This window comes from Klenkia soli (genome assembly GCF_900103975.1).
Taxonomy (GTDB): domain Bacteria; phylum Actinomycetota; class Actinomycetes; order Mycobacteriales; family Geodermatophilaceae; genus Klenkia; species Klenkia soli.
In genome coordinates this window covers 1-54180 of record NZ_FNIR01000019.1, presented here as the reverse complement: position 1 = coordinate 54180, position 54180 = coordinate 1, and the positions used below count along the sequence as shown (strand labels likewise).

The following is a 54180-nucleotide window of genomic DNA, read 5'->3' as shown; positions in this document are numbered from 1 at the left end:
AGGAAGCCCATGAGCCGGTCGACGGCCGGGGCGTCGTCGGGCACGGCGACCTTCGGCCCGTACTGGCCCGACTGCCGCAGCACCTCGTCCATCGGCTGCATGCCGGCCAGGAGCTCGGCGCACTCGGCCTCGTCCAGGCCGGCGTCCTGCCCGCTGGCGGTGGCCAGGTCCCAGGTGTGGAAGAGCACGTCGGTCGTGTAGAACCGGTCGACCGCGTCGGCCAGCGGCAGGGTGCCCAGGTGCTGGTGGGTGAAGGACTCCCCCGCCCGCGGCGAGTCCAGCAGCGCCTGGACGGCGGCCGCGTGCCGGGCCCAGTCCCGCGCCGGGTCCCCGGTGCGCTCGACGGCCAGCTCGACGCCGTCCGAGGCCAGCAGGGCCGGCAGCCACTCGACCAGGTGGCCGACCACGTCGGTCGCCGTCCACCCCTCCACAGGTGCGGAGGCCGTCCAGTCGCCCACCCCGTCGACGACCTCGCCGAACCGGCCGGCGATGCGGGCGTGCCGCTCGGCGGCGGTCACGCCCGCACCAGCAGCGCGTCGAGCTTCGCGTATCCCTGGTCGACGCCGATCTCCATGCCGCTGCGCAGCCAGGCATCCCGACCCTCGAACGAGTCCACCAGCGACTCCGCGTGCAGCCGGGTGCGGCCGCCGCCCAGGTCCTCGAACCGCACCGTCTGCAACGAGACGTCCTCCGGCATGCCCTCCCACGTGAAGGTCTGGACGATCGTGTCCGTGCCGATCCGGTGGAAGCAGCCGCGGAAGGCGAACTCCTGCCCGTCGCGGTGCGCCCCACCGTCACCCGCCCGCCCCGCCGTGTAGCGCCACTCGCCGCCGTCCCGGGCGTCCCACCGGTCGATCCGGGTGTCCATGCCGTCGGGGCCGACCCAGCGGGCGAACAGCTCGGGGTCCAGGTGGGCGCGCATGAGCTGCGCGACCGAGCCGGTGAAGTCGCGGGTGATGCGGATGAGCGGCAGCGTCGCGTCGGCGGCGATGGTCGCCTGCTGGGTGCTGGTCACGACGGGTCCTCCTCGGTGATGTCGAGCTCCGCCAGGACGGCGTCCAGGCGGGTGAAGCGTTCCTCGGCCCGGCGGCGGTAGCGCTCGATCCAGGCGGTCATCAGGTCGAGCACCTCGGCCTCCAGGTGCACGGGTCGGGTCTGCGCGGCCCGGCCACGGGTGACCAGGCCGGCGCCCTCGAGCACCTTCAGGTGCTTGGAGACGGCCTGGGTGCTGACGTCGTAGGGGGCGGCGAGCTCGCCGACGGTGGCGTCGGCGACGGTCAGCCGGGCGACCATGTCGCGCCGGGTGGGGTCGGCCAGGGCGGCGAACACCCGCGAGAGCTGGTCGGCCATCGATCCTCCTCAACCTCTCGGTTGCAGACGACGCTAGCCCCGGCAGGTCTGCTCGTCAACCATCTGGTTGCAGACGGTGCGCTACGGTCGACCAGGAACGAGGAGGCCCCGTGACCAGCTGGGACGACCTGCCGACCGTGCGCACCGCCGCCGAGCTCGAGGCGTTCGGGGTGCCCGCGCCCGCCGTCCGCGACAAGAGCCGCGACGTCCTGCACCCCCGGCACGTCGAGTGGATCGCCCGCACCCCGCTGGTCGTGCTCGCGACCACCGGGGCCGACGGCCGGTGCGACGCCTCCCCCAAGGGCGACCCGCCCGGGTTCGTCCAGGTGCTCGACGAGCACACGCTGGCTATCCCCGAGCGGGCCGGCAACAAGCGGTTCGACGGCTTCCACAACGTGCTGGCCGTCCCGCAGGTCGGCCTCCTGTTCGTGGTCCCCGGGCGCACCGACACCCTGCGGGTGAACGGTCGCGCCCAGCTGGTCACCGACGGCCCCTTCTTCCCCGACCTGGAGGAGCAGGGCCACCGCCCCGTCCTCGCCCTGCTGGTGCACGTCGAAGAGGTCTACTTCCACTGCGCCAAGGCGTTCCTGCGCTCGCGCACCTGGGAGCCCGGGACGTGGCACCCCGAGCTGCTCCCCCGGCACGCGGTCACCGCGAAGGAGCTGGTGCGCCCCGACACCCCGCTGGCCGAGCTCGACGCCTACTACGGCGAGCAGTACCGCGCAGGCCTCTACCCGACCACCTAGGACGACGGGGCGCGGCGGCCCGGGAGCCAGACCAGGCAGACGACGGCCGCCACCACCGCGGACGCCGCGGTGCCGATCGCGGTGACGTGCATGGCCTCCACGAACGCCTGCCGGGCCGGCTCCACGAGCTCGGTGGCCCCGGTGACCCGGACGGCCTCCAGGGTGGCGACCACCGACTGCCGCGCCTGCTCCCGCGCCGCCTCGGGCAGGACGTCGACGGCGTCGCCCAGCCGCGCGGCGTACACCCCGGCGACCAGCGACCCCAGGATCGCGACGCCGAGGGCGCCGCCGACCTGGCGCACGGTGTTGTTCACCGCTCCCCCGGCGCCGGCCTTCTCGCGCGGGACCACGCTCATGATCGACTCGGTGGCCGGGGCCAGCACGGTGCCCAGGCCGAAGCCCTGCACGAAGAGCACGACCAGCACCAGCCAGATCGGCGGCTCGGTGCCCAGCAGCTGGTTGGCCGCGAACGCGGTGGCCATGAGCCCGAACCCGACCGCGCACACCAGCTTCGCGCCGAACCGGTCGGCCAGCACCGAGGCCCGCGGCGAGGCGATCGCGATGGCCACCGCCATGGGCACCAGCGTCGCCCCCGACTGCAGCGGGGAGAACCCGAGCACGCCCTGCAGGTAGTAGACGAGGTAGAAGGTCGCCCCCTGCAGCGCGAAGAAGTTCAGCGCCAGGGCGGCCGCGGAGGCCGAGAACGCGGGCAGCCGGAACAGCGAGACGTCCAGCGCGGGGTGCGCGGTCCGCCGCTGCCACCACACGAACGCGACCAGCAGGGCGACGCCGGCCAGCAACGGGCCGAGCACGCCCGGGGTGCCCCAGCCCACGCCCTCGCCGCCGCGGATGATGCCGAACACCAGCGCGCCCAACCCGGCGATCGAGAGCAGGACGCCGGGGACGTCCAGCCGACCGGGGGCGGGGTCCTTCGACTCGGGCACCAGCAGCACGCACCCCAGGGCGCCGATGGCGGCCACCGGGATGCCGAGCAGGAAGACCGCACCCCACCAGAAGTGCTCCAGCACCAGCCCGCCGGCCAGCGGTCCGCCGGCGATGCCGATGCCCGCCGCGCCGGCCCAGACCCCGATCGCCCGGCTGCGCTCGGCGGCCGGGAAGACGTTGCTGATGACGGCGAGGGTCGCCGGCTGGACCGCCGCGCCGCCGACCCCCATGAGCGCCCGCCACGCGATCAGCTCCTGCGCCGACCCGGAGAACGCGGCCAGCACCGAGCCGAGGGAGAAGATGCCCAGGCCCAGCAGCAGCGCCCGACGCCGACCGACCCGGTCACCGATCACGCCCCAGCTGAACAGCAGGCCGGCGAAGACCAGGATGTAGGCGTCGATGGCCCACTGCAGCTGGCTCTGGGTGGCCGACAGATCGCGCTGCAGGGTGGGCAGGGCGACGTTGAGCACCGTGTTGCCCATGATCACCACCAGCAGGCAGACGATCATGGTGGCGAGCACCCACCAGCGGCGCGGGTGCCCGGCCGGCGCCGGCCCGCTCACCCGCGCTCGACGAAGTCCGCGAACGCCTCGAGGTTGCGCAGCGACTCCCCGCGCTTGACCCGCCACTCCCACTCGCGGCGGATCGAGGTGCCGAACCCGATCTCCAGCATGGTGTTGAAGTGGTCGTCGGCGTAGCTGAGCACCGCGCCCAGCAGCCGGTCGATCTCCTCCGCGGTGACCGACGCCGCGGAGAGCCGGCCGGTCAGGTAGACGTCGCCGGCGGTGTCGATCGAGTACGCCACGCCGTACATGCGCGCGTTGTGCTGCAGCAGCCAGGTCCACAGCTGCTCGCGGTTCTCGTCGGGCTGCCGGCAGACGAACGCCTCGACCCGCAGCCCGTGCTCGCCGAGCACCAGGCCGCAGACCGTCTTCAGCTTCTGCGTGCCGGGCAGGTCGACCAGGAAGCGGCCCGGCGCGGGGTGCTCGTAGACCAGCTCGGCGTCGCGGAGCGCGGCGTCGACCACGGCCTCGAGCTCGTCGAGCGCGCTCACCGGCCCGCCCCGAAGGCCCGCACCGCGTCGCGCACCCGGTCCCGCGGCGAGCGGACCACGGCCCGCATCTCGGCCATCGCCGCGGTGTAGGCGTCGACCAGGGACCCCGCGGTGCGGTCCCAGCTGAAGCACTCGGCGTGCCGGCGGGCCCCGGGCGACAGCAGCTCGCGCTGCTCGACGACCTTGCGGATCGCCGCGGCGTAGTCGGCCGGGTCGTGCCCGTCGACCAGCACGCCCGAGACGCCGTCCTCGACCGCCGTGGGCAGCCCGCCGACCGCCGCCGCGACCACCGGCGTGCCGCACGCCTGGGCCTCGAGCGCGACCAGCCCGAAGGACTCGTTGTGGCTGGGGACGACGGCGACGTCGGCGGCCCGGTAGTGGTCGGCGAGGGACTCCGGGGCCTGCGGCGGCACGAACCGCACGACGTCGGCGATGCCCAGCGAGACGGCGAGCTCCTGCAGCTGCCGGGGCTCGGCGAGGCCGCTGCCGCTGGGGGCGCCGACCACGAGCACCTGCAGCCGCTCCCGCAGCGCGGGTTCGTCGGCCAGCAACCGGGCCGCCGCGTGCAGGAGGACGTCGGGGGCCTTCAGCGGCTGGATGCGGCCGACGAAGAGCAGGACCAGCGCGTCGTCGGCCACCCCGACGGCGCGACGGGCCGCCGCGCGGTCACCGGGCGAGAACCGCTCGAGGTCGACCCCGGGCGGGACGACGAGGGTGCGGGCGGGGTCGGCGTCGTACCAGCGGACCAGCTGGCGGGCCTCCTCGGCGGTGTTGGCGATCAGCCGGTCGGCCTCGGCGACCACCTGCTCCTCGCCGATCACCCGGGCCATCGGCTCGGGGGCGTCGCCCTCGGCCAGCGCGGCGTTCTTGACCTTGGCCAGCGTGTGCGCCGAGTGCACCAGCGGCACGCCCCAGCGGTCGCGGGCCAGCCAGCCGACCTGCCCCGAGAGCCAGTAGTGGCTGTGCAGCACGTCGTAGAAGCCGGGTTCGTGCCGGGCCTCCTCGCGCAGCACGGCGGCGGTGAACGCGCACAGCTGGGCGGGGAGGTCGTCCTTGCCCAACCCCTCGAACGGGCCGGCGGACACGTGCCGCACGGTCACCCCCGGCACCATCTCGACCACCGGTGGCAGGTCCGACGACGTCGCGCGGGTGAACACCTCGACGGCGATGCCGCGGGCGGCCAACCGGCGGGACACCTCGACGATGTAGACGTTCATGCCCCCGGCGTCACCGGCCCCCGGCTGGTCGAGCGGGCTGGTGTGCACGCTGAGCGTGGCCACCCGGCGCGGCACCGGCGGGCGCGCGTGCCACGGCGGCACCGGCCGGAGCTGGCGGCGAGCAGGCACGGCACTCCTCCCCGCGGGCGCCCCCGACGGGCACCTCTCCGACGCCCCATCCTGCACCAGCAGACTGGACCCATGCCCGCCGAGACATCCGCCCTCCCGTTCCCCGGCACCGACCGTGTGGCCGTCGTCACCGGCGCCTCCAGCGGCATCGGCGCCGCCACCGCCCGACGCCTGGCCGCCGACGGGTTCTCCGTCGTCCTCGGGGCCCGCCGGCTGGACCGGCTGACCGCGCTGGCCGAGGAGATCGGCGGCCGGGCGGTCGAGCTCGACGTGACCGACGGCGACTCCGTCGCGGCCCTGGTCGCCGCCCTGGACCGGGTCGACGTGCTGGTCAACAACGCCGGTGGCGCCTTCGACGCCGCCCCGGTCGCCGAGGCCGACCTCGACTCCTGGACCCGCGCGTTCGAGGTCAACGTGCTGGGCACCGTCCGGCTGACCAAGGCCCTGCTGCCCGCGCTGCGCGCCTCCGGCGCCGGCGACGTGGTCTTCATGGGCTCGACCGCCGGGCTGACCAGCTACGAGGGCGGGGCCAGCTACACCGCCGCCAAGCACGGCGTGCACACCCTGGCCGAGACCCTGCGGCTGGAGCTGGTCGGCGAGCCGGTCCGGGTCGTGGAGATCGCCCCCGGCATGGTCAAGACCGACGAGTTCGCGCTCAACCGCACCGGCGACGCCGCGAAGGCCGCGAAGGTCTACGAGGGCGTGCGCGAGCCCCTGGTCGCCGACGACGTCGCCGACTGCGTCGCCTGGGCCGTCACGAGACCGCACCACGTGAACATCGACCTCATGGTCGTCCGCCCCAGGGCCCAAGCGGCGCAGTACAAGGTGCACCGGGAGTCGTAGGAGCTGAGCACATCGTCGGCCTCCGGCCGACACCGCGGCCAACGGCCGTCCCCCGGTTGCGACGAGCCCACCCGCCCCTCCTCGGGGAGGCCTCCGGCCCCCCGCTCGTCGGGGTCCCTAGTGGTCGACTCCCGGCCTGACCGCCGTCGGTTCCGGGACCAGGGTCACGCCGAAGCGGTCCTGCACCGCGTCGACGATCTTCGCGGCGAACGCCAGGAGCTCGGTCGCGGTGGCGCCGGGCTCGGTGGTGAGGGCCAGCGAGTGGCGGGACGACGTCCCCACGTGGCCGTCGCGGGTGCCCCGGCCGAAGCCGGCGTGCTGCACGAGCCAGGCCGCCGACAGCTTGACGTCGTCGCCGGCGGGCCAGCTGGGGCAGCCCTCGACCGCCATCGACGGCGGGACGACCGGGTTGGTGAAGAAGGAGCCGGCGCTGCGGGAGTCGGGGTCGGCCGGGTCGAGCACCATGCCCTTGCCCCGGCGCAGCTCGAGCACCGCGGCCCGCACGTCGGCCAGCGGCGCCCGCTCCCCCACCTCGACCCCGAGCCGCCGGGCCAGCTCGGCGTACCCGACCGGCATCGACAGGGGCGAGGCCTGCAGGCCGAAGGTCACGGTGAGGACGACGAACACCCCCGGGTTCCGCTTGAGCGCGGAGTCGCGGTAGCCGAACCCGCAGTCGGCGGGGGTCAGCGTGCGCACGCTCCCGTCGCGCCGGTCGAGCACCCGCACGGCGATGATGGTCTGCGCGACCTCCTGGCCGTAGGCGCCGACGTTCTGCACGGGGGTGGCACCGGTGCTGCCGGGGATCCCGCTCAGCGCCTCCATGCCGGCCAGCTCGTCGGCCACGGTGTGCGCGACCAGGTCGTCCCACGGCTCGCCGGCCTGCACCTCCACGGCGTCCCCGGTGCGCGCCGCACCCCGGGACCGGACGGCGACGACGTCCCCGGGCCACCCGGCGTCGGGGGCGACGACGTTCGAGCCCCCGCCGAGCACCAGCAGCGGGCGGCCCGCGGCATCGGCCTCGCGGACCGCCGCGACCAGCTCGTCGGCGTCGTGCACCTCCACCAACCGGTCGACCGGTCCGCCGACCCGCAGGGTGGTCAGGTCGGCCAGCGGGACACCGGTCAGCAGCTGCACGCGACCACGGTAGCCGCGGCGGGACTACCCTCCGGTCCGGTGAGCAGCGACCACTCCCGCAAGGCGGTCCTGCCCCCGACCCGCAAGCAGCCCCGGCTGGCCGCCGGGCGCGCCCGTGCGCTGGGTCTGCCCACCCGCGGGACGACGAACGCCAACCGGCTGCGCCGGGTGGACCGCTGGCTGGTGGCCACGCAGGTGCCGCGGCTGCGCGACGCCGCGCGCCCGCTGGTGGTGGACCTGGGCTACGGCGCCTCGGCCGTCACCACGCTGGAGCTCCTCGGGCGCCTGGGCGACGAGGTCGACGGCCTGGAGGTCGTGGGGCTGGAGATCGACCCCGAGCGGGTGACCGCGGTGGCCGCCGACCGCGACCCCCCGCGGGTGGACTTCCGGGTGGGCGGGTTCGAGCTGGCCGGGTTGTCGCCGGTGCTGGTGCGGGCGTTCAACGTGCTGCGCCAGTACGACGAGGAGTCCGCGGCCCGGGCCTGGACGACGATGTGCGCCGCCCTGGGCCCCGGCGGCCTGCTGGTCGAGGGCACCTGCGACGAGTGGGGACGCCGGGCGTGCTGGGTGGCCCTGGACGAGTCGGGCCCGCTCACCCTCACCCTCGCCGTGCGCCCCTCGGACATCGACCGGCCCTCCGACCTGGCCGAGCGGCTGCCCAAGTCGCTCATCCACCACAACGTCCCGGGCGAACCCGTCCACGCCTTCCTGACCGCGTTCGACGCGTGCTGGGCCGCCGCGGCGGGGTTCTCGACCTTCGGCCCCCGGCAGCGCTGGGTGGCCGCCGTCGAGGCGATGGCCGCGCAGGGCTGGCCGCTGGTGGGCTCCAGCCGGCGCTGGCGGCACGGCGAGGTGACCGTGCGCTGGTCGGCGGTCGCGCCCACCGGGTCGACCCCGTGAGCCGTCGCGACCGCCGGACCCCACCCCCCGAGCACCCCGACCTGCCCGGCCAGGTGCAGACCGCCGGCGGGGTGGCCGAGATCCTCGGCGACGCCGACCGGGACCGCTCGTACGTGCTCGTGCTCGACGGCGTCCCGCAGTCCCACGTCGACCTCGACGAACCCGAGCACCTGGAGTTCGAGTACGTCCGCCGCATGGGCCACGTGCTGGACCTCGCCGCCGACGAGGGCGCCCCCCTGGACGTCGTCCACCTCGGCGGGGGTGCGCTGACCCTGCCCCGCTACGTCGCGGTGACCCGACCGGGGTCGCGGCAGCGGGTGGTCGAGCTCGACGAACCGCTCACCGACCTCGTGCGCGAGCACCTGCCGCTGCCCAGGGGGGCGCGCGTGCGGGTGCGGGCCGCCGACGCCCGGGCGGGCCTGGAGCTGCTGCCCGACGCCAGCGCGGACGTCGTCCTGGTCGACGTGTTCGCCGGTGCCCGCACGCCGGCGCACCTGACCAGCACCGAGTTCGCCGGCCAGGTCGCCCGGGTGCTGCGCCCGGGCGGGGTGACCGCGTGGAACGTCTCCGACGGGCCGCCGCTGCGCTTCCTGCGCACCCAGGCCGCCACGCTGGCCGCGGTGTTCGCGCACGTCGTGCTGATCGCCGAGCCCGGCACGCTGCGCGGCCGCCGGCACGGCAACACGGTGGCCGTGGCCTCGACCGCGGAGCTGCCGGTGGCGGGGCTCACCCGCCGCTGCGCCTCGGACCCGATGCCCTCGCGGGTCGTCGCCGGCACCGACCTGACCGCGTTCGTGGGGACGGCGGTCCCGGTCGACGACGCGACCGCGGTGCCCTCGCCCGAGCCCCCGGCCGGGATCTTCGCCTGATCTCCCCAGGCGACCCCCAGGAGGTCGCCTTACGGTGTAGCCATGACCTCCCCGGCTTCCCGCAGCTTCGCCCGCGACACCCAGCACAAGGTCATCGCGGGGGTGTGCTCCGGGCTGGCCCGCCGCTTCGGCCTGTCCCGCACCGTCGTCCGCGTGGCCTTCGTGCTGTCCTGCATCCTGCCGGGCCCGCAGTTCATCGCCTACCTGCTGCTGTGGCTGGTCATGCCCCGCGGCTGAGCTACCAGCTGCTGTTGCCCGACTGCAGGCCGCGCAGCGCGGGACGGACGTCGACCAGGTACACGACGATCCCGACGACCGCCGGCAGCCCGAGGAACGACACCACGCCGCTGAGCCAGACGACCAGGGTCGCGATCGCGGTGATGGCGACCCACGCGGGCTTGGTCAGCTTGCCGGTGGCCACGTATCCGGCCGCCGGCCGGATGATCGCGTCGACGGTGGCCCAGGCCCCGAGGGCCAGCACCGCGAAGCGCAGGACCTCGAACAGGGCGTTGTCGAAGGCGGGCATGGCGGAAGGGTAGCCCTCAGGGACGCCTCAGGGCCCGCAGCACGAGGCTGCGGGCCCTGAGGGGTGGACCGGTCCTCAGTTCGACGAGGGCGCCGAGCTGGACGACGACGGCGCGTTGCTGGACGCCGAGGGGGCCGTGCTGCGGGCCGAGGGCGCGGTGGCCTTGGCCGGCGTGGCCTTGCGGGCCGCCGGGGTGGCCTTGCGGGCCGGCGCGCGCTTGGTGGCCGGGGGCTTGGGGGCCGCCGACCGGACGGTGCGCTTGGCGGAGCGGGCCTCCTTGCGGACGGCCCCCTTGGCCTCGTCGACGGCCTTGCCGGTCTCGGCCTTCGCCTTCTGCGCGACCGAGGTGACCTCGTCGGCGGTGCTGCCGGCCTCGGCCTTGGCCTTCTGGGCGACCGAGGTGACCTCGTCGGCGGTGTCGGCGACGGTCTCGCCGGTGGTGTCGAGCACGTCCTCGAGGGCGTCCTCGACGGTGTCGACGGCGCGCTCGGCGCGGCCCACGACGTTGCGGAAGCCGGGCTGGCGACGCAGGTCCTCGATGACCTCCTCGCCGCGGGCGGCGAGGTCGGCCAGCGTGCTGACGGCCTGGTCGCGGACCGTGCCGGCGACCCCGGTCACGGTGCCGCGGACCTCGGCGACGGTGCCCTTGACGGTCTCGGGCCGGGCCGCGGACTGCGCGCGCTCGGCGGCCTGCTCGGCGCGGGCGCGGGCCTGGCCCACGGCGTCGGCGGCCTTGCTGCGGGCGGCCTCGGCGCGGGCGCGGACCTCTTGCGCGGCGCTGTCGGCCTGCTGACGGGCCTCGGTCGGCAGGGCCTCGGCCTTGCCGAGCAGCCCGTCGACGACGGTGCGTGCCCGGTCGACGACCACGTCGCCGGCGCCGATGGCGGCCAGCACGCCGGTGCGGCTGGTCTCGACGGCGAGCTGACGGGCCGAGCGGGCGGTCAGCCGGGCGTCGTGGGCGGTGCGGTCGGCGCGCTTGCGGGCCGTCTCCGCGGTCTTCTTCACGGTGTCCAGAGCGCTCATCGCTGCTCCTCCTGGGTGGTGGGGGTGGTGGGCCGGGTGGCCAGGGACTCGTAGAGGTCCAGCAGCACCGACTTGTGCCGCTCGGACAGCGCCGGGTCGGCCCGGATCGCGGTGACCGTGTCCGGGGTGCCGGAGCGGCGGTCGAGGATCCCGGCCTGCTCGTAGAGCGTCTCGGCCGAGATCTTCAGGCCCCGGGCGATCTGGGCCAGGATCTCCGCCGACGGCTTGCGCAGTCCCCGCTCCACCTGCGAGAGGTAGGGGTTGCTGACCCCGGCGGTGCGGGCCAGTTCGCGCAACGACACCTGGGCGGCGTTGCGCTGGGTGCGGATGAAGTCGCCCACCTGGGAGCTGACCGCGGTCGACACGGTGGTCGCCTCGGCAGCGGCGGACTCGACAGCACTGGTCACGCTCTCGCGGACCGAGCTGACGATCTCCGACGGGTTCTGCACGCCCACGACGCTAACCCAGGGTGCTAGCTCCTGCAAGCAGAGGAGCTAGCAGTGTGAGGGACGCCTCAGACCAGGACGGCGGCCGGGCGGACCTCGCCGACCACGCCGTCGCCACCGATCACCGGGGTCACCGCGAACGGGGCGAGCACCTCGGGGGCGACCCCGAGCAGGGCCAGCCCGGCGCAGAGCGCCGGCATGCGGCCGCGGTCGCCGCCGTCGTCCAGCTTCAGGGCCACGGCGCCGGCCCCGGGCAGCGCGGCCACGTGGACGCCGTCGGCACCGCCCTTGACCAGCAGACCGGGCACGGCCTGCATGAGCAGGGTGTCGTCCTTGCCGGTGCCCGCGACCAGCCACGGATGCGCCCGCACGGCATCGGCGACGGCCCGCCCGGAGGTGCCCGGCTCGGCGTGCACCAGCCCGAGGACCCCGCGGGCCAGGGCGGTCACCGACAGCGCGTGCTGCGGCGCACCGCAGCCGTCGACGACGACGGCGCTCACCGGCTCGCCGCCGGCCTCGCCCAGCCGGGCCTCGATCGCCTGCTGGAGCGGGTGCGCCCGGTCCAGGTAGCCGTGCGTCGGCCACCCGGCGGCGACGCAGGCCGACAGCATCGCCGCGTGCTTGCCCGAGCAGTTCATCGCCTCGCGTGCCGGAGCCCGCCCCTCGACCAGCCAGGCGGCGCGCTCGCGCTCGTCGGAGGGCAACGCGGCCGGGCAGCCCAGGTCGTGGGGGCCGAGGCCGGCCGCGGCCAGCATCGCCAGCGCCAGCTGCACGTGACCGGACTCGCCGGAGTGCGAGCCGGCGGCGATGGCCAGCTCCTCCGTCGAGCGCGGCACCCACCCGGCGTCCAGGTACGTGGTCGCCTGCACCGGCTTGTTCGACGACCGCGGCAGCGTGGGGACGTCGACCGCCCCGACCGCCCGGGTCACCGCACCGTCGGCGTCCAGGACCACCAGCGACCCGCGGTGCGCCGACTCGAAGAACCCCGACCGCCACACCTCCACCAGCACCGGATTCTCGGGGAACCGCACGTCACTCCTCAGGTAGGGCTGGAACGGCCCCCTCGCAGGGCCCCGCGGCGCGCGGAGCGGGTCGTGGGGGGCGAGGGGGTCCTTCTAGTGGCGGCCCTCGGCGGCGAGGAGCTGGGCGACGTCGGCCTCGCCGTCGCGGTAGCGGCGGCCCAGCTCACCGGCCAGGGAGTCCATGACGGTCTGCACGCCGCGACGGCGCTCCGACAGCCCGCGCTCGCCGGCGGCCAGCGCGCGGGCCGCGGTCTCGAGCTGGTCGTCGGGCAGCTCGCCGACGTCGGAGAGGTCGACGTCGGGGGCCAGGCCGTTGACCCACTGCTCGAGGGCGACCGGGTCGCTGGGCTGCACGGTCTGGTGCCGGCCCAGGCCGTGCGCGGGGCCGCGGCCCTTCTCCGAGAGGATCTCGGGCAGCAGGTCGACCAGCGAGCGGCCGTCGTGCTCGGCGCGGCGCTGCAGCTCGCGGCGGACGATGTCCAGCCGGCCCTGCAGCAGGCGCCGGGTGTAGGAGAGGTCGACCTCGGACTGCTCGGCCTGCCGGCGCAGCGCGCGGACGTCGAGCATGCCGCGCTGCTCGATGCCCTCGAGGAACGCGGGGGCGAGCAGGGTGTCGACGGCGGTGCCGCCGGCGGACGGAGCGGTCATCGGGATGCCTCCTGGGGTGCGCGGATGCCCAGCAGCTCGCGGGCCTCGGTGGTGGTCAGTGCAGGTCGTTGGGCGATGCGGGCCAGGCCGGCCGCCCGGGCGACGAGCTGGGCGTTGTCCCGCACCGGCTGGCCCGGGGCGTAGGTGAGGGTGTCCTCCATGCCGACCCGCAGGTGACCGCCGGCCGACAGCGCGGCCAGCATGACCGGCAGGGAGGTGCGGCCGACGCCGGTGGCGGCGAACGTCCACGACGGGTCGATCGAGGGGAGGCAGGCCGCGAGCGCGCCGGTGGTGCCGGGCATGCCGCCGGGCACGCCCATGACCAGGTCGACGTGCACGTGGCCGCCGTGCGGCGGGCCGTGCCGGTCGAGCAACCGCGAGAGCGTGGCGAGGTGGCCGAGGTCGAAGGCCTCGTACTCGGGCACGATGCCGCGGTCGCGCATCTGGGTGTGCAGCTCGACGATGAGGTCCCAGGGGTTGCTGAACACGTCGCGGCCGAAGTTGACCGTGCCCAGCGACAGGGAGGCGGCGTCGGGCTCGGCGTCGAGCACGGCGACCCGGTCGGGCAGCGGGTCGGTGACCGCGCCGCCGGAGGACAGCTGCACGACCAGGTCGGTGGACTCGCGCACGGCGTCGACCACCTCGCGGACCCGCACCAGGTCCAGCGTCGGCCGGGTGTCGAGGTCGCGGACGTGCAGGTGGACCACGGCGGCGCCGAGCGCCTCGCAGTCGCGGGCGGTGGCCACGACCTCGTCGACGGAGACGGGCAGCGCGGGGACGTCGGCCTTGGCCGACTCGGCCCCGGTGGGGGCCAGGGTGATCAGCGTCCCCGGTGAGCTCACCGGCCGATCGTCGCAGACCGGACGGCCCGCACGCGCTCGCGGGCGGCCAGCACCGTGTCGTCGGTGGTGACCACGAGGTCGTCGGGGTCGACGACGACCACGGTCTCGCCGGCCCGCAGGTCGCCGCCCTTCTCCAGGGTGGCCGACTTGACCAGGGCCAACCCGACGACGCCGAGTTCGTGGTGCCGGACGACGGTGCCCAGGCGCCCGACCTCGCGGGTGCCGCTGGTGACGGGGGTGCCCGGGGCGGGCAGCTGCTCGCTCATGCCGTCGAGGTGCACGAGCACCAACCGGCGCGGTGGGCGCCCGAGGTTGTGCACCCGGGCCACGGTCTCCTGGCCGCGGTAGCAGCCCTTCTCCAGGTGCACCGCGGTCTGCAGCCAGGGGGTCTCGTTGGGGATGGTGCGGTGGTCGGAGTCGGCGCCCACCCGCGGGCGGTGCGCCTCGACGGCGAGGGCGGCCAGGGCGTCGACCCCGGCCAGCACGGCGCCCCCGGCCAGCAGCGCGTCGGCCCACCGGGCCAGCTCGGCGCGGGGCACCAGGAGGTCGACGGCCGGCACGCCGTCCCCGACGGCCGGCATGCGGCGGACCCAGCCGGCGTCGGCGGCACGCACCTCGTAGGTCTCGACGGGGACGGGCAGCCCCGCGGCGGTCAGGACGTCGTCGCCCCGCGGACCGACGAGGGTGAGCAGTGCCCACGCGTCGGTGACCAGGGCGGGCTCGACCCGGAGCATGAAGCGCATGCGGTCCAGCCAGCCGGCGAGGTCGGCACCTGCGCCGGGCTCGGTGTCCAGCCAGGTGGTGCCGGCCAGCTCGGCGACCACGACGTGGTGCTCGACGTGGCCCTGCGGGGAGAGGACGAGCGCCTCGGTGCCGGCGCCGTCGGGCAGCCGCTCGAGGTGCTGGCTGAGCAAGCTGTGCAGCCAGGAGAGCCGGTCGGGCCCGGGGACGGCGACGACGTCGCGGTCGCTGCGGTCGACCAGCGCGGCCCCCTCCGCGGCGCGGCGCTGCTCGGGGAGCGGCTCGCCGTAGTGGGCGGCCACGGCGCCGCTCTCGGTGGCGACCGCGCCGGGCTTGCTGAGCAGGGGGGAGGGCATGTCAGGTCTCCGATCCGGGCGCCGCGGCGCACTCCCGGCAGGTGCCGGACAGCGCCACGTGGCCCACGTCCAAGGCGTAACCCAGGTCGGCGGCCAGACGTTCCGCGACGCCGTCCATGACCGCGGGGTCGACGGAGTCGATGCGACCGCAGCCCGAGCAGACGACGTGCAGGTGCGGGTGCTGGGCGGCGTGGTAGACCGGCGCGCCCTTGCCCAGGTGGGTGTGCCAGACCAGGCCCAGCTTCTCCAGCAGCTCGAGGTTGCGGTAGACGGTGGAGGTGTCGGGGGCGGCGCCGGCGGGGCCGGCCTGCTCGCGCAGCCACGAGCCGATCTCCTCCGGCGTGCCGTGCTCGAGCGCCCCGACCGCCGCCAGCACCCGCTGCCGCTGCGTGGTCAGCCGCAGCCCGCGGGAACGCAGCTGGTCGGCCAACGGCGGCGGCTCGGGGGTGTGGTCGGGCACGTCGCCGAACCTACTGCGCCGGTCCGACATCGGCGTCCCACCAGGCCAGCACCCGCAGCGCACCGAGGGTGACCCCGCGGGAGGGCTCGCCGGTGGGGGCATCGGTCCCGAACCACACCTCACCGGGCTGCACCGGGCCCTGCACCCACCGCCCGTCGGGGTGCCGGCCCGCCCGGAGCCGGTCGACCGCCTCCGCCGCCCGGGGGTCGGGGGCCGTGCTCTCGTGCTCCGAGACGGCACGGAGGTGCTCCAGCGCCCGCAGGACGTCGAAGCGCCAGCGGGAGGGGTGCACGGGTGGGGTCAGGCACACGTCGAGCAGCTCGCCCGAGGACCGGTGCAGCAGCCGGCGGGCCAGCAGGTGCTCCTCGCCGCGGTGCCGGGCCGCCCGCAGCTCTGCGCTGCCGCCGGTGGCCACCTCGTGCGCGAGCAACCCGCGGACGGCGTTCAGGGTCGAGTGCACCGACGAGCGGGTCGAGCCCTCCACCCACTCGCAGTTCCACCCGCCGTCGGCCAGCTGGTGCTCGACGAACCACGCGGCCAGCGGCTCGACGTCCACCCCCAGCCACACCCCGTTGGCCAAGGTGGTGGCGTTGATGCAGACGTCGACCTCACCGCCCCAGTACGGCAGGTCGTCGTACTCCCACCGGCAGTGCTCGGCCAGCCGGTCGGCGGTGTCGCCGAGCACGGCGGGGTCCACCCCCCACTCGCGCAGCTGGGCCAGGGACCAGGTGGTCGCCGTCCACGGCTGCCCGTCGCCCTCGGCCGGCCACTGCACCTCGCCGTCCACCCTCGGGAAGAACGCCCCGCCGGCCCACTGGCCGTCGGGGTCCTGGTGGGCCAGCAGCCGGGCGCCGAACCCCTCGGTGGCCACCCGGGCCCGGGTGGCCTGCCAGACCGCGGGCGGTGCGCCGGCGAGGTCGCGCTGCACCTGCCAGCGCAGGGACGGGTCGCTGTCGAGCAGCCAGGTGAGGACGTCGTCCGCCATGCCGGGACGGTAGTGCCCTCCTAGGGTTCAGCGGTGATCTTCTTCTTCGGGTTCGGCAGCAAGCAGAAGGACCTCGGACGCGGGTCGACCCGAACCTGCCCGCGGTGCGGCAACACCACCGTGTGGGCGCGGGTGAAGCGCTACCGGCAGTTCACGGTGTTCTTCGTGCCGGTGCTGCGCTGGAAGCGCCAGCAGCTCGAGATCTGCACGATCTGCGGCACCGCGGTGGCGGTGTGAGGCAGGCTGGGGCCGTGGTCGATCAGCGTGCGGTGGCGGTCTGGCGGGACGGCGCGGCGGTGCGGGTACCGGCCGCCCAACCGGTGGTGACGGCGTTCGACGCCGGGCTGGCCCGCGGCGACGGCGTCTTCGAGTCGGTGCTGGTCGACGACGGCGCGACGCCGCGCCTGGCCGACCACCTGGTGCGCCTGCAGCGGTCGACCCGGTTGCTCGACCTGCCGCCGGTGCCCGACGACGCCTGGCGCGCGCTGGTCGCGGCGGCCACCGAGGGCTGGCCGGCCGACGTCGAGGGCGTGTGCCGGCTGTTCCTCACCCGCGGCGACGGGACGACACCGACCGCGCTGGCCCTGCTGGCCCCCGTCGGCGACGACGTGCTGCGCCAGCGCCGGGACGGCGTCGCCGTGGTGGCGCTGACCTACGGGCTGGCTGCCGACGTGCGGGCCGGTGCGCCCTGGTTGCTGGGCGGGGCCAAGACGCTGTCGTACGCGGTGAACATGGCCGCGCAGCGGCACGCGCACGCCGTGGGCGCCGACGACGTGGTGTTCACCTCCGCCGAGGGGCGGCTGCTCGAGGGCCCGACCTCCACGGTCGTGTGGGCGACCGGCGGCACGCTGCACACCCCGCCGCTGGACACCGGCATCCTGGCCGGCACCACCCAGGCCCGGTTGTTCGCCGCCGCCGAGGCCGACGGCTGGCCCACCGCCGTCACCCCCGGCACGGTCGCCGACCTGCACGCCGCCGACGCCGTCTGGCTGCTGTCGGGCATCCGCGGCGCGGCCGCGGTCACCGCACTCGACGGCACGCCCCGCGGCGACGCCGGCCTCACCCCTCGCGTCCAGGAGCTCCTCGCCCGCTGACCCGCTCACGCGGGTCGGGTCAGGTCGGCAGCGGGCCGATGACGATCTCGGTGCCGTCAGGGCGGAAGGTGCGCCGTCGCCGGCCCGGTGGCGAACCGTCGTCCCGCTCCCACGCGGGCGCCGTCCCGGAGGATGGGTCGGTGCGCCCCTCCCCCTCCGCCCTGCTGCTCACCGGTGCCGTGCTCACCGAGGTTGCCGGCACCCTGGCCCTGCGGGTGTCCGACGGCTTCACCCGCTGGCTGCCGACCACCGTGACGCTGGTGGGCTACGGCGTCTCGCTGTGGCTGTTCTCGCTGCTGCTGCACCGCGGCGGGGTCGCGCTGGGCACCGCCTACGCCACGCTGACCGGAGCCGGCCTCGCCGCGGCGACGCTGGCGAGCGTGCTGCTCTTCCGCGACCCGCTGACCGTCGTCCAGCTGGTCGGCATGGCCGTGCTGGCCGCCGGGGTGCTCGTGCTGCAGACCGGGCCGCGCGCCTCGTGAGCGGGGCGGCGGTCGCGTGGCTGGCCGGCGCGGTGCTGGCCCAGGTGGTGGGCATCGGCGCGCTGCGGGCCTCGGCGGGGTTCCGGCGCGCAGTCCCCACCCTGCTCACCCTGCTCGGCATCGGCGCGTCGGTGGCCCTCATGTCGCGGGCCCTGGTCAGCGGGGTGTCGCTGGCCGTCGGGTACGGCATCTGGACGGGGTCGGGCATCGCGCTGGCCACCCTGGGCGGCGCCGCCGTGTTCGGCGACCGGCTCGGACGGCGGGAGGTGCTGGGCGTGGCGCTGGTCGTGCTCGGCGTCGTCGTGGTGCACGCCGGCTCCTGATCAGCTGCCGTCGACCACCGTGTCGGCGGTCCAGCTGCCCCGCGGCTGCGCGTGCAGCTCCCAGTACGCCTCGGCGATCCGGTCGGGGTCCAGCGCGGTGCCCGGCTCGACGACCCCCACCACCGTCACGCCGGCCGCGTGCACGCCGTCCTCGGCCAGCTGCTCGTGCAGGAGGGCGACCGCGTTGCGCAGGGCGGCCTTGCCGAGGGTCAGCGAGGCGTGGGCCCGGTCGGGGTGCAGTGCCGGGCCGCCACCGGTGACCAGGAACGTGCCCTCCCCCGCCGCCCGCATCGCCGGGGTGAACAGCTGCGCCACCGCGACCGCGCCGACCACGTCGACGGCCAGGGCGTGCGCGAAGTGCTCAGGGGGGTCGACGAGCAGGTCGTCGCCCACCACGAGGCCCACGTTGTGGACCACCACCCCGGGCGCGGCCGCCGCGACCGGCGCCAAGGCGGTCGCCAGCGTCGCCGGGTCGGCGACGTCGGCGGTCACCGTGCGCACCTGGGCCCCGGCACCGCGCAGCTCGCCGGCCAACGGGTCCAGGGTCCCGGCGGTGCGGGCCACCAGGGTGAGGTCGAAGCCCTCGCGGGCGAAGCGGCGGGCGATCCCGGCGCCGAGCCCGGGTCCGGCCCCGACGACGACGACGTGGCTGCGGTCGATGTCCACGGAACCCTCGATGCCCCACGACCCGGTTGCGCACACCCGGCCCTGCCGGTGATCACGGACCTGTGCCCACGGCACGCCGCGGTCGGGTGTCCCGGGGTCCGTGATCACCCGGTGCGGACGGCGCTGCGCCGGTAAGCTCGGTGACGGTGCGCCGGGAAGTCTGGTCGGCAACTCCACAGCCGACCCCCGCACCCCGGAGCCGCACCCCGTGACCTCCCCCGCCCGCCTGTTCGCCCGCGGCTCGTACGCCGAGGCCACCCGCATCGCCGCGCTGCTGCGCCGCGAGACCGTCGGCGGTGTCCTGCTGATCGTGGGCGCGGCCGTCGCCCTGGTCTGGGCCAACACCCCGTGGGCAGCCGCCTACGAGGGCCTGCGCGACACGGTCGTCGGGCCGGCGTCGCTGCACCTGGACCTGACCCTGGGCACCTGGGCCGCCGACGGCCTGCTGGCGATCTTCTTCTTCGTCGCCGGCCTGGAGCTCAAGCGGGAGTTCGTCGCCGGCGACCTCCGCGACCCCCGCAAGGCGGCCCTGCCGGTGGCCGCGGCCGTGGGCGGCATGGCCGTGCCGGCGTTGATCTACACGGTGGTCAACCTGGGCAGCGACGGCGGGCTGACGGGGTGGGCCATCCCCACCGCCACGGACATCGCCTTCGCCCTCGCCGTGCTCGCGGTGATCAGCACTCACCTGCCGGCCGCGCTGCGCACGTTCCTGCTGACCCTGGCGATCGTCGACGACCTGCTGGCCATCACGATCATCGCGATCTTCTACACCTCGTCGCTGGCCTTCGGCCCCCTCGCCCTGGCGCTGATCCCGCTCGCGCTGTTCGGGTTCCTCGTGCAGAGGCGGGTCCGGCGCTGGTGGCTGCTGCTGCCCCTCGCCGTGGCCACCTGGGTGCTGGTGCACGAGTCGGGCGTCCACGCCACCGTCGCCGCCGTCCTGCTGGCGTTCACCGTGCCCGTCGTCCGCAGCGACGCCGCCGGCGGACCGGACGCCGGTCCCGGGCTGGCCGAGCACTTCGAGCACCGCATCCGGCCCCTCTCCGCCGGCATCGCCGTCCCGGTGTTCGCGTTCTTCTCCGCCGGGGTCACCGTCGGCGGGCTGTCGGGGCTGGGCGCCTCGCTCACCGACACCGTCGCGATCGGCATCGTCGTCGGCCTGGTCGCCGGCAAGGCGATCGGCATCAGCGCGGCCACCTGGCTGGTCAGCCGGTTCACCCGGGCCGAGCTGGACTCCGACCTGCGCTGGCCCGACGTGGTCGGGCTGTCGCTGCTGGCCGGCATCGGGTTCACCGTCTCGCTGCTGATCGGCGAACTGGCCTTCGGCACCGGCTCGCTCCGCGACGAGCACGTCAAGGTCGGCGTGCTCACCGGCACCCTCCTCGCCGCGCTGCTGGCCACCGCGGTGCTCAAACCGCGGGACCGGGTGTACCGCCGGATCGCCGAGGAGGAGGCCCGCGACGACGACGGCGACGGCATCCCCGACGTCTACCAGCGGCCGTCCGCCGAGGGCTGAGAGAAGCGCTGGGAAAAGGTCGTTGCGAGGGCGGTCGCACCGGTCGTACGGTGGCTGCACACGAGAGAGGAGGTGGTCCGAACAATTGATGTCGTTCAGGACTCGTGAGGTGGCTGTCCGCTAGCCGCCGTCCAGATGGGCCGCCCGCTCAGCACCGGATCAACCCGGTCTGACGCGTGTGGCATCGCCCGTCCGTCGTACGGCGGCAGGCGAATACCGGACAGTCACCCGACCCCCGGGCCGCCGACCCAGTCCAGTCGGCCCGCGCCCTGCCAGAAGTGCTCATCGAGCCGGCAGGATCCGCGGAGCAGCCCGGGGGTTGTCCGTACCCGGGGTCAGTCCGCGCCGAACCGGCGCGCCGCCACCACCCCGGCCGGCAGGTCGGCCCGCAGCGGCCCCAGGACGTCGGCCAGCTGCTCCACCGTCAGCCCCGCACCGGCCCGGCCCAGGGCCGCCACCGCCGGCCACGGGGTGCGCCAGTCGCCGAGCCCCTGGTCGTCGGCCACCCCCTCGACGAAGGAGTCGACCACGCCGTAGAGCTGCTCGGCGTCCACCGGGATGCCGGCGAGCCCCCCACCGGGCACGATGCCGGCCGACCGGGACCAGCCGGCGCCGTCCCAGCCCAGCACGAACCCCACCTCGTCGGTCGTCCCCCGCAGCGGGTCCGACCACCAGCCGGGCGCGTCGGCCAGCAGCTCGCCCGACGGTTCGCCGTCCGGGCGCCGGAGCAGCCGGCCGTGGGCGGTGCGGTCCCAGCCGAACAGGACGGCGCGGTCGGCGTCGAGGACAGCGACCTCGGCCCGGTTGCCGCCCCCGTCGTCCCACCGCCACGACCGCGGCCCCCGGGCGTGCGCGGCCGCGGGGAAGCCCAGCGCGGTCACGACGGCGGCCGCGGCCGCCCACCGGTCGCGCAGCTCGGCCAACGGCGGCAGGTCGACGGCGACGGGCTCCACGCCGGGAACTGTAGGACGATCCGGCCATGGACCCGCTCGCCGTGGAGACCCGGCTGACGACGGTGCTCGGCGGCTGGGCGGCGGCCTCGGTCGCCGTCGGCGGGGTGCTGGCCGCCGTCCCGCGCACGCGGGGGTTCGGCCGGCAGACCGCCGCGTGGGGTGCGGTCGACGGCGCGATCGCCGCGGTCGGTGCCCGCAACCGTCGCCGGCGCGGCCCCACCGACCCGGCCCGGCTGCGGAGGGTGCTGCTGGTCAACGCCGGGCTGGACGTCGGCTACCTGGCGCTCGGGGCCGTCCTGCTGCGCACCGACCGCTGGCGCGGGGACGGCGCGGCGGTGGTCGTCCAGGGCGCCTTCCTGCTGGCCCTCGACGCCACCGCGGCGGCCGCCCTCAGAGCCGGCTGAGCTCGTCGGCCAGGTCGTCCAGCCCGAGCGACCCCTGCGAGAGGGCCGCCATGTGCCAGGCCTTGAGGTCGAAGGCGTCACCGCGCGCGGCGCGGGCGGCCTCGCGGCCCTCGAGCCAGGCCCGCTCCCCCAGCTTGTAGCTGATCGCCTGACCGGGCATGCCCAGGTACCGCACCAGCTCGCTGTCCAGGAACGCTTCGTCGCGCCCGCAGTACTCGCCGAAGAAGGCCCGGGCCAGCTCCGGGGTCCACGGCTGCCCGCGGTGGTCGGCCAGCGCGCCGTCGGCGTCGTCCGGGATCGGCAGCTCCAGGTGCATGCCGATGTCCACGACCACCCGGACGGCCCGCATCTGCTGCGCGTCCAGGTAGCCCAACCGGGCGCCGGGGTCGGTGAGGAAGCCCAGCTCGTCCATCAGCCGCTCGGCGTAGAGCGCCCAGCCCTCGAGGTTGGCGCTGACCCCGCCGACCGCGGTCTGGAACACCGAGAGGTCCTGCGACACCAGCACCCACTGGGCCAGCTGCAGGTGGTGGCCGGGGACGCCCTCGTGGTACCAGGTGCTGACCAGGTCCCACAGCGGGAAGCGGTCCTTGCCCAGCGTCGGCAGCCACGTGCGGCCGGGGCGGGAGAAGTCCAGCGACGGGCGCGAGTAGTACGGCGCGGCCGCGCTGCCCGGCGGGGCGATCATCGCCTCGACCCGCTTGATCGGCTCGGCGATGTCGAAGTGCGTGCCGTCGAGGGCGGCGATGGCGTCGTCCATCATCCGCTGCAGCCGCTCGCGGATCGGCTCGACGCCGTCCACGGCCTCGCCGTGCTCGCCCAGCCAGCGCATCGCCTCCATCGGGGTCGCGCCCGGGCGCACCAGCTCCGCGGCCGCCCGCTGCTCGTCGCGGATCCGGCGGTGCTCGGCCCAGCCCCAGGCGTAGGCGTCCTCGAGCCCGCTGCCGGTGCCCAGGTCGCTGCCGTTCCAGCGGCGGGCGAAGCGGGCGTACCGCTCGCGGCCGACGGCGTCCGGCGTGCCCTGGGCCTGCGGGAGGTAGACGTCGCGCAGGAAGTCGCGGACCTCGGCCACCGCAGCGTCGGCGTCGGCCGCCGCGGCGTCGAGCTCGTCGCGCAGGTCGGCCGGGCCGTCGGCGACCAGGCCGGCGAAGTAGGGGCCCGACAGCCACTCGTCGAGCTGGCCCACGACCGTCTCGACCTGGCGCGGGGCGGCGAACAGCCCGCGCCCGGCGCCCTCGGCGAGGGTCTGCAGGTAGCCGCGGTAGGCCACGGGCACGCGGGCCGCGCGGCGACCCAGCACGGCCCAGTCGTCGGTGGTGGCCAGCGGCATCATCGAGAAGACCTGGCGCACCGAGTGCACCGGCGAGAACAGGTTGGACAGCGCCCGCAGGCCCTCCTGCGCCTCGTGGAGGTCCAGCGAGGCGGTCAACCGCTCGCGGAGCAGCCGCGCGCAGCGGAACTCGACCGGGTCGTCGGCCAGCGCGGGATCGGCAGCCAGCACCCGGTCCAGCTCGGCCAGGGTGTCGCGCTCGAGCTGCGCCTCGGCCTCGAGCCCGGCCGGGGTGAGGTCGGGCAGCCGGTCGTCGCCGGGCCGGGTGCCCAGCGCGGTGGCGGTGATCGGGTCCAGGTCGCAGAGGGCCTCGACGTAGGCGTCGGCGACCTGGCGCGGGGTGCGTGCGGTGCTCATCGGATCCTCTCCAGGCGTGCCGACATCACCGGGCGGAGCTGGCCGTCGGGGCCGGCATGGTCCACGGCGTACATCAGCGCGCCCTCGACGATCCCGTAGAGCCGGACCGCCTTCGTGACGTCGGGGTGGTCGGGGGTGCGGGCCAGCACGTCGCTGGTCAGCTCCCAGCTGGTGGTGCTGCGGGCGGTGCCGACCAGGATCTCGACGAGACCCTCGGGATGGGCGACGAGCAGCTCGACCTCGTCCTCGCCGCGGGGCCGCCAGAAGCCGGACTCCCGGACGTCGGGGCCGCCGACCGTGCCGTCGTCGGCGATGGTCCAGGTGCGCGACTCGTAGGCCAGGAAGTCGCGGCCGTCGTGGGCGAAGCGCACCCACTGGCCGAACCGCTGGTCGCCGGCCGGGCCGACCAGCACGCCCTCGCCGTGCCACTCGCCCAGCAGCGGGAGCACCGAGAGCAGCTCGTGGGCCACCTCGGGCCCGGTGCGGACGTCGGTGGTCTCCTCGACGGGCAGCTCGGTGCGCCCGGTGACGGGCTGCTCGGGCAGGCCGACGGGGGTGGGATCGGTCATCGGTGGCCTCCTGGGCGCTCGCGACGGGTCAGCCGGACGGCGCCCACCGCGCACCAGAGCGCGGCGAGCGCGGCCAGGGCGACGAGGACCCAGGCGGTGATCAGACCCATGCGGCCACGGTAGCCAGCACCCCCGACAGCCCACGACCGGGGACGCCGGGCCGCGGCGTCGCGGCCTACCGGGTGGCCGGCACCGCGGCGAGCCCCAGGCCGTCGACGGTCGCCCGGCAGACGTCGTCCCAGCGGGTGGGCTCGATGCCCAGCACGGCCGTGGTCTCGCCGCCGTCGACGACGAAGTCGGCGTCCCACTGGTGCCGGATCGCGGCGATCTCCCGCATCTGCGGGACGACGAGGCCCAGCGCCGACAGCACCGGCCACGGCATGCCGGCCACCCGGGCCGGGCGGGCGCCCATCGCGGCGGCCAGGTCGGTGAGGGCCTGCCGCTGGCTGCGCGGCGGGGTGCTCGGCACGATCCACGGCCGGCCCCACGCCCGCTCGTCGGTGCCGAGGACCGCGAGGGTCGCCGCGACGTCGGGCACGTATGCCCAGCTGTGCAGGACGTCCGGGTCGCCCACCACCCAGGCCCGCTTCCCGTCACGCAGCCCGGCGAGCTGGCGAACCAGGTGCGAATGAGCGGCGGGGACGGTGGGGCCGACGAAGTCCGAGGCCCGCGCCTCGGTCACCCGCACCCGGCCCGCCTGGTGCGCGGCGAGCATGTCGGTCCAGACCTCCGCGCGCACGCGGCCCTTGGTGTCGGTGGCGGCCAACGGGGTGTCGGCCGTCATCGGCCCGGTCGGCCGCCCGTGCACGTACAGGTTGCCCATCGCGACCAGCACGGCGCCGGTGCGCTCGGCGGCGCCCAGCATCGCCGCCGCCATCGGCGGCCAGTCGGTCGCCCAGCGGTGGTACTCCGGGTTGACCGCGTTGTAGAGCGCGTCGGCCCCCGCGGCGGCGGCCGCGAGGGCCCCGGTGTCGGTGGCGTCCACCGCCCGGTGCTCGACCTCGGCCGTCGACGTCCCGCCGCTGCGCGAGAGCACCCGCACCCGGTGCCCGGCCCGCACCAGCTCCGCGCCCACGGCCGCGCCGACCGGTCCCTTGCCCACGACGACGTGCAGACCCATGACGACTCCCTCGAGCTCGACGAGAGCGGTGCTCTCGTTCGTGGCTCAGCGTGCGGGTCGGCACGGACTCTGTCAAGAGCAGTGCTCTCGTTCCGGTCTGGTGCTAACATCTGCGGATGGTCAGCACCGCCCGCGAGCGCGCCCGGGCCGCCCTGACCGAGGAGATCCTGACCTCGGCGCGCGCCCAGCTGGGCGAGGTCGGCGCGGCGGCGCTGTCCCTGCGCGCGGTGGCCCGGGACCTCGGGTTGGCGTCGTCCGCGCTGTACCGGTACTTCCGCAGCCGCGACGAGCTGCTCACCCGGCTGATCGTCGAGGGCTACGACGCCCTCGGCGCGGCGGCCGAGTCCGCCGACGACCCGAGCGCCCAGCCCCGGGCCCGGTGGCACGCGGTGTGCGCCGCCGTCCGCACGTGGGCGCTGACCCACCCGCACGAGTACGCGCTGCTCTACGGCTCGCCGGTGCCGGGGTACGTGGCGCCGGCGGACACCGTGCCCGCGGCCTCCCGGGTCGGCGTCGTGCTCGGCCGGGTCATCGGCGACGCCGCGCGGGCCGGGATCCTGCCCGCGCCCGAGGGCCGCCGCACGCACCTGGTCACCCCCGAGGCCACCCAGGTCCTGGGGGGCGAGCACCCCGCGCTGGACGACGGCGTGCGGGCACGCGCCCTGCTGACCTGGAGCTCGCTGTACGGGTTGATCAGCTTCGAGCTGTTCGGCCACTTCGTCGGCTCGGTGGCCGACGCCGACGCCTTCTTCACCGAGCAGGTCGGCGAGCTGGCAGACCTCCTGGGGCTGTGAGGCCCGGCTGCCGTCGGTGACCGCTCATCACGGGATCGACCAGGACGACGTCACCGGGTCGGTGCCCGTCCAGGCACTGACCCGGACCACGGTGCCGGGACCGAGGAAGCGGGAGGAGACGTCGAGGTACTCCGTGAAGGTCCTCGTGTCCCCCGCCAGGAGCCCGGCGATGCCCGTCTGGTCACCGTTGAACGGTGCGGCCATCGTCTGCAGCGTGTCCTCCGTCCCGTCGGCCTGCACGACCTGGATGTCCAGCACCGACCGCGGCGAGATGGAGGTGGGCCAGGGGAGCTCCGCACCCGTCGGCGGGGACCACTCGGCCAGGCCGACGGTCACGGTGACACCCACGAAGGCTGCCCTGCCGGGGCGGACGTACGGGTTGCCCGTGGCCACCTCCGGGGAGACGTCCCAGGTCACCGCGTCGACCGACACCTGGAGGTAGGGGCCAACCGGTTGGACCGTGCCGACGGGCGGGAAGACCGGCGCCGGGGCGGGCAAGGGCTGTGTTCGTCCGGTCGGGGTCGAGGGGCTCGCAGGACTGGTCACCCGGGCGGTCTGGGCCTGGTTCGTGGCCGGGTCGTCCAGCTCGGGCGCGCGTTCGCACGCGGCGAGCGCGACCAGCACCGCCACCGCGAGGACCGCCGACCACGTGTTCCTGGTATTCACGGAACCGGGAGGTAGCCGGATCCCGACGGCGTCGCCGACGCCTGTGTACAGGGGACCACCGGCGGGTTCTCCACCGGTCCGTCCTCCTCCACCTACACGGAAGTCCGTCCTCCTCCACCAGGTCTGGTGGGGGAGGACGGACTGTCGTGCACCCCCCTGATCAACGCTGCGGGGGGCAGCGGTCAGGCGATGGCGAGGGTGGTCTCGTTCAGGCCGACCTCGGCGCTCAGCACCCGCTCGGCGCGGCCGACCGGGGCCAGCGAGCGCAGCTTCCACTCACCGGGCGCGGCGAAGAAGCGGAACTCGCCCTCCGGGGAGGTCACCACCTCGGCGGTGAACTCGTCGGTGGCGTCCAGCAGCCGCACGTAGGCGCCGGCGACGGGGGTGCCGTCGTGCCAGACCGAGCCCTGGATGACCGTCTGCGTGGTCAGGTCGATGCCGGCCAGCGCACCGCCCTGCTTCGGGGCTCCGCACACGGTCAGGCCCCCTTGGCGATCGGGACGCCGACGAGCGAGCCGTACTCGGTCCACGAGCCGTCGTAGTTCTTGACGTTCTCGTGGCCCAGCAGCTCCTTGAGCACGAACCAGGTGTGGCTGGAGCGCTCGCCGATGCGGCAGTAGGCGATGGTCTCCTTCGCGCCGTCGAAGCCGGCGTCGGCGTAGAGCGCGGCCAGCTCCTCGTCGCTCTTGAAGGTGCCGTCCTCGTTCGCGGCCTTGCTCCACGGCACGTTCACGGCCGAGGGGATGTGGCCGGGACGCTGGGCGCCCTCCTGCGGCAGGTGCGCGGGGGCCACGAGCTTGCCGGCGAACTCGTCGGGGCTGCGCACGTCGACCAGGTTCTTGGTGTCGATGGCGGCCACGACCTCGTCGCGGAACGCGCGGATCGACGTGTCGGGCTCCTGCGCGGTGTAGGTGGTGGCCGGGCGCGAGACCTCGGCGTCGGACAGCGGACGGCTGTCCAGCTCCCACTTCTTGCGCCCGCCGTCGACCAGCTTCACGGCGTCGTGGCCGTAGAGCTTGAAGTACCAGTAGGCGTAGGCGGCGAACCAGTTGTTGTTGCCGCCGTAGAGGACGACGGTGTCGTCGTTCGAGATGCCCTTGCTGCTCAGCAGGGCCTCGAACTGCTCCTTGTCCACGAAGTCGCGGCGCAGCGGGTCCTGGAGGTCCTTCTTCCAGTCCAGCTTGACCGCGCCCTCGAGGTGGCCCTTGTCGTAGGCGCTGGTGTCCTCGTCGACCTCGACGAAGACCAGGCCGGCGTCGCCCAGGTGCTCCTGGGCCCAGTCGGCGCTGACGAGCACGTCGGTGCGGCTCATGGTGGTTCCTCCTGTGGGTGGGGGATCAGGGGTGGGCGGCGGGGCGGGCCCGCCGGACGAGCAGGTAGAGCTCGCAGCCCAGGCAGAAGCCCACGGCCGCGTTGAGCAGGGCCGCCACGAGCGCGAGCCCGGTGGCGACGGCGCCGACGAGGGGCGCACCGGCCAGGTAGCCGATGGTGCCCACGAGGGCGAAGCCGAACCCGACCAGCTGGGCGAAGCGCGGGGGCGCCTCGTCCTCGGTCTCGGTCGTCGGCCCCAGGCGGGGCGCGACGAGGGTGCGGAAGAGGAGGCCGTAGGGGGCGTACCGGAGCCCGGCGAACGCGCCGACGGCGAAGACCACCGCCTGGACGGCGAGCAGCCAACCGGCGCCGGTGAGCAGGACGACGGCGAGGACGACGGTGGTGATCCACGCGCCGAAGCGCGGGCCTCGGACGTCGATCCGACGGGCGGGTGTCACGGGGAAGGGCCTTTCGACGGCGGTCAGGGCGCGTCGAGGCGGGTCGTCAGCCTCGGGAGGAGACCTGACACAGGCAGCTGCCCAGACGGCACAGGTCGACTGTGCGTCGCTGAGTCAGCAGGGGGCCCACGGCGGGGAGACTAGCAACAGCCATCACACGTGCCCCGCCGCCGGTGCGTGCGCGGCCACCAGGGCCTGCAGCTCGTCGGGCCGCGGTGCGCCGCTGCTGCGGCCCAGCAGGGCGCCGTCGCGGCCCAGGTAGAACAGCGTGGGCGTGCGCCGGACGTCCAGGGCGCGCACGGCGTCCAGGTGGCTCTCGGCGTCCACGTGCACCGCGGCGAGGGCGGGGTGGCGGGTCTGCAGCTGGGCCAACCGGGCCTTCGTCGCCCGGCAGGGCGCGCAGAAGGCGGTGGCGAACTGGACGACCGTCAGGTCGGCGTCCTCGGGCCGGACACCCAGGGACCGCAGGACCTCGACCTCGGCCCGGACCTCGGTCACGTCGGCTCCCGTCGTCGTCCGCACGGCACCGCTGCGGGTGCGCAACCACCACATCGCCACGCCGGCCAGCAGCAGGGCGACGACGAGCACGACAGCTCCGGTGGCATCCATCGAGGGCACCAACGTGACCGGACCGGTAGGGATTCCCGCTACTGCAGGACGACGTCGCTGGCCGCGACCGTGACGTCGACCCCGCCGTCGGCGACCTGCAGGCCGGTGAGCTGCAGGCCGAAGGGCAGCGCAGGCACCGTGTACCGGAAGTCCAGCAGGTCCTGGGCCTGCTCGAGGACGAACGAGGGGACGTCGATGCCGGCCCCGGCCGCGGAGTCGACGGTCACCACGAGGTCCTGCCCGTCGAGGGCGACCTGGCCGGCAGCGGTGAGCGGGATCGTCTGGCCCAGCACCTCGACGGTCTTGGTGATCCGCAGCCCGTCGCCCTCGCGGGTCAGCGTGGTGTCCCCGCCCAGCTGCGCGGCGAGCAGGTCGAAGGGCACCGAGGCCCGCCCGTCGACGCGGTCGACCGGCAGCTGCGAGACCTCGCCGCCCAGGACGTCGGACAGCGGCAGCTGCACGCCCTGCAGCGAGATCTCGGCGGAGGTGCCGGCCGGCTGGCCGAGCTCGTCGGCGGTCAGGGAGATCCGGACGTCGTCGTAGCGCCCGGCGACCGCCTGGGTGAGGAACGGGAACCCGGTGATGTCGACCTCGGGCTCGCCGGCGAGCTGGCCCTGCTGCTGGACCTGGGCCGCGACCTGGTCCTCGGCGACCAGCACACCGACCCGGTCGGCAGCCACCAGCAGGACCAGGAGCACTCCGACGGTGATCAGCAGACCCTTCACCGGCGCCAGTCTCGCAGAGCTAGAGGCTGGTCTGCAGCGCCAGGAAGAACGCCACCGGCGCCGCGGCGGCGAACGGCAGCACGGCCTGCACGACCGGCAGCGCCGGGCCGCGCTGCGGGCGCTCGGAGACGACGTAGGAGGCGCCGACGGCGACCAGGGCGGCCACGCCGCCGATCGCCGCGCCGTAGGTCGCCGCCGACAGCGCGTCGACCAGGTCGCCGGGCTGGCGCCGCAGGAGGGCCACGGCCACCCCGGCCAGCACCGACAGGACCAGGCCCAGCAGCCCACGGGGCACGCCGGCGGCGATCACCGGGCGGGGCAGCACGGCGTCGACCAGGTGCCCGACCAGCAGCGCCGCCCCGACGACGAGGACCGCGCTGGTGGCCAGCCGGTCGCCGTCGGGGGTGCGGCCCAGGGCGAGCAGCACCGCGAGCGCCGCCACGCCGCACAGCAGCAGCAGGACCCCGGCCAGCGAGGCGACCAGGTAGCGGCGCGGCGCCGGCCGGGCCATCTGGTGCACGACGGCCAGCAGGAACCCGGGGCCGAGGACCAGCAGGAGCAGGCCCAGGTCGGGGCGGTCGGGCAGCCCGAGCAGCAGGTCGGCCCCGACCGCCGCGGCGGCCCCGATGCCCAGCGACCCGACGAACCCCCGGATGCCGGTGGCCAGCACCCAGGCCGCGACCAGGGCCAGCTGCAGCACGAGGACGCCGATGCCCCGCCCGGTGTCGCCGAGCACCACCGGCAGGCCCACGAGCAGGCCGGTCGCGACCACCACCGCACCGGCCGCCGGGAGGTGGTGGGCCACCCGGGGCAGGTCGGTCTCCAGCGCGGAGTGGCTCACCGGCCCTCGCCCGCAGCGGTCCCGGCTGAGGTCCCGGCGGAGGTCACCCGGGCATCGTCCCAGACCGGGTCGCGACCGACGGTGTCCCGCGCCCAGCGGCCGATGCGTTCGGCCAGCGGCCCGGTCATGCCGTTCTCGGCGTGCCCCATGCCCGGCACCACCCACACCGCGGCGGCCGGACCGGCGGCCTGCGCCAGCGTGCGGAAGTGCTCGAGCGGGAAGTAGGTGTCGCGGTCGCCGTGCACCAGCAGCAGGGGGGTCGGGGCGATGCGGCTGACCAGCTGCACGGGCGCCGGCGGGTTGGCCGGCCACGGCGGGGCCAGCCGGACCCCCATGACCCGGGAGCCCAGCCGCCGGCCGGCCGTCGTCTCGAGCAGCCAGTGCACCCGCCGCATCGGCAGGGTGTCGCGCACGAACCACCGGCTGACGGCGCTGACGCTCACCACCGCGTCGGGCCGGTGCTCGCCGATCGCGGCCTGCCGCAGCGCCGCGCCGCCGCCCATCGACAGGCCGACGGTGACGACCGTGGTGGCGCCGTCCTCGCGGGCGGCCCGCACGGCGGCGTCGACGTCGAGCAGCTCGGGGTCGCCGCCCACCCCGGACGCCCCACCCGAGCGCCCGTGGCCACGGAAGTCCAGCCCGCGCACCTCGCCGAACCGGCGCAGGTACCCGGCCAGCCGCAGGAACGGCACCCGCGCGGTGGAGTTGGTGAACCCGTGGGCCACCACGAAGGTCAGCCGCCGTTCACCCGGCGTCGGTGGACGCGGGGGGTCCGCCGGGACCACGATCCCGTGCAGGCGCACGCCGTCCGAGGTGCGCACCGTCACGTCACGGCGAGGTATCGCCGGGGTCACATCTCGCCGCACGTCGGATATCCTGCCGGTTCATCACGACACCGGTGTCGACGGACCCATGAGGAGACGGCATGCGACTCGTGCTCATGACTTCCGCCCGCCAGGCGACCACCGAGGTGCTCCCCGCGCTGGGCCTGCTGGCCCACCAGGTCCGCGTCGTGGCCCCCGAGCTGGGCAGCCTGCTCGACGGCGACTCCGGCGACGTCGTCCTGGTCGACGCCCGGCACGACCTGGTCTCGGCCCGCACGCTGTGCGGCCTGCTGGCCTCCACCGGGGTGGCCGCCTCGCTGGTCGCCGTCCTGTCCGAGGGCGGCCTGGTCGCGCTGTCGGCCGACTGGGGCGTCGACGACGTCGTGCTCGACACCGCCGGCCCCGCCGAGGTCGACGCCCGGCTGAAGTGGGCCCTGGCCCGCCGCACGGCCGCCAGCTCCCCCAGCGCCGCCGACGACGGCGGGGTGACCAAGGCCGGCGAGCTGGTCATCGACGAGCACAGCTACTCGGCCAAGCTCCGCGGCCGCCCGCTCGACCTCACCTACAAGGAGTTCGAGCTCCTCAAGTACCTCGCGCAGCACCCGGGCCGGGTCTTCTCCCGCGCCCAGCTCCTGCAGGAGATCTGGGGCTACGACTACTTCGGCGGCACCCGCACGGTCGACGTCCACGTGCGCCGCCTGCGGGCCAAGCTGGGCATCGAGCACGAGGCGCTGATCGGCACCGTCCGCAACGTGGGCTACAAGCTCGACCAGCAGGTCGCCGACGCCACCGCGGCGGCCGCGCAGACCAGCGACGCGCCGGCCGTCCCCTGACCGACGCCCGGCGCCCGGTCGTCGTCCCCCGGCTCACCGGCGAGCTCCTCGAGCACGCGGTCACCCTGGTCCGGGTGGCCGCCGACGTCGACGGCGTCCGCCCGCTCAGCGAGGAGGCCGAGCTCCGGCTCCGGCACGGCGGCCCCGACGACGGCCGCGACGTGCTGCTCCACGACGGCGACGGCGCGCTCGGGTACGCCCGGCTGGACAGGGCGGACGACGGCTGGCAGGCCGAGCTGGTCGTCCACCCCGGGTCCCGGCGCCGCGGGTTCGGCTCGGTGCTGGCGGAGACCGTCGAGCAGCTGGCCGGCGACGCGCCCCTGGCGGTCTGGGCGCACGGCGAGCTGCCCGGCTCGGCCGGGTTCGCCGCCTCCCGCCGGTGGACCCGGGCGCGCACGCTGCTGCAGATGCGCATGCCGCTGGCCGGCGTCGACCCCGACCCGCGCCCGGCGCTGCCCGACGACGTCGTCGTCCGCCCGTTCCGCCCGGGCGTCGACGAGACGGCCTGGCTCCGGGTCAACGCGCGGGCCTTCGCCCACCACCCCGAGCAGGGCGGCATGACCGCGCACGACGTCGCGCTGCGCGAGGCCGAGCCCTGGTTCGACCCCGCCGGCTTCCTGCTCGCCTGGCGCGAGGCCCCGGACGGCACGCAGACCCTGCTCGGGTCGCACTGGACCAAGGTTCACCCGGCGGGCGAGGCCGCCGACGAGGCGGTCGGCGAGGTCTACGTGCTCGGCGTCGACCCCGACGCCCAGGGCCTGCGGCTGGGTCGCGCCCTGACCGACCTGGGCCTGGCCCACCTGCGCGGCCGAGGGCTCTCCGACGTCCTGCTCTACGTCGAGGAGGACAACACCACGGCGGTCGCGCTGTACGAGAAGTCGGGCTTCACGCGCTTCGCCGTGGACGTCCAGTGGCACCGGGAGCCGACCTCCCCGTAGCCCGGTGTGAAGCCGGAACGGCATCGTTCACCCGACGGTCGCGCGATGGTCCTCCGGCTGTGTCCCAAGCCTCAGGACGCGTTCATCCCCCGTTCACCGAGCGAGCCGGATCCGTCCACCTCGGCTGCTTAGCGTCCTCGTCCGTTGGACCTCACTGCCCGGCTCCGACGTCCGGGCACCACCAGTCGAAAGGCCCTGAGTTGATGCTCAGCACCAAGACGCGCGCCGTGACCCTGTCCGCGGCGTTCGCCAGCACCCTCGCCCTCGCGGCGTGCGGCGCCTCCAACGAGGGCGGTTCGACCGACTCCTCGGGCGCGACCACCAGCCAGGAGCAGCTGAGCGGCACCCTGAACGGGGCCGGCTCGTCCGCCCAGCAGGCCGCCATGCAGGGCTGGACCGCCGGGTACTCCTCGATCCAGCCCGACGTGACCGTCAACTACGACCCGGTCGGGTCCGGCGGCGGCCGCGAGCAGTTCCTCGCCGGCGGCGTGGACTTCGCCGGCTCGGACGCCGCCCTCACCGACGAGGAGCTGACCACCGCGCAGGAGCGCTGCGGCAGCGACGGCGTCTTCGAGCTCCCGGACTACATCTCGGCGATCGCCGTCGTCTACAACCTGCCCGGCGTCGACGACCTGAACCTCTCGCCCGACACCCTGGCCGGCATCTTCACCGGCGCGATCACGACCTGGGACGACGCGGCCATCGCCGCGGACAACGAGGGCGTGGACCTGCCCTCCACCACCATCACCCCCGTGCACCGGGCCGACGAGTCGGGCACCACCAAGAACTTCACCGACTACCTCGCCCAGGCCGCCTCCTCCGTCTGGACCGACAAGGCCTCCGGCGAGTGGCCGCTGTCCGGTGGCGAGGCCGCCAACCAGACCTCGGGCATGGTCTCCGCGGTCCAGGCCGGCGAGGGCGCCATCGGCTATGCCGACGAGTCGCAGGCCGGTGACCTCGGCGTGGCCAAGATCGGTGTCGGCAGCGAGTTCGTCGCCCCCTCCCCCGAGGCCGCCGCGGCCGTCGTGGAGAACTCCGAGCTGGTCTCGGGCCGGGGCGACTACGACTTCGCCTACAGCATCAACCGCACCACGACCTCGGCCGACGAGTACCCGATCGTGCTGGTCAGCTACCACATCGGCTGCATCAGCAACGACGACGCGACCCAGGCCGACCTGCTGAAGTCCTTCCTCGGCTACGTCATCAGCGAGGACGGCCAGCAGGCCGGTGCCGACGCCGCGGGCAGCGCCCCGCTGTCGGACACCCTCCGCGAGCAGGCGCAGACCGCGATCGACGCCATCACCTCCGGCAGCTGATCCACCGCGGGTGGCCCGGACGCTCCGTGCGTCCGGGCCACCCGTGCATCGGCGGCAGCGCGGCCGCCGGCACCACTCCCCCGCACCGCCCACCCGCAAGCTCGGAGTCCAGGTGACCTCGCTCGAAACCCCGCCCCGCACGGCGGACAAGCCCACGCGGGCCGTCCGCAGCGCCGGTGACCGCACGTTCGCCGGGCTGTCGACCGGCGCCGGCATCCTCATCCTCGTCGTGCTCGCCGGGGTGGCCGCGTTCCTGATCACGGAGTCGTTGGACGCCATCTCGGCCCCCGCCGCCGACATCGCCGGTGGCGAGGGCGTCTGGAGCTACGTCGGCCCGCTGGTCTTCGGCACGCTGCTGGCCGCGGTCATCGCCCTGCTCGTGGCCACCCCGCTGGGCGTGGCCATCGCGCTGTTCATCACCTACTACGCGCCCAAGCGGATCGCCGCGACCCTGGGTTACCTGATAGACCTGCTCGCCGCGATCCCCAGCGTCGTCTACGGCTTCTGGGGCCTGGCCGCGCTCGCGCCGGCCATGGTGCCCTTCTACGCCTGGGCCGAGCGGAACCTCGGCTTCATCCCGCTCTTCGCCGGCCCCGCGTCCGCCACCGGGCGCACCATGCTCACCGCGGGCCTGGTCCTGGCGATCATGATCCTGCCGATCATCTCGGCCATCTCCCGCGAGGTCTTCGTGCAGGCCCCCGCGCTGCACCGCGAGGCCGCGCTGGCCCTCGGCGCCACCCGCTGGGAGATGATCAAGATGGCGGTGCTGCCCTACGGCAAGTCCGGCGTCATCGGCGGCTCGATGCTGGGCCTGGGCCGGGCGCTGGGCGAGACGCTCGCCGTCGCCATCGTGCTGTCGGTCTCCGGCGGGGTCACGTTCAACCTGATCAGCTCGTCGAACCCCTCCACCATCGCGGCCAACATCGCCCTGCAGTTCCCCGAGTCCAGCGGCCTGGGGGTCAGCACGCTGATCTTCACCGGCCTGGTGCTGTTCGTCATCACCCTCGCGGTCAACATGCTGGCCCGCTACGTCGTCAACCGCCGGGCCGACTTCTCCGGAGCGAACTGATGACCACCTCGACCCCCACCCGCCCGGAGGACCTCGACCCCATGACGCCCGCCGTCGGCACCCGCCGCAAGCTGCCCCGCTACGGCGGGGTCGGGCTCTACGTCGCCGGCCTGGTCGTCGCCGGGCTGCTGACGCTGCTCTCGGGCTTCTCCTGGGGCCTGTTCGCCGTCTACGGCGTCGTGCTGGGCTGCCTGGTCACCTACGTCGGCTCCCGGGTCGTCGAGGGCAGCCGCAAGGCCACCGACCGGCTGGTCACCTCGCTGGTCACCTCGGCGTTCGCGATCGCGATGGTGCCGCTGGTCTCGCTGATCTACACGGTGGTCAGCAAGGGCATCACCCGGCTGGACGGCACGTTCTTCTCCAACTCGATGGTCGGCGTCGTCGGCGAGGGCGGTGGCGCCTACCACGCCATCATGGGCACGCTGATCATCACCGCCCTGGCCAGCCTGATCTCGGTGCCGGTCGGCCTGCTGGCCGCGATCTACCTGGTCGAGTACGGCCGCGGCAAGCTCAAGAAGGCGCTGACGTTCTTCGTCGACGTGATGACCGGCATCCCCTCGATCGTGGCCGGTCTGTTCGCCTACGCCCTGTTCGCGATCTTCTTCGGCCCCGGCGTGCGCTTCGGCCTCGGCGGCGCGGTCGCGCTGTCGGTGCTGATGATCCCGGTCGTCGTCCGGTCCGCCGAGGAGGTCCTCAAGCTCGTCCCGAACGAGCTGCGCGAGGCCAGCTACGCCCTGGGCGTGCCCAAGTGGCGCACGATCACCAAGGTCGTCCTGCCCACGGCCATCGCCGGCCTGGGCACCGGCGTGACGCTGTCGATCGCCCGGGTCATCGGCGAGACCGCACCGCTGCTGGTCATCGTCGGCATCACCGCCGCCACCAACTTCGACCCCTTCGACGGGCGCATGGCCACGCTGCCGGTCTACGCCTACTACCAGCTGACCCAGCCGGGCGTCCCGCCGCAGTTCGGGATCGACCGGGCCTGGACAGCAGCGCTCGTCCTGATCATCATCGTCATGGCCCTCAACGTCGTGGCCCGCCTGATCAGTCGTTTCTTCGCCCCCAAGACCGGTCGCTGACCGAGGAACCAGGAGCACACCAGACATGGCCAAGCGCATCGACGTCTCGGACCTGGACATCTTCTACGGCAACTTCAAGGCCGTGGAGGGCGTCAACGTCTCCATCGAGCCCCGCAGCGTCACCGCGCTGATCGGGCCCTCGGGCTGCGGCAAGTCCACCTTCCTGCGGTCTCTGAACCGCATGCACGAGGTCATCCCCGGCGCCCGCGTCGAGGGCAAGGTCGTCATCGACGGCCAGGACCTCTACGGCTCCGACGTCGACCCGGTCGACGTCCGCCGCCAGATCGGCATGGTCTTCCAGCGCCCGAACCCGTTCCCGACGATGTCGATCTACGACAACGTGGTGGCCGGGGTGCGGCTGAACGCCAAGAAGATGAAGAAGAGCGACCTCGACGACCTGGTCGAGTCCTCCCTCAAGGGCGCCAACCTCTGGAACGAGGTCAAGGACCGGCTCAACCGCCCGGGCTCGGGCCTGTCCGGCGGCCAGCAGCAGCGCCTGTGCATCGCCCGCGCGATCGCCGTCCAGCCCGAGGTGCTCCTGATGGACGAGCCCTGCTCGGCCCTGGACCCCATCTCGACGCTGGCCATCGAGGACCTCATGACGGAGCTGAAGGACCGCTTCACCATCGTCATCGTCACGCACAACATGCAGCAGGCCGCCCGCGTCAGCGAGCAGACCGGCTTCTTCAACCTCAACGGGGTGGGTCAGCCCGGTCGGCTGATCGAGTTCAACCCGACCGAGAAGATCTTCTCCAACCCCGACCAGAAGGCCACCGAGGACTACATCTCCGGCCGCTTCGGCTGAGGAGGACCTCGTCCCGTCCGTGGCAGCCCCCGTCGACCGAGGTCGACGGGGGCTGCTGCGTCCGCGGGGTCAGCCGCAGGTGGCGGTGGGGGCCGTCGCCGGGGCGCTCGTCGTGGGGACGGCGGCGCCCACGGCCACCGGCTGCACGGCGAGGTCGGGCGCGGCCACGACCAGCTGCACGCCCCCGCCCACGGCGTCGCTGGGCTCGAGCACGGCAGCGGGGACGGCGGCGGCGACCGTGCGGGCCTGCTCGACCGCCTCGGGGGCGTAGCGCACGACGCTGGTGGCCACCCGGGCCGGCTCCAGCGCGACCTGGCCGACGACGAAGCCCTGCGCCTGCAGCGCGGCGGCCGCGGTGGCACCGGCGCCGGTGGTCGGGTCGGTGGTGTCCCCGGTGGCGTCCAGCACCGTGAGGGTCACCGCCGAGGGCGCCAGGGTCACCGAGGCGTCGGCCTCCGGGGCCACGGTGGTCGCCGCCGTGGTCGCCGCGGCGTCGTCGGCCACCTCGGGCAGCGCACCGGTGCGGATCACCGCGTCGAACAGGTCCCGGTTCCCGGCGCCGTCCAGCAGCACCTGGGCGGTGGTGCCGCCGGTGGGCACGTAACCCACCCGGGCCACCGGCACCGAGGTCCGCTGGAGCGCACCGGCCGGCAGGTCCCGCAGCGTGGCCCCCAGGGACCGCAGGTCGGCCAGCGTGGTGTCGTGGTCGAGGGTGAGGTCGCCGGCGGCGTCCAGCAGCACCGAGGCCGCCCGCACCGGGTTCGCCAGCATGGCGAGGTCGGCGACGGGCAGGGCGTCGGTGGGGCAGGCCGCGCTGCCCGCAGCCTGGCCCGCGCCGAGGTCGACGTCCAGCAGGTGGTCCACCCGCAGGCCGGACAGCTGCTGCACGGCCCGGACGAGGCAGGAGGGGCCGCCCTGCAGCAGGGCGTCGGCGAGGGGCTCGGTCACCGGCTGGCGGAGGTCGCCGTCCGGCGTCCGGCACTCGGGGGTGTCGACCAGCGCGGTCGGGGGGACGTCGAGCAGCACCGCCGAGTCGCCGTCGTCGGCCACGCGCAGCAGCTGGGTGGTCACCGCACCCGGTCCCTCGGCCCCCGGCCCACCGGTGCCGAGCACCAGCCAGGTCGTCTCGTCGACCTGCAGCTGGGGCGCCAGCACCTCGGGCGCACCGGGGGTGAGGGCGGCGACCCGGTCGGTCGAGCGGTCGGCGTAGAAGTACAGCCCGACGTAGAAGGCACCGACCAGCCCGACCAGCACACCGATCGCGACGGCCGACCGCCCCAGTCGGCGGCGCAGCGGGCTCATCGCGGCCCGGCGCTCGGCCCGGGTCGGCGCCGGCTTCGCGACGGGGACGTCCAGGCCCGGGATGGGCGGCAGCGGGGCCGACGGGCGCAGCCCCGGCAGCGGCGGCACGGGCGCCGACGGGCGGGCGCCGCGCTCGGTGCCCGGCAGCGGGGGCACCGGTGCGGAGTGCCGCTGCGCCCGCTCGGTGCCCGGCAGCGGCGGCACCGGGGCCGACGTCCGGGTGACCGGCGCGGGCCGGTCGGTCTCGGCCGGCGGGGCGACGGGGACCGGGGGCAGCGTGGGCCGGGGGCCTGCCGTCTGCGCCGGGACGGCGCTGGTCGTGGGCCCCGCCACGATGCCCGACGCCGGCAGCTCGCTGGTCGCCGGTGCGGCCACGGCGGCCGGGCTCTGCGGGACCGGGCTCTGCGGGACCGGCGGCTGCGGGACCGGGGCCGGGACGGGCCGCGGCGGGAGCGGCGACGACTCGGGCACGGCGGGGGCAGCGGCGGTGGCGGCTGCCGGCGCGGCCGGGGGCAGCGGGCGACGCTCGACCGGGACGGCGACGACCGGATCGGCGACGGCCGGGGCCGACGTGGCCACGGCCGGGGCGGCGACGGGCGGGGTGGGTCGCGGCGGGGTGGCCGGCCGGGGGGACGGCGGTGGTGAGCTCGGGCGGGCCGACGGCGGCGGTGTGGTGGTGTTCGGGCGGGGCGAGGACGAGGACGCCGGGCGGGACGGCGGCGCGGCGGCCGGGGCCCGACGGTCGGCACGCCGGCGACCACCGCTGCCCGGTGCGGCACCGGCCCACGAGCGGGCGAGCAGCGCGTCGACGGTGAGCTGCGCGTCGGTGGTGGCTCCCCGGGCCGCACGAGGGGCAGCAGCGTCGACGTCGCGCCCCTCGTCGGGTCCCCCGCGCCTGCCCTCGTCCGCCACCGGTGTGGACACCCTCGTCGTCGTCGTCGTTCCCGGTCGAGGGCGCTCGTGCCGAGCGCGGCCCCGCGAGGACGCTCCCGCAGCGTCACCGTTCGACTCCACAGTACGGACAGAACTACACGAGTGGGATTCCCACGCCCTGCGGTCGACACATCGACACGGAGTCACGCCGGTCGGTGGGTCGCCGGCCCGATCGCGGTGCACAGCTGCCCTGCGTAGCGTCCCGCTGGTGAAGATCCCCCTGCTCCCCGGCCCGGGTGACGTGCTCTCCGCTGCCGAGGGGCTGCGCGACCTGGTCACCGAGTCCCTGGCCCTGGTGCCCCGGGTGGTCACCGCGGTCGGCCAGGCCGAGCTGCTGCTGGACCGCGTGTCGGTCCTGCTGGCGCGGGTCGAGGCCGTGGTCGACCGGGCGGAGGACGCCGTCGCGGGTGTCGCAGCCACGAAGGAGCGCGCCGACGCCGCCATCCGCGGTGTGGAGTCCACCCGCACGGCGGCCGACGCGGCCATCTCCGGGGTCGAGGGCACGCGGCGGGCCGCCGACGGGCTGGTCACCGAGGCCCGGGCGACCCGGGCGAACGCCGACGAGCTGGTCGGCAGCGCGTCGGGCCTGCTCGACCGCACCTCGCCCCTGCTGGCGGCCTACGAGCCGACGCTGACCCAGCTGGCGCCGCTGCTGAAGCGGTTCGCCGACGACCTCGACCCCGTGGAGGTGGAGGCCCTGGTGAAGCTGGTCGACCGGCTGCCCACCCTGGTGGGCCACCTGGACGAGGACGTCCTGCCGGTGCTGGCCTCGCTGGACAACGTGGCGCCGGACGTGCACGCACTGCTGGACACCGTGCAGGACCTCCGCGAGCTGGCCAAGGGCTTCCCCGGGTCCAAGCTGTTCCGCCGGCGCGGGGCCGAGGAGATCGCCGAGGAGGAGGCCGAGCAGCGCAGCCGCTGACCGCCTCCCCGGCGGGCGGTCACTTCTTGTCCAGCGCCTCGGGCTTGTGCACGGCGGTCTTGCCGCTCTTGTCGCTCTCCACCTCGTACTGCGGCTCGTCGGGGCTGGCCTTGACCTTCCGGCCACCGGCCTCGGTCTCCGAGGTGATCTTCTTCGTCACGGTGCCCTCGGTCTCGGTGCCGTGGGTCTTCCAGGTGACGTCGTCACCCTTCTTCAGCTCGTCGCTCATCGTTCCTCCTGCGGGTCGGGACCGACAGGCTGCCCACGCGTCACCGGTCGCACACCTGCACCGGGTGCCGAGCTGCGCAAGCGCCGGTATCACCCCTCGGGATGAGCGGGACTACCGGCCGGCCGCCCGGCTGCCTACCGTCGTCCCCAGGTCGGCCCGGTCGGTCCCCTCCCCCGGGGCCGTCCGGGTCGGCCCCTCCTAGGCTGGCCGGTTGTGACCGCCGTCGTGACCACCGAGGATGGATCCCGCCCCGTCGACGTGCTGACCGTGGTGTCCACCGCGACCGTGACCCCGGCGGTCCGCCGGGTCACCCTCCGCGGGGCACCGGACGTCGTGGCGGCCGCCGGCCCGACGCTGGCCCTGCTCGTCCCGCGGGTGGACGACGCCGCCCCGCGCTGGCCCGACGTCGCCCGGGACGGCCGGATCGTGTGGCCGCAGGGCAGCCACGGGGTGAGCCTGCGCAGCTACACCGCCCGCCGGCAGGACGCGGTGACCGGCGAGCTGGACGTCGACTTCGTGCTGCACGGCGACGGCCCGGCCGCGGCCTGGGCGTCCGCGGCCGTCCCCGGGTCCCTGCTCGGCCTGGCCAGCACCGCCCCGCTGGGCAGCTCCCCCGCCGGCTGGCTGCTGCTGGCCGGCGACGAGACCGCCGTCCCCGCGATCGCCCGCATCCTGGCCGCCGCCGACCCCGGCACCCGGGGCGTGGCCCTGCTGGAGGTGGCCGGGCCGGCCGAGGAGCAGCCGCTGCCGGCCCCACCCGGGGTCGAGCTGCGCTGGTTGCACCGCGGGGGCGCTGAGCCCGGCACGACCACCCTGCTGGTCGACGCCGTGGCCGCGCTGGACCGGCCGGGCACCGACGACGTGTTCGCGTGGGTGGCCGCGGAGTCCGCCGCCGTCCGATCGGTGCGGGCGGACCTGCGCAGCCGGTGGGGCCTGGGGCGCACCCAGCACCACGCGATCGGGTACTGGCGGCGGGGTCGGGCGATGTCCCCCGCCGGATGACGACGTTCGCAGCCTCCTCACAGGTAGCGTCCAGGGCGACCTCAGCAGCTGTCCGGAACCTGTGCCCATGACGACGACGGCGCCCGAGCGGTCCCTGGGAGGACAGATGTCCAGCAGCACGGGGCAGCGAGCGCCCGAGGCGCGGCTCCTGGTCGTGGACGACGAGCCCAACATCCGCGAGCTGCTCTCGGCGAGCCTGCGCTACGCCGGCTTCGAGGTGGCCACCGCGGCCGACGGGCAGCAGGCCCTCGCGGCCGCCGCCCAGTTCCGCCCCGACCTGCTGGTGCTCGACGTGATGATGCCCGGGCTCGACGGCTTCGGCGTGGTCCGCCGGCTGCGGCAGAACGGCACGCACACCCCGGTGCTGTTCCTCACCGCGCGCGACGCCGCCGAGGACAAGGTGTCCGGCCTGACGCTGGGCGGCGACGACTACGTCACCAAGCCCTTCAGCCTCGACGAGGTGCTGGCCCGCATCCGCGCGGTGCTGCGCCGCACGCAGGGCGCCCGCAAGGTCGAGGAGGCGCCCCGGCTGACCTTCGCCGACATCGAGCTGGACGAGGAGTCGCACGAGGTCCTCAAGGCCGGCGAGCTGATCAGCCTGTCGCCGACGGAGTTCAAGCTGCTGCGCTACCTGATGAGCAACCCGGGTCGGGTGCTGTCGAAGGCCCAGATCCTCGACCACGTGTGGAACTACGACTTCAACGGCGAGGCCAACGTCGTCGAGTCCTACATCTCCTACCTGCGCCGCAAGATCGACACCACCGAGCCCCGCCTGCTGCACACCCTGCGCGGCGTCGGCTACTCGCTGCGCCTGCCCCGCGGGAGCTGACGATCACCGCCACCGGCACCACGGCGCAGGAGACGGGCGGGGAGCAGGTCTCCCCGCCCGTCTCGGCGTCCCGGTACGCCCACCCGCGGGTACCGCTGCGGGTCCGGCTGGTGGCGCTGCTGGTCGTGCTCGTGGCTGTGGCGCTCGCGGTCACCGGCTACGTGGCCACCTCGCAGCTGCGCCAGTACCTCATCGGGCAGCAGCAGACCCAGCTGCGGGACCAGGTGCAGACCCTCAGCGAGCGCATCGCGGACACCATCCAGCTGTGCAACACCGCCTTCCGCTACCCCGGACCCACCCTGATCGCCTGCGCGAACGACCAGACGTCGGTGATCGTCCAGGGCGGGGACGGGTACGGGGGCGAGGGGTCCCTGCCCGACGTCTCGGCCATCACGCCGTCCTCCATCGCCTCCTACGACGACGCACCCTTCACCCTGCCCTCGAGCGACGGCACGACGTCGTGGCTGCTGATCTCCAACCAGCTGACCGACAGCACGGTGATCACCGTCGGCATCGACCTGTCCGACGACCAGCGCATCCTCGGTCGGCTGATCCTCGTGCAGCTGGTCGTCGGCGCGCTGGTGCTGGTGCTGCTGGGCGTCGCGGGCTACGTGCTGGTCCGAACATCGCTGCGGCCGCTCATCGAGGTGGAGCACACCGCGGCCGCCATCGCGGGTGGTGACCTGTCCCGCCGCGTGCCCGAGGGCGACGACCGCACGGAGGTCGGCCGGCTGGGTCGCGCGCTGAACGGCATGCTCAGCCGGATCGAGGGGGCCTTCCAGGCGCAGGCCGCCTCCGAGGAGCAGGCCCGCACGTCCGAGAGCCGCATGCGCCGGTTCGTCGCCGACGCCAGCCACGAGCTGCGCACCCCGCTGACCTCGATCCGCGGGTTCGCCGAGCTGTACCGGCACGGGGCCTCCGGCGACCCCCAGGAGACCACCCGCATGATGGGCCGGATCGAGGCCGAGGCCACCCGCATGGGCGCGCTCGTCGAGGACCTGCTGCAGCTGGCCCGCCTCGACCAGCACCGCCCCGTCGCCTCGCTCCCGGTCGACCTGGGCGAGCTGGCCGCGGACGCCGTGCACGACGCCCGCGCCGTGCAGCCCGACCGGCCCATCGCGCTGGACCTCACCGACTCGCTCACCGACGTCCCGGTCGTGCTCGGCGACGAGGGCCGGCTGCGCCAGGTCATCGGCAACCTGGTCACCAACGCCCTCACCCACACCCCGCCCGGCACGCCGGTCACCGTGCGGCTGTCGGAGGAGCCGGGCGACCCGGACGCCGTCGTCGTCACCGTCGCCGACCAGGGCCCGGGCATGTCGCCCGAGGACGCCGAGCGGGTGTTCGAGCGCTTCTACCGGGCCGACTCCTCGCGCACCCGGGCCGCCGGCGGCACCGGGCTCGGCCTGTCGATCGTCTCCTCGCTGGTCGAGGCCCACCACGGCACGGTCACGGTGACGACGGCCCCGGGCGAGGGCGCCGCGTTCGCCGTCCGGCTCCCCCGATCGGGTCCGGCCGGTCAGGACTGACCGGCCGCGGGTTACGGTCCGCGGGTGAGCACCGAGACCGGGTACGACCCGGAGCTGATGGCCGCGGTGACCGAGCTCGGCGACGCGCTGCGCGGGCTGGTGGACGCCTCCGTGCGCACGACCGTGCCGCCGGCGGACCTGCAGGACGTCGCGGCCACCGCCCGCGAGCTGGCCACCCGGCTGCGCGCGCAGACCCGGGAGCGGCACCAGCTGCCGGTGCTGGACGACCCCGTCGCCTTCCGCCGGGTCTTCTCCCCGGTGACCGGGGTGGGCAGCGCCGTCGCCCCGCCGCTGCGGATCCGCGCGGACGACCAGGGCCCGGGCGTGGTCGCCGAGGCGTCGTTCGGGTTGCAGTACGAGGGCCCGCCGGGGTTCCTGCACGGCGGGATGAGCGGTCTGCTGATGGACCAGATGCTGGGAACGGCGGCCATCCGGGCCGGCCGGTGGGGCATGACCGCCCACCTGGCGCTGGACTACCGCGGCCCGGTGCCCCTGGACACCCCTGTCGTGCTGCGGGCCTGGGTGGCCGAGGAGCACGGCCGCCGGACGACGATGGCCGGGTCGATCGCGCTGGCCGCCGACCCCGACCGCATCCTGGTCGAGGTGTCCGGGGTCTTCGTCACCCCGCGGGAGGACAAGCTGGCCGCCTACTTCGGCGACGTCACCGACGCCTCCGGGCAGCACCGCCCACCCGGCCGGGCCACCGACGCCACCGCCCTGCACGAGGACCGGTAGTGGACGACGTCGAGCTCGCCGCCGCCGCGGCCCGGGCCGCCGCCGACGTCCTGCTCCCCCTCCGCGACGGCCGCCTCCGGGACGGCGCGCTCGGGGACGCCGGGGACGCCGAGGCCCAGCGGGCGATCGCGGCGCTGCTGGCCGAGCACCGACCCGGGGACGCCGTGCTCAGCGAGGAGGCCACCGACACCGACCAGCGGCTGGACGCCGACCGCGTGTGGATCGTCGACCCGCTGGACGGCACCAAGGAGTACCGCTCCGGCGACCGGCACGACTGGGCGGTGCACGTCGCGCTGTGGGAGCGCGGGGCCGGCGACCTGACGGCGGCCGCCGTCGGGCTGCCCGCGCTGGGCGAGGTGCTCACCACCGATCCCGCGCCCGTCGTCCCGGCGGTGCCGGCCGGGCCGCTGCGGGTCGCCGTCTCCCGGTCCCGCGCGCCGGAGGTGGCCCGCGCCGCCGCGGCCGCGCTCGACGCCGTCCTCGTGCCGCTGGGGTCGGCCGGCTACAAGACGCTGGCCGTCGTCCGCGGCGAGGCCGACGCGTACGTGCACGCCGGCGGCATGTACCAGTGGGACTCCGCCGCCCCGGTCGCCGTGGCCCGGGCCGCCGGGCTGTTCACCTCGCGGCTGAACGGTTCCCCGCTGCGCTACAACGTGGCCGACACCTGGCTGCCCGACCTCGTCGTGTGCCGCCCCGAGCTGGCCGACCGGGTGCTGGCTGCGGTCCGCTGACCGGCATGCCGGAGACTGGTCGGCGGAATCCCCACCACACCGGTGTGGTTGGAGGGTCCAGGCCGTCGTCCCCGATCCCCCGGAGCACCCGCGCGTGAGCACCCCCGACCTGCACCTGACCCAGCTGCAGACGCTCGAGGCCGAGAGCGTGCACGTGCTGCGCGAGGTGGCCGCCGAGCTGGAGCGGCCGGTGCTGCTGTTCAGCGGCGGCAAGGACTCCATCGTGATGCTCGAGCTGGCCCGCAAGGCCTTCGCCCCGGCCCGCATCCCGTTCCCGGTGATGCACGTGGACACCGGGCTGAACTTCCCCGAGGTGCTGGCGTTCCGCGACCGACGGGTGGCCGAGCTCGGGGTCGAGCTGGTGGTGGCCTCGGTGCCCGACGCGATCGCCGCCGGCACGGTGAAGCAGGAGCCCAACGGCTCGCGCAACCGGATCCAGACCCCGGTGCTGCTGGACGCCGTCGAGCAGCACGGCTTCACCGCCCTGTTCGGCGGCGCCCGCCGCGACGAGGACAAGGCCCGCGCCAAGGAGCGGGTGTTCAGCTTCCGCGACGAGTTCGGCCAGTGGGACCCGAAGAACCAGCGCCCCGAGCTCTGGGACCTCTACAACGGGCGCATCCACCTCGGTGAGTCGATCCGGGTGTTCCCGCTGTCGAACTGGACCGAGCTGGACATCTGGGGCTACATCGCCCAGGAGCAGATCGCGATCCCCGAGCTGTACCTGGCCGCCGAGCGGGACGTCGTCGACCGCGGCGGCATGCTCTACGCGGTCAACGAGTTCATCACGCCCAGGGACGGCGAGACCGTGGTCCGGGAGTCGGTCCGGTACCGCACGGTGGGCGACGCCAACCTGACCGCCGCCGTGCGCTCCACCGCCTCGACCGTCGAGGAGGTCATCGCCGAGATCGCGGTGACCCGGCTGACCGAGCGCGGCGCCACCCGCGGCGACGACAAGGTCAGCGACGCCGCCATGGAGGACCGCAAGAAGGAGGGCTACTTCTGATGCCGTCTCCGTCTGCGGACCAGCCACCAGCGCACCAGGCCGACCAGCAGCGCCACGCCGAGCAGCCAGCCCACGACCTCGGGCGCACCGGCGCCGAGCGGGGTGCCGAACGCGGCGTCCAGCCCGCGGCTGAGCAGCACGGTCAGGCCGTAGCCGACCAGGTAGCCCACCAGGACGACCAGCAGCCCGGGCACCAGCGGGGCGAAGAACACCCGCCCAGCCTCCGCCCCCGCGCCGTCCCCAGCCAGTCCGAGCCCCAGCACGAGGAGGTGGCCGCGTGAGCGCCCCCGAGATCCACGACGAGCTGGCCGCCGCGGCCGCCGAGATCGCCACCGCCCGCAAGGACATCCTGCGGATCGCCACGGCCGGCTCGGTGGACGACGGCAAGTCCACGCTGATCGGCCGGCTGCTCTACGACTCCAAGGCCGTGTTCGAGGACCAGTACGAGGCGATCTCCCGGGCCAGCCGCGGCGACCACGTCGACCTGTCGCTGCTGACCGACGGCCTGCGCGCCGAGCGGGAGCAGGGCATCACCATCGACGTCGCCTACCGGTACTTCACCACCCCGCGGCGCACGTTCATCCTGGCCGACACCCCCGGCCACGTGCAGTACACCCGCAACATGGTGACCGGCGCCTCCACCGCCGACCTCGCGATCGTGCTGGTCGACGCCCGCAAGGGCATGCTCGAGCAGTCCCGCCGGCACGCCTCCCTCGCTGCGCTGCTGCGGGTGCCGCACCTGGTGGTCGCGGTGAACAAGATGGACCTCGTCGACTGGTCGCAGGAGGTCTTCACCGCCATCCGCGACGAGTTCACCGCCTTCGCCGCGAAGCTTGACGTCCCGGACCTCACCGTCGTCCCGATCTCGGCGCTGGCCGGGGACAACGTGGTCACGCCGTCCGAGCGGATGCCCTGGTACGACGGGCCCTGCCTGCTGCACCACCTCGAGCACGTCGACGTGGCCAGCGACGTGAACTACGACGACGCCCGGTTCCCGGTGCAGTACGTCATCCGGCCGCAGTCCGACGCGCACCGCGACTACCGGGGCTACGCCGGCACGGTCGCCGGTGGGGTGTTCCGGGTCGGCGACGAGGTGCAGGTGCTGCCCAGCGGGCTGACCACCACCGTCGCCGCCATCGACGGCCCGGCCGGCCCGGTGGAGGTCGCGTTCCCGCCCATGGCGGTCACCATCCGGCTGGCCGACGACGTCGACGTCTCCCGCGGCGACCTCATCTGCCGCGCCGAGGGCGCACCCACAGTCACGCAGGACGTCGAGGCCGTCGTCTGCTGGATGACCGACGAGCCGCTGCGCCCCCGGCAGAAGCTGGCGCTGAAGCACACCACCCGTTCGGTGCGCGCCGTCGTGAAGTCCGTGCACCACCGGCTGGACGTCAACACCCTCGACCACGACGAGGAGGCCGGCGAGCTCGGGCTCAACGACATCGGCCGGGTCACCCTGCGCACCACCCAGCCGCTGTTCGTCGACGACTACCACCGCAACCGGGCGACCGGCCGCTTCATCCTGGTCGACGAGGCCACCAACGCCACCGTCGGCGCCGGGATGCTGTGACACTGCGATCCTTCCGGATCGCACCGCGGCCAACGGCCGTTCCCGACGGCCGTTGAGCCGTTGAGCCCCTCGATCGCGGGACCCTCCGGGCCCCACTCCTCGGGGTCACCGTGGTCTCGCTCCCGGCCCGGGTCACCAGGCCGGGAGCGAGATCCATGTGCCTACGCGGCGGTGGACTCCGCGGTGCTGGCCTCGGTCTCGCCGGCGGCGACCTTGAGGGCGCGCTTGGTCAGCAGTCTGGCCAGGTGGGAGCGGTACTCGACGTCGGCGTGCATGTCCGACGACGGCGAGGTGCCCTCGGCGGCCAGCTCGGCTGCCTCCTCGATGCTCTTCCCCTCGGCCAGGGCGGCCTCGACCGCCGCGGCCTTGAGGACGACGCCGCCCATGTTGGCCAGCGCCACGCCCACCGAGCCGTCGGGCAGGTGCACCGCCGCGGCGGCCACGATCGGCCAGTCGTTCTCGCGGCGGGTGAACTTCTCGTAGCCCCAGCCGCCGGCGCCGGTGCGCGGCACCCGCAGCTCGACGATCAGCTCCCCCTCCTCCATCGCGGTCTCGAAGAAGCCCAGGAAGAACTCGGTGATCGGGATCTCGCGCCGACCGCCCGGCCCGGCGACCACCACGGTGGCGCCCAGCGCGAGCAGCGCGGTGGGCAGGTCGGAGGCCGGGTCGCAGTGCGCGACCGTGCCGCCGAGGGTGCCGCGGTGCCGGACCTGCGGGTCGCCCACGCGGGCGGCCACGTGCGGCAGCAGCGGGACCTCGGCCTGCGCCACCTCGGACTTCTCCAGGTCGTGGTGCCGGGTGGCCGCGCCGATGGCGACGTGGTCGCCGTCCACGCGGACGTAGTTCAGCTCCTCGACGCCGGAGATGTCGATGAGCACCGTGGGGACGGCGAGCCGCAGCTTCATGATCGGCAGGAGCGAGTGCCCGCCGGCCAGGATCTTGGCGTCCTCGCCGTGCTCGGCCAGCGCCGCCACCGCCTCGTCGACGGTGGACACCCGCACGTAGTCGAACTGCGAGGGGATCACGCCGAGACCTCCTGCTTCGACGACGGGACCTGGCCCGCGGCCGGACCGGACTCGGCGGCCTTGAGGACCGCCTGCACGATGTTGTGGTAGCCGGTGCAGCGGCAGAGGTTGCCCTCCAGCCCCTCGCGGACCTCGCGGTCGGTGGGGTTCGGGTTGTCGGCCAGCACGCCGACCGCGGCCATGACCATGCCCGAGGTGCAGAACCCGCACTGCAGGCCGTGCTCGGAGCGGAAGGCGGCCTGCACCGGGTGCAGCTCGCCGTCGGTGGACAGCCCCTCCAGCGTGGTCACCTCGCTGCCCTCGGCCTGCAGGGCGAGGACCGTGCAGCTCTTCACGGTCAGCCCGTCGACGATCACGGTGCAGGCACCGCAGGACGTCGAGTCGCAGCCGATGTTGGTGGCGGTCAGCCCCAGGTTGTCGCGCAGGTGGTGCGCCAGCAGCATGCGCGGCTCGACCTCGTCGGTCCGCTGCTGCCCGTTGACGGTCATCGAGACCTGCATCAGTTGGTGCTCCCCTTCTGGGCTTCGCGGATGGCCTTCCAGACCCGCATGGAGGTGGCGGGCATGTCGACGTGCCGGACGCCGAGGTGGGCGACCGAGTCGACGACGGCGGACTGCACCGCCGGGGTGGAGCCGATGGTGCCGGCCTCGCCGATGCCCTTGGCCCCGAGCGGGTTCATCGGGGTGGGCGTGGCCATCTCGACCAGCTCGAAGCTGGGCAGCTCGGTGGCCGAGACGAACGGGTAGTCGGCGAACGTCGAGGTCTGCGGGTTTCCGTCCTCGTCGTAGAGGATCTCCTCGAGCAGGGCCTGGCCCACGCCCTGGGCGATGCCGCCGTGCCGCTGGCCCTCGGCCAGCAGCGGGTTGATGATCGTGCCGGCGTCGTCGACGGTGACCAGCCGGGTGACCACGGCCTTGCCCGACTCGACGTCGGTCTCGACCACCGCCACGTGCGCCCCGAACGGGAACGTCGGTGCGTTCGCGGTGAACGTGGTCTGCACGATCAGCTGCTCGTCGGCGGCCAGCTGGGCCCAGGTGATGCCGGTGCCCGGGGTGCCCTTGACGCTCAGCCCGGCGTTGGCCAGGTCGACCTCGAGGTCGTCGGGGTTGGCCTCGAGCAGCTCGGCGGCCCGCTTGCGGGCCACCTCGACCAGCTCGACCGCGGCCTGGTGCACCGCGGCGCCGCCCTGCTGCAGCGACCGGGAGCCCATGGTGCCGCCGCCGTCGGGGATGCGGTCGGTGTCGCCGTGCAGCACGGTGATCTTCTCGACCGGGATGCCCAGCTGCTCGCTGGCCAGCATCGCCCACGTGGTGGCGTGGCCCTGGCCGTGCGGCGAGGTGCCGGTGAGCACGGTCGCCGTCCCGTCCGGGTGCACCTCGAGCTCGGCGTTCTCCGACGTGCCGTGGCCGGAGTCGGCGCCGGTGATCTCGACGTAGGCCGAGATCCCGATGCCCAGCTGCCGGGCGTCGCCGCGCTCGCGGCGGCGGGCCTGCTCGGCCCGCAGGTCGGCGTAGCCGGCCGCCTCGAGCACCCGGTCCAGCGCCGCGGTGTAGTCGCCGCTGTCGTAGGTGGCGCCCGAGGCGGTGGTGAACGGCTCGGTGAAGGCCGGGATGAAGTTCTTCCGCCGGACGTCGGCGGGGTCCATGCCGATCTCGGCGGCGAAGAGGTCCATCGCCCGCTCGGCGGCGGCGGTGGCCTCGGGCCGGCCGGCGCCGCGGTAGGCCCCGATCGAGGTGCCGTTGGTGGCGTAGCAGGTGGCCTGCGCGTGCACCTTCGGGATGTCGTAGACCGCAGCGGCCATCAGCATCGTGAGGGTGGGCAGCACGGTGCCGATGCGCGGGTAGGCGCCGCAGTCCTGCTGCACGACCAGGCTGTACGCCTTGACGGTGCCGTCGCGGTCACCGCCGATGGTGATGACCTGGTCCTGGGCGCGGCCCTGGAGCATGCCGGTCATGTTCTCCGAGCGGCTCTCGGTCCAGCGCACCGGCCGGCCGGCCTGCTGGGCCAGCCAGGCGACGAAGGCGTACTCCTGGTCGGCGCCGATCTTCGCGCCGAAGCCGCCGCCGACGTCGGGGGTGATCAGGTGGACCTTCTCGGCGTCGAGGCCGAGCCAGCCGGCGATCTGGCCCTTGGCCTGCTGGGCGCCCTGGTTGGTGCACCAGATGGTGACCCGGCCGTCCTCGCCCCAGGCGGCCGAGGCCGCCCGGGTCTCGAGCGGGGCTGCGGCCACGCGCTGGTTGGCGATGGCCCGGGTGACCACGACCTCGCAGTCGGCGAAGAAGTCGTCGGGGGCCGGCTCGCCGAAGGCGGCGACCTTGTTGGTGCCCACCTCGGGGAACAGCACGGTCTCGTCGGTGGCCGCGGCGGCGGTGCCGACGACGGCCGGCAGCGGGTCGACGTCGACGACCACGGCCTCCGCGGCGTCCTCGCCCTGGTAGCGCTCCTCGGTGAGGACGACGGCGACCAGGTCACCCACGAAGTGGACGCGCCCGCCCACGGGCACCAGCCACGGCCGGGAGAAGCCGGCGTCGAGGAACGGCAGCGGCGGGGGCACCGGCTGCAGGTCGCCGAGGTCCTCGGCGGTGTAGACCGCGACGACGCCGGGGGCCTCCCGGGCGGCCGAGGCGTCGACCTCGGTGACGGTGCCGTGGGCGACGGTGGACCGCACGAAGGTGGCGTGCAGCGCGCCGGTGAGGCGCTCGTCGGTGAGGTCGTCGGTGTAGACCGCCCCACGGGTGAGGAAGAGGGGGTCCTCCGTGCGGACGACCCTGGTGCCGAGGATGCTCATGCGCTCGCTTCCGTGATGGACGACGGGTGGAACGCGCCGTGCCGGACGGATCCCGGCAGGGTGCTCCCGGTCACTGTCGCACGATGGTTGTGAGCGGGACCACCCCAGGTCGCACGCGAGTTGCACTCAGTGCCACCCACCCCGGAGCACCGGCCCGGCGACTGCTCGTGGTCTGCTGCTGAGGTGGGTTCCACGGGCGCTGCACCGGCTGCCGGCACCCGCGTCACGCGGTGGGCCCTGCTCGTCGCCGTCGTCGTGGTCGCGCTGAACCAGCGGCCGGCCCTGGTCGGGGTCGCCCCGGTGCTGGGCGCCCTGCGCGCCGACACCGGGCTGTCCAGCACGCTGGGCGGCCTGCTCACCTCGCTGCCGGTGCTCTGCTTCGGGGCCTTCGCCCCGGTGGCCCCACGACTGGCCCGGAAGGTCGGCCTCGAGACGGCGGTGGCCGCGTCGCTGGTGCTGCTGACCGTCGGGACCGCGCTGCGGCTGCTGGACCCGGTCGCGGCCCTGTACGGCGGCACGGTCGTCGCCGGCGGGGCCATCGCGATCGCCAACGTGCTGGTGCCGGCCTACGTGAAGCGCGAGTTCGCCGAACCGGGCCTGGTGATGGGCGTCTACTCGGCGGCGCTCAACGTCGGGGCCGGGGTCGCCGCGGCCTTCACCGTGCCGCTGGGCACGGCCCTCGGGCTGGACTGGCGGGGGGCGCTGGCGCTGTGGGGCGTGCTCGCCGTCCTGGCGCTGGCCGTGTGGCTGCCCGTGGCCGGCACCGGCCGGGCGGCCCGGGGCGCGGTCGCCGCGCCGGGGGGCTCGTGGGGCCTGCTGCGGCACGGCCTGGCCCGTCGGGTCACGCTGTTCCTGGGCATGCAGAGCACGCAGTTCTACGCGCTGGCGGCCTGGCTGCCCACGCTGCTGGCCGACGCCGGGTTGCCGGTCGCCGAGGGCGGGCTGCTGCTGGCGCTGACCACGGTCACCGGCGCGGTGGGCGCCTTCCTCGGCCCCACGGTGGCCGGCCGGCTGCAGCTGCGCGGGCGGGGTCAGCGGCCGCTGGTCGTGATCGCGCTGACCTGCTACGCCGTGGGCCTGGGCGGGCTGCTCCTCCTGCCCACGACCGGGACCGTCGTGTGGGTGTCGCTGTTCGGGGTGGCACAGGGCGGCGGGTTCGCCCTCGGGCTGACGCTGGTCGTGCTGCGCAGCGCCACCCCCCTCACCGCCGCGCGGTTGGGCGGGGTGGCCCAGTGCCTGGGGTACCTGGTGGCCGCTGCCGGCCCCGTGGTGCTCGGCGCGCTGCACGACGCCACGGGCGGGTGGTCGTGGTCGATCGGGGTGCTGCTCGTGCTGCTGCTGCCGATGGCCTGGGCCGGGTGGGGGGCGGCCCGCGACGTCGTCCTGCCGGAGCCGTCGCGGGCCTGATCCCTACTCGGTCGGGTCGGGGGCCTGCGAGGGGTCGCCGTCCCAGTCCTTGCCGGCGTTCTGGGCGTTCTCCGACGCGCTGTCGGTCTGCTCGGCGACGGTCTCGACCATCTCGCGGTCGCTGATCCCCTCGCCGGCCGCTTCGGTGTGGGTCTCGACGCTGTGCGACTCGACGCTGTGCTTGCTCATGGCGTTCTGGACCCTTCGTCGACGGACGTTCGGAGGGTTCGTCCCCTGCGCCGGGGATTCACAAACCGTTGCACCTGGCCGGCGGGCCACCGCTCGGGGCGCACCGGCGTCGGTGTGGGCCCACCGACGTCGGTCGTCGTCACGGCCGGTGAGTGCTGGATCGCGGAGAATCCCCTGCTCAGCAGCCTGGCCGTGGTCCCGGAATTGTCGTACCCCTCTGGTGGACTGGGTCCATGACGGCGACGGCGGAGCGGTTCTGGGTGGAGGTCACCCCGCGCCTGTCTGCTGTCCGTGATGAGGGTCCGGTGGTGCTGCCGCGGTTGACCGGGCTGGCGGCCTCGGCTGGCCTGGAGGGCGTCGAGCTGGATGCCGAGCTCGCCTCGGTGCACCGGCAGATGTCCGCGCTGGCCGCGTACCGGGCGGGGTTGATCGAGCGCAAGGCCACCCTCGGTGCTCGACAGCCGTTGCCGTTCGCCCCCGGTGCCCGCACCGACACCCGCCCGGACGCCGATGTCGATGACCCGTCGCTGCAGGCGGCGGATGACTTCCTGCCCGACGAGGTGGCGGTCCTGCTGAACATGTCCGTGGCCTCCGCCCGCTACCTCGTGGACGACGACCTGGCGCTGGTGCGGCAGTTCCCGGTGGTGTGGCACGCGTTGGCCGACGGGCGCATC

The 54180-nt window shown here is 74.8% G+C and carries 64 protein-coding genes (1 of these 64 only partly in view); 28 read left to right on the top strand and 36 right to left on the bottom strand.

Features of this window, described 5'->3' with window-relative positions; all coding sequences use genetic code 11:
• The 3 genes in view from BLS67_RS22285 to BLS67_RS22275 are tightly spaced (each overlapping or abutting the next) and all read right to left on the bottom strand, a layout consistent with a single transcriptional unit that may run on beyond the window.
• A protein-coding gene (locus tag BLS67_RS22285; RefSeq protein ID WP_091250319.1) for a DinB family protein crosses the window boundary here: on the bottom strand, positions 1-518 show its 5' portion. 31 nt of this gene lie to the left of the window's left edge; the window shows 518 of its 549 coding nt (coding positions 1-518); its start codon is at positions 516-518; its stop codon lies beyond the left edge, outside the window.
• Positions 515-1015 (bottom strand): SRPBCC domain-containing protein, encoded by a 501-nt coding sequence (locus BLS67_RS22280; protein WP_091250310.1) that lies wholly within the window; start codon positions 1013-1015, stop codon positions 515-517. Before BLS67_RS22280 ends, BLS67_RS22285 begins: the two co-directional genes overlap by 4 nt.
• Entirely contained in the window at positions 1012-1350 is a 339-nt protein-coding gene (locus BLS67_RS22275; protein ID WP_091250305.1) for an ArsR/SmtB family transcription factor, read from the bottom strand. The genes BLS67_RS22280 and BLS67_RS22275 overlap by 4 nt, the downstream gene beginning before the upstream one ends.
• 110 nt (positions 1351-1460) lie before the next feature.
• On the opposite strand from BLS67_RS22275, the gene BLS67_RS22270 reads away from it, so the two are divergent.
• Positions 1461-2096 (top strand): MSMEG_1061 family FMN-dependent PPOX-type flavoprotein, encoded by a 636-nt coding sequence (locus BLS67_RS22270; RefSeq protein ID WP_091250302.1) that lies wholly within the window; start codon positions 1461-1463, stop codon positions 2094-2096.
• Here the strand turns inward: BLS67_RS22270 and BLS67_RS22265 are convergent.
• The 3 genes from BLS67_RS22265 to mshA are packed head-to-tail and all read right to left on the bottom strand — an operon-like array spanning position 2093 to position 5441.
• Positions 2093-3604 carry an MFS transporter gene (locus BLS67_RS22265; protein WP_242654286.1) on the bottom strand — a complete coding sequence of 504 codons (1512 nt, stop codon included), beginning with the start codon at positions 3602-3604 and terminating at the stop codon, positions 2093-2095. The genes BLS67_RS22270 and BLS67_RS22265 overlap by 4 nt on opposite strands.
• Entirely contained in the window at positions 3601-4095 is a 495-nt protein-coding gene (locus BLS67_RS22260) for a type III secretion system chaperone family protein (RefSeq protein WP_091250299.1), read from the bottom strand. Before BLS67_RS22260 ends, BLS67_RS22265 begins: the two co-directional genes overlap by 4 nt.
• Positions 4092-5441 carry a D-inositol-3-phosphate glycosyltransferase gene (mshA, locus tag BLS67_RS22255; RefSeq protein WP_242654285.1) on the bottom strand — a complete coding sequence of 450 codons (1350 nt, stop codon included), beginning with the start codon at positions 5439-5441 and terminating at the stop codon, positions 4092-4094. The genes BLS67_RS22260 and mshA overlap by 4 nt, the downstream gene beginning before the upstream one ends.
• Before the next feature lie 72 nt (positions 5442-5513).
• Here mshA and BLS67_RS22250 point away from each other — a divergent pair, with 72 nt between their 5' ends.
• Complete coding sequence (locus BLS67_RS22250; RefSeq protein ID WP_091250293.1) at positions 5514-6284, top strand: SDR family oxidoreductase; 771 nt, start codon at positions 5514-5516, stop codon at positions 6282-6284.
• Between the two features lie 117 nt (positions 6285-6401).
• Here BLS67_RS22250 and BLS67_RS22245 read toward each other — a convergent pair whose 3' ends face one another.
• Positions 6402-7418, bottom strand: a complete 1017-nt coding sequence (locus tag BLS67_RS22245; RefSeq protein ID WP_091250289.1) for a UDP-N-acetylmuramate dehydrogenase — start codon at positions 7416-7418, stop codon at positions 6402-6404.
• A gap of 39 nt (positions 7419-7457) precedes the next feature.
• On the opposite strand from BLS67_RS22245, the gene BLS67_RS22240 reads away from it, so the two are divergent.
• Genes BLS67_RS22240 through BLS67_RS22230 form a run of 3 tightly spaced genes read left to right on the top strand, consistent with a single transcriptional unit; the run spans position 7458 to position 9424 of the window.
• The gene (locus BLS67_RS22240; protein ID WP_091250284.1) at positions 7458-8318 is read left to right on the top strand and encodes a class I SAM-dependent methyltransferase; all 861 of its coding nucleotides are present in this window, start codon (positions 7458-7460) and stop codon (positions 8316-8318) included.
• Positions 8315-9187: a spermidine synthase gene (locus tag BLS67_RS22235; RefSeq protein WP_242654284.1), complete on the top strand. Its 873-nt coding sequence runs from the start codon at positions 8315-8317 to the stop codon at positions 9185-9187. The genes BLS67_RS22240 and BLS67_RS22235 overlap by 4 nt, the downstream gene beginning before the upstream one ends.
• Before the next feature lie 42 nt (positions 9188-9229).
• Positions 9230-9424 (top strand): PspC domain-containing protein, encoded by a 195-nt coding sequence (locus BLS67_RS22230; RefSeq protein WP_091250281.1) that lies wholly within the window; start codon positions 9230-9232, stop codon positions 9422-9424.
• A gap of 1 nt (position 9425) precedes the next feature.
• Here BLS67_RS22230 and BLS67_RS22225 read toward each other — a convergent pair whose 3' ends face one another.
• The 9 genes from BLS67_RS22225 to BLS67_RS22185 form a co-directional block, all read right to left on the bottom strand.
• Entirely contained in the window at positions 9426-9713 is a 288-nt protein-coding gene (locus tag BLS67_RS22225) for a DUF2516 family protein (RefSeq protein ID WP_091250277.1), read from the bottom strand.
• Between the two features lie 75 nt (positions 9714-9788).
• Positions 9789-10736, bottom strand: a complete 948-nt coding sequence (locus BLS67_RS22220) for a hypothetical protein (protein WP_109504783.1) — start codon at positions 10734-10736, stop codon at positions 9789-9791.
• A complete protein-coding gene (locus tag BLS67_RS22215; RefSeq protein WP_091250401.1) occupies positions 10733-11185 on the bottom strand; it encodes a helix-turn-helix domain-containing protein in 453 nt (150 codons plus the stop codon). Before BLS67_RS22215 ends, BLS67_RS22220 begins: the two co-directional genes overlap by 4 nt.
• A 65-nt stretch (positions 11186-11250) precedes the next feature.
• Positions 11251-12213 (bottom strand): asparaginase, encoded by a 963-nt coding sequence (locus tag BLS67_RS22210; RefSeq protein WP_242654283.1) that lies wholly within the window; start codon positions 12211-12213, stop codon positions 11251-11253.
• A gap of 84 nt (positions 12214-12297) precedes the next feature.
• Positions 12298-12852 carry an RsiG family protein gene (locus tag BLS67_RS22205; RefSeq protein WP_091250273.1) on the bottom strand — a complete coding sequence of 185 codons (555 nt, stop codon included), beginning with the start codon at positions 12850-12852 and terminating at the stop codon, positions 12298-12300.
• The gene (locus BLS67_RS22200; RefSeq protein WP_091250271.1) at positions 12849-13694 is read right to left on the bottom strand and encodes a beta-keto acid cleavage family enzyme; all 846 of its coding nucleotides are present in this window, start codon (positions 13692-13694) and stop codon (positions 12849-12851) included. The genes BLS67_RS22205 and BLS67_RS22200 overlap by 4 nt, the downstream gene beginning before the upstream one ends.
• On the bottom strand, positions 13691-14791 hold the full coding sequence (gene ygfZ / locus BLS67_RS22195) for a CAF17-like 4Fe-4S cluster assembly/insertion protein YgfZ (RefSeq protein WP_091250268.1): 1101 nt from the start codon (positions 14789-14791) through the stop codon (positions 13691-13693). Before ygfZ ends, BLS67_RS22200 begins: the two co-directional genes overlap by 4 nt.
• Before the next feature lies 1 nt (position 14792).
• Positions 14793-15251: a Fur family transcriptional regulator gene (locus tag BLS67_RS22190; RefSeq protein ID WP_242654282.1), complete on the bottom strand. Its 459-nt coding sequence runs from the start codon at positions 15249-15251 to the stop codon at positions 14793-14795.
• A gap of 10 nt (positions 15252-15261) precedes the next feature.
• Complete coding sequence (locus tag BLS67_RS22185) at positions 15262-16236, bottom strand: prenyltransferase/squalene oxidase repeat-containing protein (RefSeq protein ID WP_091250262.1); 975 nt, start codon at positions 16234-16236, stop codon at positions 15262-15264.
• Positions 16237-16269: 33 nt separating this feature from the next.
• Between BLS67_RS22185 and BLS67_RS22180 the strand changes: the two genes are divergently transcribed.
• The 4 genes from BLS67_RS22180 to BLS67_RS23955 all read left to right on the top strand — a co-directional run bounded on the left by BLS67_RS22180 (position 16270) and on the right by BLS67_RS23955 (position 18135).
• The gene (locus tag BLS67_RS22180; protein WP_091250259.1) at positions 16270-16473 is read left to right on the top strand and encodes a zinc-ribbon domain-containing protein; all 204 of its coding nucleotides are present in this window, start codon (positions 16270-16272) and stop codon (positions 16471-16473) included.
• A gap of 14 nt (positions 16474-16487) precedes the next feature.
• The gene (locus BLS67_RS22175; protein ID WP_091250256.1) at positions 16488-17330 is read left to right on the top strand and encodes an aminotransferase class IV; all 843 of its coding nucleotides are present in this window, start codon (positions 16488-16490) and stop codon (positions 17328-17330) included.
• A gap of 140 nt (positions 17331-17470) precedes the next feature.
• Positions 17471-17812, top strand: coding sequence for a DMT family transporter (locus BLS67_RS23960; RefSeq protein ID WP_165617695.1), 342 nt, complete (start codon positions 17471-17473; stop codon positions 17810-17812).
• On the top strand, positions 17809-18135 hold the full coding sequence (locus BLS67_RS23955) for a DMT family transporter (RefSeq protein ID WP_165617694.1): 327 nt from the start codon (positions 17809-17811) through the stop codon (positions 18133-18135). Before BLS67_RS23960 ends, BLS67_RS23955 begins: the two co-directional genes overlap by 4 nt.
• Here BLS67_RS23955 and BLS67_RS22165 read toward each other — a convergent pair whose 3' ends face one another.
• Positions 18136-18801 (bottom strand): SDR family NAD(P)-dependent oxidoreductase, encoded by a 666-nt coding sequence (locus BLS67_RS22165; RefSeq protein ID WP_207500812.1) that lies wholly within the window; start codon positions 18799-18801, stop codon positions 18136-18138. It lies immediately after the preceding gene.
• A gap of 208 nt (positions 18802-19009) precedes the next feature.
• Between BLS67_RS22165 and nhaA the strand changes: the two genes are divergently transcribed.
• Positions 19010-20314 carry a Na+/H+ antiporter NhaA gene (gene nhaA / locus BLS67_RS22160; RefSeq protein WP_091250250.1) on the top strand — a complete coding sequence of 435 codons (1305 nt, stop codon included), beginning with the start codon at positions 19010-19012 and terminating at the stop codon, positions 20312-20314.
• Positions 20315-20649: 335 nt separating this feature from the next.
• Here nhaA and BLS67_RS22155 read toward each other — a convergent pair whose 3' ends face one another.
• Positions 20650-21267: a hypothetical protein gene (locus BLS67_RS22155; protein WP_091250246.1), complete on the bottom strand. Its 618-nt coding sequence runs from the start codon at positions 21265-21267 to the stop codon at positions 20650-20652.
• Positions 21268-21293: 26 nt separating this feature from the next.
• Here BLS67_RS22155 and BLS67_RS22150 point away from each other — a divergent pair, with 26 nt between their 5' ends.
• Positions 21294-21671, top strand: a complete 378-nt coding sequence (locus BLS67_RS22150; protein WP_091250243.1) for a DUF6992 family protein — start codon at positions 21294-21296, stop codon at positions 21669-21671.
• Here BLS67_RS22150 and BLS67_RS22145 read toward each other — a convergent pair.
• From BLS67_RS22145 to BLS67_RS22135, 3 genes are all read right to left on the bottom strand, one after another.
• A complete protein-coding gene (locus BLS67_RS22145; RefSeq protein WP_091250240.1) occupies positions 21658-23355 on the bottom strand; it encodes a DUF885 domain-containing protein in 1698 nt (565 codons plus the stop codon). The genes BLS67_RS22150 and BLS67_RS22145 overlap by 14 nt on opposite strands.
• Positions 23352-23924, bottom strand: coding sequence for a heme-binding beta-barrel domain-containing protein (locus BLS67_RS22140; protein WP_091250237.1), 573 nt, complete (start codon positions 23922-23924; stop codon positions 23352-23354). The genes BLS67_RS22145 and BLS67_RS22140 overlap by 4 nt, the downstream gene beginning before the upstream one ends.
• Before the next feature lie 175 nt (positions 23925-24099).
• Entirely contained in the window at positions 24100-25044 is a 945-nt protein-coding gene (locus BLS67_RS22135) for an NAD-dependent epimerase/dehydratase family protein (protein WP_091250234.1), read from the bottom strand.
• Between the two features lie 116 nt (positions 25045-25160).
• Between BLS67_RS22135 and BLS67_RS22130 the strand changes: the two genes are divergently transcribed.
• On the top strand, positions 25161-25838 hold the full coding sequence (locus BLS67_RS22130) for a TetR/AcrR family transcriptional regulator (RefSeq protein WP_091250231.1): 678 nt from the start codon (positions 25161-25163) through the stop codon (positions 25836-25838).
• 27 nt (positions 25839-25865) lie between these two features.
• Here the strand turns inward: BLS67_RS22130 and BLS67_RS22125 are convergent, their stop codons facing one another.
• From BLS67_RS22125 to BLS67_RS22090, 8 genes are all read right to left on the bottom strand, one after another.
• On the bottom strand, positions 25866-26504 hold the full coding sequence (locus BLS67_RS22125; RefSeq protein WP_131801822.1) for a hypothetical protein: 639 nt from the start codon (positions 26502-26504) through the stop codon (positions 25866-25868).
• Positions 26505-26686: 182 nt separating this feature from the next.
• Positions 26687-26980, bottom strand: coding sequence for a DUF1416 domain-containing protein (locus BLS67_RS22120; RefSeq protein ID WP_091250225.1), 294 nt, complete (start codon positions 26978-26980; stop codon positions 26687-26689).
• A 2-nt stretch (positions 26981-26982) separates the two neighbouring features.
• Complete coding sequence (locus BLS67_RS22115) at positions 26983-27816, bottom strand: sulfurtransferase (RefSeq protein WP_091250223.1); 834 nt, start codon at positions 27814-27816, stop codon at positions 26983-26985.
• 25 nt (positions 27817-27841) lie between these two features.
• A complete protein-coding gene (locus BLS67_RS22110; RefSeq protein ID WP_207500811.1) occupies positions 27842-28273 on the bottom strand; it encodes a DUF4395 domain-containing protein in 432 nt (143 codons plus the stop codon).
• A gap of 153 nt (positions 28274-28426) precedes the next feature.
• The gene (locus BLS67_RS22105; protein ID WP_242654281.1) at positions 28427-28882 is read right to left on the bottom strand and encodes a thioredoxin family protein; all 456 of its coding nucleotides are present in this window, start codon (positions 28880-28882) and stop codon (positions 28427-28429) included.
• 38 nt (positions 28883-28920) lie between these two features.
• Positions 28921-29607, bottom strand: coding sequence for an LmeA family phospholipid-binding protein (locus BLS67_RS22100; protein WP_091250217.1), 687 nt, complete (start codon positions 29605-29607; stop codon positions 28921-28923).
• A 19-nt stretch (positions 29608-29626) separates the two neighbouring features.
• Complete coding sequence (locus BLS67_RS23950) at positions 29627-30448, bottom strand: hypothetical protein (protein WP_091250214.1); 822 nt, start codon at positions 30446-30448, stop codon at positions 29627-29629.
• Complete coding sequence (locus BLS67_RS22090; RefSeq protein ID WP_207500810.1) at positions 30445-31275, bottom strand: alpha/beta hydrolase; 831 nt, start codon at positions 31273-31275, stop codon at positions 30445-30447. The genes BLS67_RS23950 and BLS67_RS22090 overlap by 4 nt, the downstream gene beginning before the upstream one ends.
• 98 nt (positions 31276-31373) lie before the next feature.
• On the opposite strand from BLS67_RS22090, the gene BLS67_RS22085 reads away from it, so the two are divergent.
• From BLS67_RS22085 to pstB, 6 genes are all read left to right on the top strand, one after another.
• Complete coding sequence (locus tag BLS67_RS22085) at positions 31374-32105, top strand: winged helix family transcriptional regulator (RefSeq protein ID WP_091250210.1); 732 nt, start codon at positions 31374-31376, stop codon at positions 32103-32105.
• Positions 32102-33043, top strand: a complete 942-nt coding sequence (gene mshD / locus BLS67_RS22080; RefSeq protein WP_091250387.1) for a mycothiol synthase — start codon at positions 32102-32104, stop codon at positions 33041-33043. Before BLS67_RS22085 ends, mshD begins: the two co-directional genes overlap by 4 nt.
• Before the next feature lie 203 nt (positions 33044-33246).
• Positions 33247-34359: a phosphate ABC transporter substrate-binding protein PstS gene (gene pstS, locus BLS67_RS22075; RefSeq protein WP_091250206.1), complete on the top strand. Its 1113-nt coding sequence runs from the start codon at positions 33247-33249 to the stop codon at positions 34357-34359.
• Between the two features lie 112 nt (positions 34360-34471).
• Complete coding sequence (pstC, locus tag BLS67_RS22070; protein ID WP_091250203.1) at positions 34472-35428, top strand: phosphate ABC transporter permease subunit PstC; 957 nt, start codon at positions 34472-34474, stop codon at positions 35426-35428.
• On the top strand, positions 35428-36507 hold the full coding sequence (gene pstA, locus BLS67_RS22065; RefSeq protein ID WP_091250201.1) for a phosphate ABC transporter permease PstA: 1080 nt from the start codon (positions 35428-35430) through the stop codon (positions 36505-36507). Before pstC ends, pstA begins: the two co-directional genes overlap by 1 nt.
• Positions 36508-36532: 25 nt before the next feature.
• Positions 36533-37312 (top strand): phosphate ABC transporter ATP-binding protein PstB, encoded by a 780-nt coding sequence (gene pstB, locus BLS67_RS22060; RefSeq protein WP_091250199.1) that lies wholly within the window; start codon positions 36533-36535, stop codon positions 37310-37312.
• 69 nt (positions 37313-37381) lie between these two features.
• On the opposite strand, the gene BLS67_RS24630 is transcribed toward pstB, so the two are convergent.
• Positions 37382-39538 (bottom strand): LytR C-terminal domain-containing protein, encoded by a 2157-nt coding sequence (locus BLS67_RS24630; RefSeq protein ID WP_242654279.1) that lies wholly within the window; start codon positions 39536-39538, stop codon positions 37382-37384.
• A gap of 217 nt (positions 39539-39755) precedes the next feature.
• Here BLS67_RS24630 and BLS67_RS22050 point away from each other — a divergent pair, with 217 nt between their 5' ends.
• Entirely contained in the window at positions 39756-40469 is a 714-nt protein-coding gene (locus BLS67_RS22050) for a hypothetical protein (RefSeq protein WP_091250197.1), read from the top strand.
• A 19-nt stretch (positions 40470-40488) separates the two neighbouring features.
• Here BLS67_RS22050 and BLS67_RS22045 read toward each other — a convergent pair whose 3' ends face one another.
• Positions 40489-40698 carry a hypervirulence associated TUDOR domain-containing protein gene (locus BLS67_RS22045; protein WP_091250194.1) on the bottom strand — a complete coding sequence of 70 codons (210 nt, stop codon included), beginning with the start codon at positions 40696-40698 and terminating at the stop codon, positions 40489-40491.
• Between the two features lie 213 nt (positions 40699-40911).
• On the opposite strand from BLS67_RS22045, the gene BLS67_RS22040 reads away from it, so the two are divergent.
• From BLS67_RS22040 to cysD, 6 genes are all read left to right on the top strand, one after another.
• Positions 40912-41700, top strand: a complete 789-nt coding sequence (locus tag BLS67_RS22040) for a siderophore-interacting protein (RefSeq protein WP_091250191.1) — start codon at positions 40912-40914, stop codon at positions 41698-41700.
• Between the two features lie 106 nt (positions 41701-41806).
• Complete coding sequence (locus BLS67_RS22035; RefSeq protein WP_091250187.1) at positions 41807-42529, top strand: response regulator transcription factor; 723 nt, start codon at positions 41807-41809, stop codon at positions 42527-42529.
• Positions 42530-42639: 110 nt separating this feature from the next.
• On the top strand, positions 42640-44058 hold the full coding sequence (locus BLS67_RS22030) for a sensor histidine kinase (RefSeq protein WP_242654278.1): 1419 nt from the start codon (positions 42640-42642) through the stop codon (positions 44056-44058).
• A gap of 24 nt (positions 44059-44082) precedes the next feature.
• A complete protein-coding gene (locus BLS67_RS22025) occupies positions 44083-44793 on the top strand; it encodes a PaaI family thioesterase (protein ID WP_091250184.1) in 711 nt (236 codons plus the stop codon).
• Entirely contained in the window at positions 44793-45524 is a 732-nt protein-coding gene (locus tag BLS67_RS22020) for an inositol monophosphatase family protein (RefSeq protein ID WP_091250180.1), read from the top strand. The genes BLS67_RS22025 and BLS67_RS22020 overlap by 1 nt, the downstream gene beginning before the upstream one ends.
• A gap of 94 nt (positions 45525-45618) precedes the next feature.
• Positions 45619-46527 (top strand): sulfate adenylyltransferase subunit CysD, encoded by a 909-nt coding sequence (gene cysD / locus BLS67_RS22015; RefSeq protein ID WP_091250177.1) that lies wholly within the window; start codon positions 45619-45621, stop codon positions 46525-46527.
• On the opposite strand, the gene BLS67_RS22010 is transcribed toward cysD, so the two are convergent.
• A complete protein-coding gene (locus BLS67_RS22010) occupies positions 46518-46739 on the bottom strand; it encodes a hypothetical protein (RefSeq protein WP_091250174.1) in 222 nt (73 codons plus the stop codon). The genes cysD and BLS67_RS22010 overlap by 10 nt on opposite strands.
• Before the next feature lie 65 nt (positions 46740-46804).
• On the opposite strand from BLS67_RS22010, the gene BLS67_RS22005 reads away from it, so the two are divergent.
• Entirely contained in the window at positions 46805-48097 is a 1293-nt protein-coding gene (locus tag BLS67_RS22005; RefSeq protein ID WP_207500809.1) for a sulfate adenylyltransferase subunit 1, read from the top strand.
• A gap of 161 nt (positions 48098-48258) precedes the next feature.
• On the opposite strand, the gene BLS67_RS22000 is transcribed toward BLS67_RS22005, so the two are convergent.
• The 3 genes from BLS67_RS22000 to BLS67_RS21990 are packed head-to-tail and all read right to left on the bottom strand — an operon-like array spanning position 48259 to position 51910.
• Complete coding sequence (locus BLS67_RS22000) at positions 48259-49122, bottom strand: FAD binding domain-containing protein (RefSeq protein ID WP_091250171.1); 864 nt, start codon at positions 49120-49122, stop codon at positions 48259-48261.
• Complete coding sequence (locus BLS67_RS21995; protein WP_091250168.1) at positions 49119-49622, bottom strand: (2Fe-2S)-binding protein; 504 nt, start codon at positions 49620-49622, stop codon at positions 49119-49121. Before BLS67_RS21995 ends, BLS67_RS22000 begins: the two co-directional genes overlap by 4 nt.
• Positions 49622-51910: a xanthine dehydrogenase family protein molybdopterin-binding subunit gene (locus tag BLS67_RS21990; protein WP_091250165.1), complete on the bottom strand. Its 2289-nt coding sequence runs from the start codon at positions 51908-51910 to the stop codon at positions 49622-49624. The genes BLS67_RS21995 and BLS67_RS21990 overlap by 1 nt, the downstream gene beginning before the upstream one ends.
• Before the next feature lie 183 nt (positions 51911-52093).
• Between BLS67_RS21990 and BLS67_RS21985 the strand changes: the two genes are divergently transcribed.
• Positions 52094-53317 carry an MFS transporter gene (locus tag BLS67_RS21985; RefSeq protein ID WP_165617693.1) on the top strand — a complete coding sequence of 408 codons (1224 nt, stop codon included), beginning with the start codon at positions 52094-52096 and terminating at the stop codon, positions 53315-53317.
• 3 nt (positions 53318-53320) lie between these two features.
• Here the strand turns inward: BLS67_RS21985 and BLS67_RS21980 are convergent, their stop codons facing one another.
• Positions 53321-53506, bottom strand: coding sequence for a hypothetical protein (locus BLS67_RS21980; protein ID WP_091250158.1), 186 nt, complete (start codon positions 53504-53506; stop codon positions 53321-53323).
• A gap of 233 nt (positions 53507-53739) precedes the next feature.
• Between BLS67_RS21980 and BLS67_RS21975 the strand changes: the two genes are divergently transcribed.
• Positions 53740-54180, top strand: a 441-nt coding sequence (locus tag BLS67_RS21975) for a hypothetical protein (protein ID WP_131801821.1), incomplete at its 3' end; no start/stop codon positions are given.

What these genes read in the sequence shown, in the direction of transcription:
- BLS67_RS22135 (WP_091250234.1), bottom strand. Translation starts at nt 25,044, where the DNA reads ATGGGTCTGCACGTCGTCGTGGGCAAGGGACCGGTCGGCGCGGCCGTG.
- BLS67_RS22140 (WP_091250237.1), bottom strand. Translation starts at nt 23,924, where the DNA reads ATGACCGATCCCACCCCCGTCGGCCTGCCCGAGCAGCCCGTCACCGGG.
- BLS67_RS22085 (WP_091250210.1), top strand. Translation starts at nt 31,374, where the DNA reads ATGCGACTCGTGCTCATGACTTCCGCCCGCCAGGCGACCACCGAGGTG.
- BLS67_RS22035 (WP_091250187.1), top strand. Translation starts at nt 41,807, where the DNA reads ATGTCCAGCAGCACGGGGCAGCGAGCGCCCGAGGCGCGGCTCCTGGTC.
- BLS67_RS22205 (WP_091250273.1), bottom strand. Translation starts at nt 12,852, where the DNA reads ATGACCGCTCCGTCCGCCGGCGGCACCGCCGTCGACACCCTGCTCGCC.
- BLS67_RS22225 (WP_091250277.1), bottom strand. Translation starts at nt 9,713, where the DNA reads ATGCCCGCCTTCGACAACGCCCTGTTCGAGGTCCTGCGCTTCGCGGTG.
- BLS67_RS22230 (WP_091250281.1), top strand. Translation starts at nt 9,230, where the DNA reads ATGACCTCCCCGGCTTCCCGCAGCTTCGCCCGCGACACCCAGCACAAG.
- pstS (WP_091250206.1), top strand. Translation starts at nt 33,247, where the DNA reads ATGCTCAGCACCAAGACGCGCGCCGTGACCCTGTCCGCGGCGTTCGCC.
- ygfZ (WP_091250268.1), bottom strand. Translation starts at nt 14,791, where the DNA reads ATGCCCTCCCCCCTGCTCAGCAAGCCCGGCGCGGTCGCCACCGAGAGC.
- BLS67_RS22185 (WP_091250262.1), bottom strand. Translation starts at nt 16,236, where the DNA reads ATGGCGGACGACGTCCTCACCTGGCTGCTCGACAGCGACCCGTCCCTG.
- BLS67_RS22115 (WP_091250223.1), bottom strand. Translation starts at nt 27,816, where the DNA reads ATGAGCCGCACCGACGTGCTCGTCAGCGCCGACTGGGCCCAGGAGCAC.
- BLS67_RS21980 (WP_091250158.1), bottom strand. Translation starts at nt 53,506, where the DNA reads ATGAGCAAGCACAGCGTCGAGTCGCACAGCGTCGAGACCCACACCGAA.
- BLS67_RS22220 (WP_109504783.1), bottom strand. Translation starts at nt 10,736, where the DNA reads ATGAGCGCTCTGGACACCGTGAAGAAGACCGCGGAGACGGCCCGCAAG.
- BLS67_RS22250 (WP_091250293.1), top strand. Translation starts at nt 5,514, where the DNA reads ATGCCCGCCGAGACATCCGCCCTCCCGTTCCCCGGCACCGACCGTGTG.
- BLS67_RS22130 (WP_091250231.1), top strand. Translation starts at nt 25,161, where the DNA reads ATGGTCAGCACCGCCCGCGAGCGCGCCCGGGCCGCCCTGACCGAGGAG.
- BLS67_RS22045 (WP_091250194.1), bottom strand. Translation starts at nt 40,698, where the DNA reads ATGAGCGACGAGCTGAAGAAGGGTGACGACGTCACCTGGAAGACCCAC.
- BLS67_RS21990 (WP_091250165.1), bottom strand. Translation starts at nt 51,910, where the DNA reads ATGAGCATCCTCGGCACCAGGGTCGTCCGCACGGAGGACCCCCTCTTC.
- BLS67_RS22275 (WP_091250305.1), bottom strand. Translation starts at nt 1,350, where the DNA reads ATGGCCGACCAGCTCTCGCGGGTGTTCGCCGCCCTGGCCGACCCCACC.
- pstB (WP_091250199.1), top strand. Translation starts at nt 36,533, where the DNA reads ATGGCCAAGCGCATCGACGTCTCGGACCTGGACATCTTCTACGGCAAC.
- BLS67_RS22145 (WP_091250240.1), bottom strand. Translation starts at nt 23,355, where the DNA reads ATGAGCACCGCACGCACCCCGCGCCAGGTCGCCGACGCCTACGTCGAG.
- pstA (WP_091250201.1), top strand. Translation starts at nt 35,428, where the DNA reads ATGACCACCTCGACCCCCACCCGCCCGGAGGACCTCGACCCCATGACG.
- BLS67_RS22150 (WP_091250243.1), top strand. Translation starts at nt 21,294, where the DNA reads ATGGACCCGCTCGCCGTGGAGACCCGGCTGACGACGGTGCTCGGCGGC.
- BLS67_RS22105 (WP_242654281.1), bottom strand. Translation starts at nt 28,882, where the DNA reads ATGGATGCCACCGGAGCTGTCGTGCTCGTCGTCGCCCTGCTGCTGGCC.
- BLS67_RS21995 (WP_091250168.1), bottom strand. Translation starts at nt 49,622, where the DNA reads ATGCAGGTCTCGATGACCGTCAACGGGCAGCAGCGGACCGACGAGGTC.